This is a genomic window from Telluria sp. AZSoR62, from assembly GCF_058111565.1.
This window is the reverse complement of the sequence record NZ_JBYTST010000002.1, coordinates 1-56394: the sequence shown is the minus strand read 5'-3', so window position 1 is coordinate 56394 and position 56394 is coordinate 1. Positions and strand designations below refer to the sequence as shown.

Annotated in this window: 53 protein-coding genes (1 of these 53 only partly in view); 27 read left to right on the top strand and 26 right to left on the bottom strand. The window is 67.1% G+C overall.

Annotated features, from left to right (window positions below):
* Window positions 1-1487, top strand: partial view of a penicillin-binding protein 1A gene (locus AC3XQU_RS03690; RefSeq protein ID WP_489872791.1) — the 3' portion only. The gene continues 985 nt to the left of window position 1, outside the view; only the last 1487 of its 2472 coding nucleotides appear in the window; the start codon falls outside the window, past its left edge; its stop codon occupies window positions 1485-1487.
* Here AC3XQU_RS03690 and AC3XQU_RS03685 read toward each other — a convergent pair.
* The 5 genes from AC3XQU_RS03685 to AC3XQU_RS03665 form a co-directional block, all read right to left on the bottom strand.
* A complete protein-coding gene (locus tag AC3XQU_RS03685) occupies window positions 1480-2040 on the bottom strand; it encodes a M23 family metallopeptidase (RefSeq protein ID WP_489872790.1) in 561 nt (186 codons plus the stop codon). The two genes, AC3XQU_RS03690 and AC3XQU_RS03685, sit on opposite strands and share 8 nt — an antisense overlap.
* Window positions 2041-2100: 60 nt before the next feature.
* Window positions 2101-3948: a sensor histidine kinase gene (locus tag AC3XQU_RS03680; RefSeq protein ID WP_489872789.1), complete on the bottom strand. Its 1848-nt coding sequence runs from the start codon at window positions 3946-3948 to the stop codon at window positions 2101-2103.
* Window positions 3949-4088: 140 nt separating this feature from the next.
* Window positions 4089-4928 carry a glucose 1-dehydrogenase gene (locus tag AC3XQU_RS03675; RefSeq protein WP_489872788.1) on the bottom strand — a complete coding sequence of 280 codons (840 nt, stop codon included), beginning with the start codon at window positions 4926-4928 and terminating at the stop codon, window positions 4089-4091.
* 12 nt (window positions 4929-4940) lie between these two features.
* Window positions 4941-6092, bottom strand: a complete 1152-nt coding sequence (locus AC3XQU_RS03670) for a mechanosensitive ion channel family protein (protein ID WP_489872787.1) — start codon at window positions 6090-6092, stop codon at window positions 4941-4943.
* A gap of 208 nt (window positions 6093-6300) precedes the next feature.
* Window positions 6301-6480 carry a DUF3606 domain-containing protein gene (locus AC3XQU_RS03665; RefSeq protein ID WP_489872786.1) on the bottom strand — a complete coding sequence of 60 codons (180 nt, stop codon included), beginning with the start codon at window positions 6478-6480 and terminating at the stop codon, window positions 6301-6303.
* Between the two features lie 311 nt (window positions 6481-6791).
* On the opposite strand from AC3XQU_RS03665, the gene AC3XQU_RS03660 reads away from it, so the two are divergent.
* The 4 genes from AC3XQU_RS03660 (at window position 6792) to AC3XQU_RS03645 (ending at window position 12829) form a co-directional block, all read left to right on the top strand.
* On the top strand, window positions 6792-9755 hold the full coding sequence (locus tag AC3XQU_RS03660; RefSeq protein WP_489872785.1) for an amidohydrolase family protein: 2964 nt from the start codon (window positions 6792-6794) through the stop codon (window positions 9753-9755).
* An 80-nt stretch (window positions 9756-9835) separates the two neighbouring features.
* Complete coding sequence (locus AC3XQU_RS03655) at window positions 9836-10150, top strand: thioredoxin family protein (RefSeq protein WP_489872784.1); 315 nt, start codon at window positions 9836-9838, stop codon at window positions 10148-10150.
* A complete protein-coding gene (locus AC3XQU_RS03650; protein WP_489872783.1) occupies window positions 10147-11451 on the top strand; it encodes an MFS transporter in 1305 nt (434 codons plus the stop codon). The genes AC3XQU_RS03655 and AC3XQU_RS03650 overlap by 4 nt, the downstream gene beginning before the upstream one ends.
* 73 nt (window positions 11452-11524) lie before the next feature.
* A complete protein-coding gene (locus AC3XQU_RS03645; RefSeq protein WP_489872782.1) occupies window positions 11525-12829 on the top strand; it encodes an aspartyl/asparaginyl beta-hydroxylase domain-containing protein in 1305 nt (434 codons plus the stop codon).
* Between the two features lie 7 nt (window positions 12830-12836).
* On the opposite strand, the gene AC3XQU_RS03640 is transcribed toward AC3XQU_RS03645, so the two are convergent.
* Both AC3XQU_RS03640 and AC3XQU_RS03635 read right to left on the bottom strand, forming a co-directional pair.
* Window positions 12837-13637 (bottom strand): DUF481 domain-containing protein, encoded by an 801-nt coding sequence (locus AC3XQU_RS03640; RefSeq protein WP_489872781.1) that lies wholly within the window; start codon window positions 13635-13637, stop codon window positions 12837-12839.
* 89 nt (window positions 13638-13726) lie between these two features.
* A complete protein-coding gene (locus tag AC3XQU_RS03635; protein ID WP_489872780.1) occupies window positions 13727-15019 on the bottom strand; it encodes an NCS2 family permease in 1293 nt (430 codons plus the stop codon).
* Window positions 15020-15168: 149 nt separating this feature from the next.
* Between AC3XQU_RS03635 and AC3XQU_RS03630 the strand changes: the two genes are divergently transcribed.
* Entirely contained in the window at window positions 15169-16377 is a 1209-nt protein-coding gene (locus AC3XQU_RS03630) for a hypothetical protein (RefSeq protein WP_489872779.1), read from the top strand.
* Between the two features lie 443 nt (window positions 16378-16820).
* Window positions 16821-18014 carry a glycosyltransferase gene (locus AC3XQU_RS03625; RefSeq protein ID WP_489872778.1) on the top strand — a complete coding sequence of 398 codons (1194 nt, stop codon included), beginning with the start codon at window positions 16821-16823 and terminating at the stop codon, window positions 18012-18014.
* 262 nt (window positions 18015-18276) lie between these two features.
* Here AC3XQU_RS03625 and AC3XQU_RS03620 read toward each other — a convergent pair whose 3' ends face one another.
* Window positions 18277-18759, bottom strand: coding sequence for a KGG domain-containing protein (locus AC3XQU_RS03620; RefSeq protein ID WP_489872777.1), 483 nt, complete (start codon window positions 18757-18759; stop codon window positions 18277-18279).
* Window positions 18760-18930: 171 nt separating this feature from the next.
* Window positions 18931-20013 carry a mechanosensitive ion channel family protein gene (locus tag AC3XQU_RS03615; RefSeq protein WP_489872776.1) on the bottom strand — a complete coding sequence of 361 codons (1083 nt, stop codon included), beginning with the start codon at window positions 20011-20013 and terminating at the stop codon, window positions 18931-18933.
* 179 nt (window positions 20014-20192) lie between these two features.
* Here AC3XQU_RS03615 and AC3XQU_RS03610 point away from each other — a divergent pair, with 179 nt between their 5' ends.
* Window positions 20193-20618 (top strand): NUDIX hydrolase, encoded by a 426-nt coding sequence (locus AC3XQU_RS03610; RefSeq protein WP_489872775.1) that lies wholly within the window; start codon window positions 20193-20195, stop codon window positions 20616-20618.
* Between the two features lie 128 nt (window positions 20619-20746).
* Window positions 20747-21580, top strand: a complete 834-nt coding sequence (locus AC3XQU_RS03605) for a phytanoyl-CoA dioxygenase family protein (protein ID WP_489872774.1) — start codon at window positions 20747-20749, stop codon at window positions 21578-21580.
* Window positions 21581-21596: 16 nt separating this feature from the next.
* On the opposite strand, the gene AC3XQU_RS03600 is transcribed toward AC3XQU_RS03605, so the two are convergent.
* From AC3XQU_RS03600 to AC3XQU_RS03575, 6 genes are all read right to left on the bottom strand, one after another.
* Entirely contained in the window at window positions 21597-24419 is a 2823-nt protein-coding gene (locus AC3XQU_RS03600) for a response regulator (protein ID WP_489872773.1), read from the bottom strand.
* Window positions 24416-25579: an acyl-CoA dehydrogenase family protein gene (locus AC3XQU_RS03595; RefSeq protein ID WP_489872772.1), complete on the bottom strand. Its 1164-nt coding sequence runs from the start codon at window positions 25577-25579 to the stop codon at window positions 24416-24418. The genes AC3XQU_RS03600 and AC3XQU_RS03595 overlap by 4 nt, the downstream gene beginning before the upstream one ends.
* Before the next feature lie 78 nt (window positions 25580-25657).
* Window positions 25658-25954, bottom strand: coding sequence for a hypothetical protein (locus AC3XQU_RS03590; protein WP_489872771.1), 297 nt, complete (start codon window positions 25952-25954; stop codon window positions 25658-25660).
* A gap of 65 nt (window positions 25955-26019) precedes the next feature.
* The gene (locus AC3XQU_RS03585) at window positions 26020-26301 is read right to left on the bottom strand and encodes a DUF5985 family protein (RefSeq protein WP_489872770.1); all 282 of its coding nucleotides are present in this window, start codon (window positions 26299-26301) and stop codon (window positions 26020-26022) included.
* 4 nt (window positions 26302-26305) lie between these two features.
* Entirely contained in the window at window positions 26306-26563 is a 258-nt protein-coding gene (locus tag AC3XQU_RS03580; protein WP_489872769.1) for a DUF5985 family protein, read from the bottom strand.
* On the bottom strand, window positions 26563-26967 hold the full coding sequence (locus AC3XQU_RS03575; RefSeq protein WP_489872768.1) for a hypothetical protein: 405 nt from the start codon (window positions 26965-26967) through the stop codon (window positions 26563-26565). The genes AC3XQU_RS03580 and AC3XQU_RS03575 overlap by 1 nt, the downstream gene beginning before the upstream one ends.
* Before the next feature lie 178 nt (window positions 26968-27145).
* On the opposite strand from AC3XQU_RS03575, the gene AC3XQU_RS03570 reads away from it, so the two are divergent.
* The 5 genes from AC3XQU_RS03570 to AC3XQU_RS03550 all read left to right on the top strand — a co-directional run bounded on the left by AC3XQU_RS03570 (window position 27146) and on the right by AC3XQU_RS03550 (window position 31698).
* Window positions 27146-27922, top strand: a complete 777-nt coding sequence (locus AC3XQU_RS03570; RefSeq protein ID WP_489872767.1) for a DNA/RNA non-specific endonuclease — start codon at window positions 27146-27148, stop codon at window positions 27920-27922.
* 14 nt (window positions 27923-27936) lie between these two features.
* Entirely contained in the window at window positions 27937-28194 is a 258-nt protein-coding gene (locus AC3XQU_RS03565; protein ID WP_489872766.1) for a hypothetical protein, read from the top strand.
* 147 nt (window positions 28195-28341) lie between these two features.
* The gene (locus AC3XQU_RS03560) at window positions 28342-28767 is read left to right on the top strand and encodes a YsnF/AvaK domain-containing protein (RefSeq protein ID WP_489872765.1); all 426 of its coding nucleotides are present in this window, start codon (window positions 28342-28344) and stop codon (window positions 28765-28767) included.
* A gap of 24 nt (window positions 28768-28791) precedes the next feature.
* Window positions 28792-29937 (top strand): YsnF/AvaK domain-containing protein, encoded by a 1146-nt coding sequence (locus AC3XQU_RS03555; RefSeq protein WP_489872764.1) that lies wholly within the window; start codon window positions 28792-28794, stop codon window positions 29935-29937.
* Window positions 29938-30189: 252 nt separating this feature from the next.
* Window positions 30190-31698, top strand: coding sequence for a hypothetical protein (locus tag AC3XQU_RS03550; RefSeq protein ID WP_489872763.1), 1509 nt, complete (start codon window positions 30190-30192; stop codon window positions 31696-31698).
* An 84-nt stretch (window positions 31699-31782) separates the two neighbouring features.
* Here AC3XQU_RS03550 and AC3XQU_RS03545 read toward each other — a convergent pair whose 3' ends face one another.
* From AC3XQU_RS03545 to AC3XQU_RS03535, 3 genes are all read right to left on the bottom strand, one after another.
* A complete protein-coding gene (locus AC3XQU_RS03545) occupies window positions 31783-34656 on the bottom strand; it encodes a M16 family metallopeptidase (protein ID WP_489872762.1) in 2874 nt (957 codons plus the stop codon).
* Between the two features lie 100 nt (window positions 34657-34756).
* Window positions 34757-35668 carry a sensor domain-containing diguanylate cyclase gene (locus AC3XQU_RS03540; RefSeq protein ID WP_489873194.1) on the bottom strand — a complete coding sequence of 304 codons (912 nt, stop codon included), beginning with the start codon at window positions 35666-35668 and terminating at the stop codon, window positions 34757-34759.
* Window positions 35669-35890: 222 nt separating this feature from the next.
* Window positions 35891-36838 carry a sensor histidine kinase gene (locus AC3XQU_RS03535; RefSeq protein ID WP_489872761.1) on the bottom strand — a complete coding sequence of 316 codons (948 nt, stop codon included), beginning with the start codon at window positions 36836-36838 and terminating at the stop codon, window positions 35891-35893.
* A gap of 184 nt (window positions 36839-37022) precedes the next feature.
* Here AC3XQU_RS03535 and queE point away from each other — a divergent pair, with 184 nt between their 5' ends.
* The 9 genes from queE (at window position 37023) to AC3XQU_RS03490 (ending at window position 44828) form a co-directional block, all read left to right on the top strand.
* Entirely contained in the window at window positions 37023-37658 is a 636-nt protein-coding gene (queE, locus tag AC3XQU_RS03530; RefSeq protein ID WP_489872760.1) for a 7-carboxy-7-deazaguanine synthase, read from the top strand.
* Window positions 37659-37671: 13 nt separating this feature from the next.
* The gene (gene queD / locus AC3XQU_RS03525; RefSeq protein ID WP_489872759.1) at window positions 37672-38118 is read left to right on the top strand and encodes a 6-carboxytetrahydropterin synthase QueD; all 447 of its coding nucleotides are present in this window, start codon (window positions 37672-37674) and stop codon (window positions 38116-38118) included.
* Window positions 38119-38149: 31 nt separating this feature from the next.
* Window positions 38150-38608 (top strand): tRNA adenosine(34) deaminase TadA, encoded by a 459-nt coding sequence (gene tadA, locus AC3XQU_RS03520; RefSeq protein ID WP_489873193.1) that lies wholly within the window; start codon window positions 38150-38152, stop codon window positions 38606-38608.
* Window positions 38609-38777: 169 nt separating this feature from the next.
* The gene (locus AC3XQU_RS03515) at window positions 38778-39704 is read left to right on the top strand and encodes an alpha/beta fold hydrolase (RefSeq protein WP_489872758.1); all 927 of its coding nucleotides are present in this window, start codon (window positions 38778-38780) and stop codon (window positions 39702-39704) included.
* Complete coding sequence (gene ldcA / locus AC3XQU_RS03510; RefSeq protein ID WP_489872757.1) at window positions 39701-40636, top strand: muramoyltetrapeptide carboxypeptidase; 936 nt, start codon at window positions 39701-39703, stop codon at window positions 40634-40636. The genes AC3XQU_RS03515 and ldcA overlap by 4 nt, the downstream gene beginning before the upstream one ends.
* Window positions 40637-40799: 163 nt before the next feature.
* On the top strand, window positions 40800-42404 hold the full coding sequence (locus AC3XQU_RS03505; RefSeq protein WP_489872756.1) for an ABC-F family ATPase: 1605 nt from the start codon (window positions 40800-40802) through the stop codon (window positions 42402-42404).
* A gap of 84 nt (window positions 42405-42488) precedes the next feature.
* Window positions 42489-43622 carry a quinolinate synthase NadA gene (gene nadA / locus AC3XQU_RS03500; RefSeq protein WP_489872755.1) on the top strand — a complete coding sequence of 378 codons (1134 nt, stop codon included), beginning with the start codon at window positions 42489-42491 and terminating at the stop codon, window positions 43620-43622.
* Entirely contained in the window at window positions 43619-44494 is an 876-nt protein-coding gene (gene nadC, locus AC3XQU_RS03495) for a carboxylating nicotinate-nucleotide diphosphorylase (protein ID WP_489872754.1), read from the top strand. Before nadA ends, nadC begins: the two co-directional genes overlap by 4 nt.
* 1 nt (window position 44495) lies before the next feature.
* Window positions 44496-44828 carry a hypothetical protein gene (locus tag AC3XQU_RS03490; RefSeq protein ID WP_489872753.1) on the top strand — a complete coding sequence of 111 codons (333 nt, stop codon included), beginning with the start codon at window positions 44496-44498 and terminating at the stop codon, window positions 44826-44828.
* Between the two features lie 15 nt (window positions 44829-44843).
* Here the strand turns inward: AC3XQU_RS03490 and AC3XQU_RS03485 are convergent, their stop codons facing one another.
* The 4 genes from AC3XQU_RS03485 to nadB all read right to left on the bottom strand — a co-directional run bounded on the left by AC3XQU_RS03485 (window position 44844) and on the right by nadB (window position 49431).
* Window positions 44844-45887: an alpha/beta fold hydrolase gene (locus tag AC3XQU_RS03485; protein ID WP_489872752.1), complete on the bottom strand. Its 1044-nt coding sequence runs from the start codon at window positions 45885-45887 to the stop codon at window positions 44844-44846.
* A 12-nt stretch (window positions 45888-45899) separates the two neighbouring features.
* Window positions 45900-46778: an NAD-dependent protein deacetylase gene (locus tag AC3XQU_RS03480; protein WP_489872751.1), complete on the bottom strand. Its 879-nt coding sequence runs from the start codon at window positions 46776-46778 to the stop codon at window positions 45900-45902.
* 84 nt (window positions 46779-46862) lie between these two features.
* Window positions 46863-47762, bottom strand: coding sequence for a DMT family transporter (locus tag AC3XQU_RS03475; protein WP_489872750.1), 900 nt, complete (start codon window positions 47760-47762; stop codon window positions 46863-46865).
* Window positions 47763-47802: 40 nt separating this feature from the next.
* The gene (gene nadB, locus AC3XQU_RS03470; RefSeq protein WP_489872749.1) at window positions 47803-49431 is read right to left on the bottom strand and encodes an L-aspartate oxidase; all 1629 of its coding nucleotides are present in this window, start codon (window positions 49429-49431) and stop codon (window positions 47803-47805) included.
* 173 nt (window positions 49432-49604) lie between these two features.
* On the opposite strand from nadB, the gene AC3XQU_RS03465 reads away from it, so the two are divergent.
* Complete coding sequence (locus AC3XQU_RS03465; RefSeq protein WP_489872748.1) at window positions 49605-50105, top strand: pyridoxamine 5'-phosphate oxidase family protein; 501 nt, start codon at window positions 49605-49607, stop codon at window positions 50103-50105.
* Between the two features lie 107 nt (window positions 50106-50212).
* Complete coding sequence (gene pnuC, locus AC3XQU_RS03460) at window positions 50213-50812, top strand: nicotinamide riboside transporter PnuC (RefSeq protein WP_489872747.1); 600 nt, start codon at window positions 50213-50215, stop codon at window positions 50810-50812.
* Here the strand turns inward: pnuC and AC3XQU_RS03455 are convergent.
* On the bottom strand, window positions 50809-51150 hold the full coding sequence (locus AC3XQU_RS03455) for a hypothetical protein (protein WP_489872746.1): 342 nt from the start codon (window positions 51148-51150) through the stop codon (window positions 50809-50811). The genes pnuC and AC3XQU_RS03455 overlap by 4 nt on opposite strands.
* Before the next feature lie 106 nt (window positions 51151-51256).
* Window positions 51257-51700 (bottom strand): DUF411 domain-containing protein, encoded by a 444-nt coding sequence (locus tag AC3XQU_RS03450; RefSeq protein ID WP_489872745.1) that lies wholly within the window; start codon window positions 51698-51700, stop codon window positions 51257-51259.
* Window positions 51701-51831: 131 nt separating this feature from the next.
* Here AC3XQU_RS03450 and AC3XQU_RS03445 point away from each other — a divergent pair, with 131 nt between their 5' ends.
* Window positions 51832-52992, top strand: a complete 1161-nt coding sequence (locus AC3XQU_RS03445) for a tyrosine-type recombinase/integrase (RefSeq protein WP_489872744.1) — start codon at window positions 51832-51834, stop codon at window positions 52990-52992.
* Window positions 52993-53006: 14 nt separating this feature from the next.
* Here AC3XQU_RS03445 and AC3XQU_RS03440 read toward each other — a convergent pair whose 3' ends face one another.
* Entirely contained in the window at window positions 53007-53285 is a 279-nt protein-coding gene (locus AC3XQU_RS03440; protein ID WP_489872743.1) for a hypothetical protein, read from the bottom strand.
* A gap of 103 nt (window positions 53286-53388) precedes the next feature.
* Window positions 53389-54939, bottom strand: coding sequence for a hypothetical protein (locus tag AC3XQU_RS03435; RefSeq protein WP_489872742.1), 1551 nt, complete (start codon window positions 54937-54939; stop codon window positions 53389-53391).
* A 324-nt stretch (window positions 54940-55263) separates the two neighbouring features.
* Here AC3XQU_RS03435 and AC3XQU_RS03430 point away from each other — a divergent pair, with 324 nt between their 5' ends.
* Entirely contained in the window at window positions 55264-56142 is an 879-nt protein-coding gene (locus tag AC3XQU_RS03430) for a hypothetical protein (protein WP_489872741.1), read from the top strand.
* Window positions 56143-56394: the final 252 nt, after the last annotated feature.

Here is a 56394-nt window from a genome sequence, read left to right as displayed (position 1 = left end):
AGAACGACTACGACCTGCAGCTCGACGGGCTGGTGGTGCACACCACGCTCGACCAGGGCTTGCAGGAAGCGGCCCAGCGCGCCGTCGAGCGCCAGGCCAACACCCTGCAGGCAGTGGCCGACGTCGAATGGGCGTCTGCGAGCATGCCGCGCTCGACCTCGAGCGGCATGTACGCGTCGATGCGCGGCGACGTCAACCCCTTCTCGTACTACTGGGCCTCGCATGCGCGCGAGCTGGACGCCTTCGTGCGCGAATCAAACGACTACCGGCGCGCCGTGGAAGACGGCGAAGCGCCCGCCGCGGTGCTCAAGCGCCTCAAGGGCGACCGCAGCTTCATGACCGAGCTCAAGGCCGCCAAGTCGCGCCTGGAAGCGGGCTTCGTGGCGATGGACCCGAATACCGGCGAAGTGCGCGCCTGGATCGGCAGCCGCAGTTTCGAACGCGACCAGTTCGACCACGTTGCGCAGGCCTCGCGCCAGCCGGGTTCCACCTTCAAGCCGATCGTGTACGCGGCGGCGCTGGAGCGCGGCATTTCGCCCGAGCAGACCTACCGCGACGCGGTGCAGGACATCCGCATCGGCCCCGGCAAGGCCTGGCGCCCCACCGACATGAACGGCAGCAGCGGCGCCATGATGAGCATGCGCGACGGCCTGGTGCTGTCCAAGAACACCATCACGGCGCAGGTGATGCAGGAAGTCGGATTGCAGCCCATCGTCAGCCTGGCCCAGGGCATGGGCATCCGCCAGAGCAAGCTGGAACAGGTGCCTTCGCTGGCGCTGGGCACCAGCCCGGTCACGCTGCTGGAAATGGTCACCACCTACAGCACCATCGCCGCCCAGGGCGAATACCGCAAGCCGGTGTTCGTGCGCCGCATCACCGACCGCGAGGGCAAGGTCATTGCCGACTTCGTGCCGGATGCGCCCGAGCGCGCGCTGTCGCAGGCCTCGGCCCTGAACCTGATCGACATGCTGCGCGGCGTGGTCAACCGCGGCACCGGCGGCGGCGTGCGCTACCGCTTCGGCCTGTACGGCGACATGGCCGGCAAGACCGGCACCACCCAGAACAACACCGACGGCTGGTTCATCCTGATGCACCCGAACCTGGTGGCCGGCGCCTGGGTGGGCTTCAACGACAACCGCGTGACCATGCGCAGCAGCTACTGGGGGCAAGGCGGCCACAACGCGCTGCTGCTGGTGGGCGACTTCATGCGCGGCGCATTCGATGCCGGCAAGCTCGACCCGAATGCGCTGCTGCCGGGCGCCCGGGTGCCGATCCCGCGCCAGATGGAGGCGCCGAGCGAGGAAATCGAGGAAGGACCAGGCGACCTGCAGTTCGAAGAGGTCCAGGATCCGGCCCAGGACGAGCCGCCGGAATCCCAGATCGAGACCGAGGAACCGGAGGTCGAGGTGATCGAGCCGCCGTCGGTGCAGGAAGTGATCCCGGCGCCGCCGCCTCCGCCGCCGACCGGCGAGGACGACATCATCTAGCGTCGGCGCGCTTGTCCCTGTCCTGCCGCCTTTCCTGATCGGCGCGCAGCAGGGGATAGGGATTGAGCGCGCCTTCGGCCCCATACACCCCGTAGTGCAGGTGCGGCGGCGTGCCCGCCGCATTTCCCGTATTGCCCACATACCCCAGCACCCGGCCCTGTTCCACCCGCATGCCGGCCGCCACGTCCGAAAACCGGTCGAGGTGGGCGTAGTAATGCCGCTGGCTGCCCGGCCCCAGCATCCACACCACCTGGCCCCCCAGACGGTTGGTCCCGACCCGCAGCACGATGCCTTCGGTGGCCGCGCGCACCGGCGTGCCGCGTCTGGCGAAGATGTCGATGCCTTCGTGGCGGCGGCCATTGCCGCGCTCGGCATGCCAGGTATCGCGCAAGCCCTTGGGACGCACGCCCTCGACCGGCATCGCCAGCGCGGCAGGCGCCGGCAGCGAGGCCAGGCGCATGGCGTACAGCCCGTGGCGCAGCCAAGGACCGAGCAGGCCCCAGGCTGCGATGAGCAGGACGGCAATGAGTAAGCTGCGCAACAAGGTTCGCATGGGCTCGCATCCAGGAAGCAATACCCAGCAACTGGGGGCGAAAACCCGGATTGACAGGGGTCAGGCGGGGTCGAGCGAGGTCCGGGCCGGCGCGGCCTGTCCGTCCTGGGGCGCGCCGGCCGCGCGCAGCGGGAAGCGCAGCGTAAAGCTGCATCCCCGGCCCTGGCCTTCGCTATGCACCGCCACCTGGCCGCCGTGCAGTGCAGTGAGTTCCTTGACCAGGGCCAGGCCGAGGCCGAGGCCGCCCTGGGCGCGATCGATGCTGGTCGGTCCCTGCACCAGCACGTCGAAGATCAGCGGCAGCAGTTCGGGCGCGATGCCCACGCCGGTGTCGCTGACCTCGAGCACGGCCTGGGCGCTCTCGACCCGGCAGCGCACGGCGATACTGCCGCCGGCCGGGGTGTATTTGATGGCGTTGTGCAGCAGGTTGTCGACGACCTGCTCGAGCCGGGTGCGGTCGCCGTCGACCCAGGCCGGTTCCAGCGCCAGCTCCCAGCCATGGCTGCCGGCATCGACCAGGCGCTTGGCGTCGACACAGCTGCGCAGCACTTCGGCCAGGTCGACGGGGGCGGCCTGCAACATGATCTTGCCCGACAGGATGCGCTGCACGTCCAGCAGGTCGTCGACGATGCGGGTCAGGTGGCGCATCTGGCGGCGGCTGATCGCGCGGGCATTGTCGGCCTGGCCCGGTTTCAGGTTGGGCATCTCGAGCACGCTCATGGCGCCGGAAATCGCCGCCAACGGGTTGCGCAGCTCGTGGCCGAGCATGGCCAGGAAACCGTCCTTGGCGCGGCTTTGCGCCTCGGCCAGGCGGCGCGCGCGCTGTTCGCTCAGCAGCAGCTGCTCGCGCTCGTGCTGCAGTCCCTGGCGCGCCGCGCTCTCGCGCGACAGCGCTTCGCTGGTGAAATGCAGGCCGTCGAGCAGGGCGTCGACCTCGTCGACCTTGGTCGGGCGCGGCCGGGCAATCGCCCCGCGCGCCAGCGAATTGGCGACGCTGCCGGCCTGCTGCAGCGCGGCCGACAGCTTGTTGGCAAGCGACAGCGCGACCAGGATCGCCAGGCCCATCAAGAGGATCAGGGCCAGGGTGGCGTAGGTGGCGGCGGTGCGCGCGGCCGATTCGATTTCGGCCACCGGCACCCCGATCACGATGCTCCAGCCGCTCACCGCCGAACGCGTATAGATGCCGTAGACCTCGACGCCTTCGTGGGTGACGTGGCGCAGCACGCCGCTGCCGGCGTGCAGCGTGGCGGCGCGCATCTCGGGATGCATCGGCTTGCCGCTGGAATGGACGCCATCGCGGTTGCGCGCGATGGTCACGCCCTTGGCGTCGAAAATCCCGACCAGCCAGGTCGGCGCCAGCGCGCCGTTGGCGAAGACGCGCTCGAAATAGCGGGCGTCGAAAATCTGGCTGACCACGTAGCGGCGCCGCGCGCCGGCCGGCGAGGGCAGGTCGACCGACACCACCGCACGCTGCGCCGTCGGGCCGAAGAAATACCCCGACACGCGGGTCTTGCCGCTTTCCAGCACCCCGGGCGCGTAATTCGCGCCGGAGCCGCGCAGGACAGTACCGAAGGGCACCCGCGTATTGAAAATCGGCTGTCCCTTGTCGTCCACCAGGATGGTCCAGGATTGCGGGTTGCCCGCATTGATGCGGCTGGCCAGGCGATAGACACGCCCATAGTTTTCTTCGCCCAGGCTCTCGGAATTGGCGATGGTGCGCAGCAGGGCTTCGGCCACGGCGATCTCGCGGTCCACCAGCAGCGCGGTGGCGCGCGCCGTTTCCTGCACCCGGTGGATGCGCGACTCGCGTTCCCAGTCCAGCAGCATGGACACCCCGATCCCGAATACCAGCATGACCGGCACCAGGATGGCGGCGGCCATCAGGAACAGGTAGGTACGGGTCTTCATGCAGGCATGGCGGTGGTCGGGTCGCGAAGAGGAATGCTGCCAAAATTGTAAAATGGCAATATCCGCAAGCTTAACAGGTTGTTATCCCGGCGAAAAGTTTTCTTCTGCGCTGGCCGCCGCCATGGCCCTGCAAGACCGGGTCAAAGGATCGGCGTGCCTCCGGTCACCGCAATGCGCGCTCCCGAGATATAGCTGGCCTGGTCCGATGCCAGCAGCACGTACACCGGCGCAACCTCGGCGGGCTGGCCGGGACGCTTCATCGGCACCTGCTGGCCAAAGCTTTCGACCTGGTCGGGCGGCATGGTGGCCGGGATCAGCGGCGTCCAGATCGGTCCGGGGGCGACCGAATTGGCGCGGATACCTTTCTCGGCCAGCAACTGAGCCAGCCCGGCGGTGAAATTGGCGATCGCGCCCTTGGTGGTGGCGTAGGCCAGCAGGGTCGGTTTGGGATTGTCCGAGTTCACCGACGAGGTGTTGATGATCGACGAACCGGGCTTCATGTGCGGCACGGCGGCCTTGCAGATGTGGAACATGGCCGTGATATTCACCGCGAAGGTGTAGTCCCATTCGGCGTCGGGGATGTCCTCGAGCGAATCGTGGGACATCTGGAAGGCGGCATTGTTGACCAGCACGTCGATGCGGCCGAATTCCTGTACCGCCTTGGCGACGATGGCGCGGCAGTGTGCGGGCTCGGCCAGGTCGCCGTGGATCAGCACCGCTTTGCGGCCGGCTTCGCGCACCAGGCGCGCGGTTTCCTCGGCATCCTGGTGCTCGTTGAGGTAGGCGATCAGCACGTCGGCGCCTTCGCGCGCAAAGGCCAGCGCCACGGCGCGGCCGATACCGCTGTCGCCGCCCGTGATGATGGTCGCCTTGTCGATGAGCTTGCCGGAGCCCTGGTAGCTGGCCTCGCCATGGTCGGCCTGCGGATCGAGTTGCGACTCGAGGCCCGGCGGTTCCTGTTGCTGTTTAGGTTGGTTCATCGTGTTCTCCACTCAAGGGGTGAGCAAGCGCGGGCGCAGGGCGCCGGGCGTGGTTTCGTTGGCGGCCGGCTGCTGGTCGGACCGGATTTCGCCGTGGGTCCCGGCCTCGTGCAACAGCACGTGCTGCGGGCGCGGCGCCGTCGAGATGCCCAGCTCGTCGAACATCTCCATCAGGTCGAGGTTGATCGCGTGCTGGGTATCCATGTACAGGCCGTAGTCGGTGTCGAGCATGGTGTAGACCACCTCGTACTCGATCCAGTTCTGGTCCACGGTCTTGAGGTGGGTCCGGTCGAAGCGCGCCTTTTCGTGCTTGCCGACGATGGCGCGCACCCGCTCCGGCACCTGGGCCGCCAGCTCGCGCGGGGTGCCGGGACTGGCGCGCAGCGTGAACTGGATACGCCGCGTCGTCATGCGGCGGAAGTTGAACACCGTCTGGCGCAGCAGCTCGGCGTTCGAGATGATGATCTGCTCGCCGCCGAGCGCGCGCAGGCGGGTCGACTTCAGGCCGACGTGCTCGACCGTGCCGGAGAACTTGTCGACCGTGATCGAGTCGCCCACTTCAAAAGGCTTGTCGACCGCGATCGACATCGAGGCGAACAGGTCGCCCAGGATGTTCTGCACGGCCAGCGCGATGGCGACCCCGCCAATGCCCAGGCTGGCGACGAAGGTGGTGACATTGATGCCCAGGTTCGACAGCATGGCCAGCACGAACACCACCCAGACCGTGGTCTGCAGCAGCCAGATGACGACGGTATGGGCCACCGTCACCTGCTGGTCGATCCCGCTGCGGTTGTGCTTGAGGAAATAGCGGCGCGAGCCGACCTTGACCGCGCGGTGCAGGAACATCGCGAGCTGGATGCCGAGCGTGAAAAACCACAGGTGGCTGATGCGGCTGTTCCAGGGCTCGGGCAGGTCCAGCACGGACAGGCCGATCAGCACCGCGGTGGCGAAGATGGCGAAGGTGCCGGTGCGCGCCAGGGTCTTGATCAGGACCTGGGCGACCGGGCGGTGCTGCCGTTCTTCGCTGAGCTTGCCCAAGCGCTTGCGGAAGAGCATCAACGCGGCGTGCATCAGCACGTAGCTGCCGACGGCGGCGCCCAGGGCGAACAGGCCGTTGACAAGGGAAATGTCCAGGGATTGGAAAAAGACAGTGATTCTATTCAAACCGGGGCTCCTTTCGGATGGACCGGCGCCGGCCGCGTGCGCCGGACTCGAGAGGCGGCTCAAGGGGTGGGCAGGCGGCAGGCGGCGCGCGGAGGCAGCCGCACCGGGTCGGTGCTGCGCGAGCCTGGGACCGTGGCCCCGGGCGGGCATTGCGGGATGCGTCCTGCGCCTGGCACAGGCCGCATCGGGGGTTGGCGCGTGACGAGACTTAACGGCGCTTCAGGTGTTCGCGGACCTTGTCGGCGACCGGGCCGACCTGCTTCACGGCCTCTTCGAGCTGTTCCTTGCTCACGCCCAGCGCTTCGGTCCAGTAGCGCACTTCCCATTCTTCGTGCACGTTGATGCGGCTGCGGTCTTGCGCACCGGCTTTTTGCAGATTATCGGCCATCGTTGCCTCCTGTTGACGAGTTTGATCCGACTATGACACCGGTACAAACCATGGTCAGTTAGGCATTTCACCTATCGCTTGTATTTTTCGCACGCATTCCATGACGCAGTTCTGTGGTGCCATGCGTCGCGGAAAAAGTTCCTTCCTGGATTGCGGGTGTCTTGATCGCGCTCAGGACTTGTCGCGTTTGCTTCCCATCCGTTTCCATGCGAACTCGTCGGTAAGTTTGGCGTAAGGCGCCCGGCCGAGCATCGATGAGGTCGTCTGCGCACCATATTGGTGCAATTTGGTAACCAATCCTGGAGGCAAACATGAAAACCCACAGCGTCTTGTCCCATTCGCGACCCCTGGTGCGGTCCGTGCTGGCAACGGCCGTCGCCGCAAGCCTGGCGGCCGGCTGCCAGTGGCCGGGCAGTTCGCGTGTCGACCAGTTCAACGACTTGCGCGGCCCCACGCGCGACCTGGCGGTCGAACTGCGCGAAGGCACCAACATGGCCGCCGCGCCCTCGCCCGACGGCCGGCGCATCGTGTTTTCCGCCCAGGGCGCCTTGTGGATCATGCCCGCGACGGGCGGGCGCGCCGTGCGCATCACCGATTACCGGCTGGAGCCGACCGCGCCGGTCTGGTCGCCCGACGGCCGCCGCATCGCCTTCCAGAACTACGCCCCGGAAGGCAATTTCCATATCTGGACAATCAGCCCGGACGGGCGCGACGCCCGCGAGCACACCACCGGGCATTTCGACGACCGCGAACCGGCCTGGCTGCCCGATGGCAGCGGCCTGGTGTTCTCGTCGGACCGCAGCGACGACGGCCAGTACAAGATCTGGCGCGTCAGCCTTGCCGGCGGCGCGCCCAGCCAGGTCACGACCGGCCCCGGTGCCGAGAGCAACCCGGTGGTTTCGCCCGACGGCACGCGCCTGGCCTATGTCGACGGCCCCAACGTCGTCACCGCGCCGATCGCGGGCGGCCCGGCCACGATCGTCGCGCCCGGCTCCGCGCCGAACTGGACGCCGGACGGCGCCGCCCTGGTCTACCAGAACGCGGCGCGCCAGCTGGTGGCGGGCAGCACGGTGCTGACCCAGGACGAGGACATCTTTCCCTTCCCGGTGCGCTTCCTCCCTGGCGGGCGCTTCCTGTACACGGCCGACGGAAAGATCCGCACCCGCGCGCTGGACGGCAGCGCGCCGGCCGACATCGCCTTTCGCGCCGAGCTGCTGCTGCGCCGTCCCGTATTCGCCAGGCCGAAGGACCGCCAGTTCGACAACCGCCGCCTGCGCAGGGTAGACGGCATCAGCGCGCCGGTGCTCTCGGCTGACGGGCGCAGCATCGCCTTCGGCGCGCTCAACGACATCTGGACCATGCGCATCGGCGAGGCGCCGCGCCGCCTGACCGATGATCCGGACCGCGACCTGAACCCGCAGTGGACGGCGGACGGCGGCGCGGTCTACTTCTCGTCCGAGCGCGGCAACGCCGGCCAGCTGGCGGTCGCCACCGGCACCTTCGATGTGATCCTGCCGTCGGTCAGCACCCAGGTCAGCACGCCCCAGTGGACGCCGGATGGCCAGCGCATCCTGCTGGTCGATAACGAGCGGATCAACAACCGTTTCCGCGAGGGCTATAACAAGCTGCGTGTGATCGACCTGGCCACGCGCACGGCGCGCTTCTACGACGTGGCGCCCGAGCCGCGCCAGATCGCCGAGCGCGACGAGGGCGCGGCCGTGCTCTCGCCCGACGGGCGGCGGGTAGCCTTCATCATGGATTCGCGCCTGCACGTGATTCCCGTGGGCCCGGATGGCGCGCCGACCGGGCCGGCGCGCCAGGTCGGCGACGACATGGCCGACCTGCCGTCCTGGGGCGGCGACTCCCGGACCATCCTGTACAAGTCGGCCGAGCGGGTGCGCAGCGTGCGGATCGACGGCAGCGGCCGGCGCGACCTGCCCATCAAGCTGCAGTGGCGCCAGGCAGTCCCCGAAGGCCGCACGGTGATCCACGCCGGCGCGCTGTGGGATGGCGTCGGCACCAGCCTGCGCCGCGACGTCGACATCGTGGTGGAGGGTAACCGCATCGTGTCGGTCACGCCGCATGCCGACCACGGGGCGCATGCTGGTGCACGCATTGTCGATGCGGGTGGCCAGACCGTGATGCCGGGCCTGATCGAAACCCACCTGCATCCCTTGACCCTGTACCAGGGCGGCCAGTTCGGGCAGATCGCGCAGCTGATGCTGTCCTACGGGATTACGACCGCCCAGTCGGTGGCCGGACCCCTGCACCAGAGCGTCGAGCTGCGCGAGGCGCTGGACGCCGGCAACCTCGTCGGGCCGCGCCTGTTCGTCTCGCCCCCGCTGTGGGAAGGCAACCGCCTGTTCTACAGTTTCGCGCGCACGCTGCGCACGCCCCGCATTGCCGATATCGAGATCGACAAGGCCAAGCGGCTCGACGCCGACTTCCTCAAGAGCTATGTGCGGGCGCCGATCCCGGTCATGGAGCGCATCGCGCAAGGCGCGCTGGACCTGGGCGTGCCGAGCGGGACCCACATGGTGCAGCCGGGCGCCGCCACCGGCCTGGCCGGCACCACCCACTTGTCGGCCACCCAGCGCATGGGCTATGGCTGGTCGAAGTCCTTCGCGCGCGCGATTACCTACCAGGACGCCGCCGACGTCTACGGCAAGGGCGACTTCCGCCTGATCGACACGCTGTTCTCGAGCAGCGCGCTGGCCGGGCTCGACCCCGGCATCGTGACCGACCCGCGCTTCGTCCTGGTGCCGCCGAATTTCGTCACCGGCCTGCAGAACGCCCAGCCGCCCACGGCCGCGCAGATCGCCACCATCATGAATGACGCGACCCAGCAGGCCAAGGTGCGCGCGGCCGGGGCCCTGGTCGCCAACGGGACCGATTCGCCGCTGGTGGTGCCGGGCATCTCGCTGCACCTGAACATGCGCGGCGCGGCCATGGTGCAGGGCAACCTGGCCGCCCTGTATTCGGTCACGCGCGACGCCGCCCGGATCGCGCTGGTGGACAAGGACCTGGGCACGGTGGAGGCGGGCAAGCTGGCCGACCTGATCGTGGTGAACGGCGACCCGCTGCAGGACCTGCGCGCCGCCGCCGACGTGCGCCTGGTCGTCAAGAACGGCCGGGTGTATACCCAGGACGAGATCCTGGCGCCGGCGCGCACCCCGCAGCAGCTGGCCGCGCGCGCGGAGGCGCTGGCGGCGCAGGCACGCCTGTGCCGCGAGGCGCCCGCCAGGTGCGAGGAGCCGGGAGGGCACGCGCACTGAGGGCAGGGCGGTGCCGGGGCTGGCCGCGGCAGCGGGTTTTGGGTTACGCTTGCCATATCGGCATTATCAAGGAGACCCCCATGACCTACGACACCGCCCAGCCCGAGCGCAGCGCCATCGATGCGCTGCCCGGCACCACCGTGCTCGATTTCGGCACCAACTGGTGCGGCTATTGCCGCGCCGCCGAACCGCTGATCGACGAAGCGCTCAAGCCAAGCGGCGTCCGTCACGTGAAAGTCGAGGACGGCCCGGGGCGCGCGCTGGGGCGTTCCTTCCGCGTCAAGCTGTGGCCGACCGTGGTCGTGATGAAGGACGGCCAGGAAGTCGCGCGCGTGGTGCGCCCGGTCTCGGCCGACGAAGTGCGCGTGGCCCTGGCCCAGGCCGGTGCCGCATGACGGCGGCAGCGAGCCCCATCCCGGCCAACAAGCCGCGCACCGTCCTGTTTGCGAGCCTGATCGGCACCACCATCGAGTTCTACGACTTCTATATCTATGCCACCGCCGCGGTGCTGGTGTTCCCGCGGCTGTTCTTCCCCGCGGCCGACCCGGCCGCCGCCACCTTGCAATCGCTGGCGACCTTCGCCATCGCTTTCTTCGCGCGCCCGGTCGGCTCGGCCGTATTCGGCCATTTCGGCGACCGCGTCGGGCGCAAGGCCACTTTGGTGGCGGCGCTGCTCACCATGGGCATTTCCACGGTCCTGATCGGCCTGTTGCCGACCTATGCTTCGATCGGCACCGCCGCACCCCTGCTGCTGGCGCTGTGCCGCTTCGGCCAGGGCCTGGGCCTGGGCGGCGAGTGGGGCGGGGCGGTGCTGCTGGCAACCGAAAACGCGCCGCCATCGAAGCGCGCCTGGTACGGCATGTTCCCGCAGCTGGGCGCGCCGATCGGCTTCTTCCTGTCGGGCGGCACCTTCCTGCTGTTGGGCCAGGTGATGAGCGACGCCGACTTCTTCAGCTATGGCTGGCGCATTCCCTTCCTGGCCAGCGCCTTGCTCGTGATCGTCGGCCTGTACGTGCGCCTGAAGATCACCGAGACGCCCGACTTCCAGAAAGTGATCGACCGCGGCGAGCGGGTCAAGGTGCCGGTGCTGGCGGTGCTGCGCGACCATCGGCGCGCCCTGGTGCTGGGGACCATCATCGCGGTGTCGACCTTCGTCGTGTTCTACCTGATGACGGTCTTTGCCCTGAGCTGGGGCACGACCAGGCTCGGCTTCTCGCGCCAGCAATTCCTGACCATGCAGCTGGTGGCGGTGGTGTTCTTCGGCTTGACGATCCCGCCGTCGGCGCTGCTGGCCGACCGCCATGGCCGGCGCGCCGCCATGATCCTGGTCAGCGCGGCCATCGCCCTGTTCGGCCTGCTGTTCGGGCCGCTGTTCGGCGCCGGGACCCTGCTCTCGGTGAGCGCCTTCATGGTCCTCGGGATGTGCCTCGTGGGCTTCACCTACGGGCCGCTGGGCACCCTGCTGGCCGAGCTGTTCCCGCCGGAGGTGCGCTATACGGGCGCCTCGCTCACCTTCAACCTGGCCGGCATCCTGGGCGCCTCGCTGGCGCCCTATGTGGCGACCTGGCTGGCGACCAATTACGGGCTGGCCTGGGTCGGCTACTACCTGTCGGCCGCCGCGCTCCTGAGCCTGCTCGCGCTGCTGGCGATCGGGAAGAACAGCCGCGGTACCGGCGTGCGGGAGAAGATGGCCTGAAGTAAATACTGCTTGCCAATATGCATATGTCTGCACCAGAATGGCTGGCTTGTACTTACATCCCGGGGCAGACGTGCAGCAGGCAACTAACCGGCAGCCAGATGCTGCCCAGATCGCAGCAATCGAACGCGAGGCATTGCAGGCCGGTGCGCGCGGCGAGCACGGGCGCGCCAATCGCTTGTGGGAAAGCATCCTCGCGAAGGCGCCCGACCACCCGCGCGCGCTGCGTTCGCTGTCGCACGCGGCCTTCGAAGCCGGCAACCAGGCCAAGGCCCGTGCGCTGCTCGAACGCCTCGTCAGTGTCGATGGACGCAACATCCAGCAGTGGCTGAACCTGGCCGTGGTCTGCCTGGCGATGCAGGACGACGCCGGCGAAGAAGCCGCGATCCGGGGCGCCTTGACGGTCGACCCCTACGACCTGGTTGCGCTACTGATGCGCAGCCGCCTCTACATCCGCCAGGGCAAGCGCCAGGCCGCGGCCTCGGCCTGCGCCGCGGTGGCTGCCGTGGCGCCGCCCCTGCACACGCTGGCGCCCGACCTGCAGCCGGCCGTGCGCGAAGCGCTGGCCTGGCACGAGGCCTATAGCCGCGAATTCGGCAGCTACCTGGACGACTACCTGGCGCCCCACCTCAAGGACCTGGGAGGGGAAGACTTGCGGCGCTTTCGCGATTCGCTCGACGTCATGGTGGGGCGCAAGCGCCGCTACGACTCGCAGCCGGCGCTGTTCCACTTCCAGGGCCTGGCGCCGGTCAGCTTCTTCGATCGCGCCCGGTTTGGCTGGCTCGATGCCTTCGAGGCCGCGACCGGGGACATCCGCGATGAATACCTGGGCGTGATGGGCTCGGACGAGGGCTTCTCGCCCTATATCAATTACGGCGACGACCAGCCGCTGGCCCAGTGGGCGGAACTGAACCGCTCGAGCAGCTGGAATGCCTTCCGCCTGATCGACGATGGCGCGCCCGTCGCAGGCAATGCCGAACGCTGCCCGCGCACCATGGCGCTGCTGGCCGGCGCGCCGCAGCCGGACCAGCCGGGCCGCACGCCGAGCGCGATGTTTTCCGTGTTGAAGCCGAAGACACGCATCCCGCCGCACACTGGCGTGAGCAACGTGCGGCTGGTAACCCATGTGCCGCTGATCGTGCCGCCCGGCTGCGGCTTCCGGGTCGGGAACGACACCCGCGAATGGGAAGAGGGCAAGGCCTGGGTGTTCGACGACACCATCGAACACGAAGCCTGGAACAACGGCGAGCAGGTCCGCGTGGTGCTGATCTTCGACATCTGGCACCCGGCGCTGTCGGCGGCCGAGCGCGCGATGGTCACGGCCATGAGCGCCGGCATCAATGCGTTCACGCAGACGGCCGGCGGGTTCCAGCTATAGCAGCGTCCTAGAACGAATAGACCATCGTCAGCGAGGTCTGGGTATCCAGGTTCTTTTTGCCCGGCGGGACGCTGCTGTCGTTGCGGGCCGAGAAGCCCGCCTTCATCTGCATGGTCGAGTTGATCTTGGTGCTGAGCGAGGTCTCGGCCACCGAATGGGTGTTCGAGGTGCCTTTTTCCACGCTCACGCTCTGGGCGAAATAAGCCGACGGGCTCACGCGCCAGCGGAACTGGGCCGCGCCGCGCACCGTCAGGCCGCTCTCGTCCTCGCCGGTGGCGCGCTCGCCCGCGAAATAGCCCGGTCCGATCTCGACGTCGAGCGACTTGTCGCCGGTATTGAACCAGTTCGCGCCATGGCCCACCGACACCGACGAATAGCGGGTGTAGGCGCCGAAGCGGTCATTGACGTGCGAGCCGAGGATGAAGGCGCGCTTGCCTTCGCCGAGCAGCTTGAGCGAGGCCTTGGCGGAAGCGGCGAAGCGCTCGGCCGACTTGCTCTTCTCGATATTGCCCTCGTCGTCCTCGTATTCGTCTTCCTTGAAGAAGCCGCTCACCACGAATTCGTGGCTCCATGCGGCGGTCTCGTGGCGGGCGTCGATCTTGCCCGTGATCGAGGTGCCGCTGGTATTGCCGGAGGTCGTGATCGCGCCCAGCTCGGCGGAAGTGAACCAGCCGCCTTCGGGAATCTCGGGCAGCGCCACGCTCAAGGGGGCGTGGACATCGCCGACCATCGGCAGGTCGGGCTCGGCCCGGGCCGCGCCATGGAGGGCGCACAGCACCAGGATCGCAAGGGGTTTGAATGATTTCATGAGCATCGTTGCCACGGGGGGCGCTTGCAGGATGCCGGACATTGTATCCCAAAGGCAGCGCGAACCCATGCTTTCCGACACAATTGGCGCTAGGTGCCGATATAGACGATCTTGAAAGTGAACAGCGCGGCAATCACCCACACCACCGGCGCCACGTCGCGCGCCCGGCCCGTGAGCAGCTTGAGCACCGCATAGGTAATGAAGCCGAACGCGATGCCTTCTGCGATGGAGAAGGTGAACGGCATCACCAGGGCCGTGACCGCGGCCGGGATGCTTTCGGTGGAGTCGCTCCAGTCGACATCGCCCAGGTCGCCCAGCATCAGGCAGGCCACGAACAGCAGGGCCGGCGCTGTCGCATAGGCCGGCACCACGCCGGCCAGCGGCGCGATGAACAAACAGGCCAGGAACAGCACCGCCACCGTGACGGCGGTCAGGCCGGTGCGCCCGCCGGCCTGCACGCCCGAGGCGCTCTCCAGGTAGGCGGTGGTGCTGGAGGTGCCCAGCAGGCTGCCGGCCACGATGGCGCCGCTGTCGGCCAGCAGGGCCTTGTTCAGGCGGTCCATCTTGCCCTCGACCAGCAGGCCGGCGCGGCGCGCCACGCCCATCAGGGTGCCGGTGGCGTCGAACAGCTCGACCAGGAAGAACACCAGCACCACGTTCAGGATGCCGGCGGACAGGGCGCCGGGGATGTCGAGCTTGAGCAGGGTCGGGTCGATCGGGGGCGGCGCCGAGAAAATGCCCTTGTAGGTATTCCCGCCGAAGAAGAAGGACAGCACCGTCACCAGCACGATGCCGATCAGGATAGCGCCCTTCACCCGCAGGCGGTCCAGCGCCACGATGGCGAAGAAGCCGATCACGGCCATGATGGCCGGCGGCTGGTGCAGGTCGCCCGCCTTGACCAGGGTCGCCGGGCTGGCCACCACGATGCCGGCGTTCTTCAGCGCGATCAGGGCCAGGAACATGCCCAGGCCGACCGTGATGGCCACCCGCATCGAACGCGGGATGCCGTTGACGATCATGCCGCGCAGGCCCAGCACCGAGACCAGGATGAACAGGCAGCCGGAAATGAAGACCGCGCCCAGCGCCGCCTGCCAGGCGATGCCCATGCCCAGCACCACGGCGTACCCGAAATAGGCGTTCAGTCCCATGCCCGGGGCCATCGCGATCGGGTAGTTGGCGTACAGCCCCATCACGAGCGTGCCGAGCGCCGCCACCAGGCAGGTGGCCACGAACACGGCTTCCCTGGGCATGCCGGCGTCGCCGAGGATGGAAGGATTGACGAAGATGATGTAGACCATCGTCAGGAAGGTCGTCAGCCCGGCCAGGAGTTCGGTGCGCACGTCCGTGCCGCTCTGGCTGAGCTTGAAGAATTTGTCGAGCATTCGTGGCTCCCTGCTTGTTTTGCCTGAAGCATAACACTGCACTGGACAGGCGCGCGTGCGCTTGGGGCGCCCCGGCCGGCATGCGTCGGCGTGCTGCCCGCGATGCCGATGCGCTAACATGGCGGTTCATTCATTACCGAACCGCCGCCATGCCAAAGAATAAGCGCCCGCTGCCCCGAACTTCGAACAACCCGCGCGAGGAGGACGCCGGCTCCCAGGCCAACGAACTGGCCGAACTGGCGCTCGCCATCGCCGAGCAGGAAGAGCTCCCTGGCCCGGGGGGCGACGGCGAACGCGAGGCCGAACTGGTGGCCGCGGTGCGCAAGCTGCTGCGCAAGAAGCGCGACGAGGTGCTGTACGAGGCGATCGAGCAGGCCCGCTACACCGATCCGGAAGCCTGCCGCCTGCTGCGCGGGCGCATCGAGGAAGAAGCCGCGACCCTGCGCCTGCGCCGCGACGACGGCAGCGACATCGAGATCGACGCCTTCCTGGTGCCGCTGTTCGTGCGCAGCCAGGGTGGCCTGGTGGCCCAGGAAACCTTCCAGGACGCCGACGCTTTCGAGGAACTGTCGAACAGCTTCCACCTGGCGGGACTGGAGGGCAAGGACGCCAAGCTGGTGCTGATCCAGCATGCCTACGACCTGGCCGAGATCGACCATGTCGCGTTCTCGACCCTGCACGAGATGCTGCGCGAGGCGGCCGCGTCGCTGCTGGAGAAGAAGCTGCAGCCGGCGCCGACCATCGAGGCCAGCATCCGTGGCTGGACCGGCGAGCGCTTCGCGCCCGACGAGTCGGCGATGGAACTGCGCTTTTTGCTGGGCTTCTCGCTCAAGCGCGCGAACGATCCGTTCTACGCCGTCCCGAAAGACGAAACGGCGGCCGACGCCTGGTACGGCGCGCGCGCGGAGCGCTACCGCGCCTGGACCGTGCAGGTGGCGCCGGCCGTGCGCCGCTGCCTCGCGGCCGATCCGGACAGCGTGCACGTCGATTTCCTCTACCAGGACCTGTTCTACGGCGCCAAGGAGCAGGGCGTGGCCGAGCTGACGACGCTGGGCACCCTGTCCGAAGTGGCGCGCACGCTGGCGGCCAAGGAGCTCGAGGCCGACCAGGTGCATGCGGCAGTGGCGCCGATCGACGCCGGCGAGCATATCGTGCTGCGGGTGAACCTGTACGCCCTCGATGGCGGCACACCCTGGGGCAGCGTGGAGCTGCCGGTCGACCTGGCCGCGGACCTCGGCGCGGAGATGGACAACCTGTGCGACGCGCTGCTCTCGCTCGGCCTGGAAGGGGTCTCGGTGGCCACCGGATTCAGCCCGGACGGCCACGCCGAAGGCGCCGAGCCTTATCGCGACGAATGATGGCCGCCCGGGCGTAACGCAGGGCGGGTCGGTTTCCTACGATTCGTGGACAGGGTTCGCCAGGGCATCCGCCGCCGTGGTCTACGCTCGCCGCTTTCGCTACAAGGCATCCGTGGAATCGCTCCAGCAGGGCGTGCCCGAGCCTGTGGGCGGTAAAAATCTCGGCGATTATTCGTAGTTAAACTTCCCTCTTTTATGTAGGCGGCGACCTACAAGGTTGCCTGTTCACACTCGCTCTTCCCTATGAGGGAAGCTGCGGGGACAAGCTGCGAACGTTTCGAGCAGGAAATGTTGCGGCGCACCACTAAAAAAGTTGGGAAAATTGCATGTTACGATCTCGGGGTACGGTCGGCTTCTAGCTCGGCCGGAGACTGGCATCGAGAGAGAAACCTGCCAGGCATTCCCAAACAACTATAGCGCCACGCAGGCGAAAGGAAATCAACATGCCGACCTTGATCGTGTTCTGCCACCTCCGCTGGGACTTCGTCTTCCAGCGCCCGCAGCACCTCATGACCCGTCTCGCCGAGCACTACGATATTGTCTTCATCGAAGAGCCGCTCCATACCGACGGCCAGGCGTTCCTGAAGAAGACCGCCGTCGCACCGAATATCACCGTCTGCCAGCCCCATACCCCGATTCACGCACCGGGCTTCCACGACGACCAGATCCCGACCCTGCAGACCCTGCTGGCCGACCTGGTGCCGGCCGGCGAACAGCCGATCGTCTGGTTCTACACCCCGATGGCGCTGCCGTTGCTGCAGGGCCTGAACCCATCCAAGATCGTCTACGACTGCATGGACGAGCTGGCGATGTTCAAGAATTCGCCGAAGCAGCTGCTGCAGCGCGAGAGCGCGCTGCTGAACATGGCCGATGTCGTCTTCACGGGCGGCCCGAGCCTGTACCAGTCCAAGCGCGACCGCCACGCCAACGCCCACTGCTTCTCGAGCAGCGTCGACGCCAAGCACTTCCGCCAGGCCCAGGACCGCGACATCTCGCACCCGGACCAGGCCCATATCCCGGGTCCGCGCCTGGGCTTCTACGGCGTGATCGACGAGCGTTTCGACGTCGACCTGGTCTCGAACATGGCCGATGCCCATCCGGAATGGCAGATCGTGCTGGTGGGCCCGGTCGTCAAGATCGACCCGGCCACGCTGCCCAAGCAGCCCAACGTGCACTACATGGGCCAGCGCACCTATGACCAGCTGCCGCAGTTCCTGGCCGGCTGGGACGTCTGCCTGCTGCCGTTCGCCATGAACGATTCGACCAAGTTCATCAGCCCGACCAAGGTGCTCGAATACATGGCAGCCGAACTGCCGTCGGTCTCGACCCCGATCACCGACGTCGTGGTCCCCTACGGCGACGTGGTGGCCATCGCCGATACCCCAGAGCAGTACATCGCCGCCTGCGAACGCCAGCTGGCAATGAGCGAATCCGAGCGCCAGGCCATGGCCAAGCGCATGCGCGAAGTGGTGGCCGGCACCTCCTGGGACCGCACCGCCACCAAGATGCACGAGCTGATCACCAGCGCCGTCCCGAACACCACGGCCCGGCGCCTGGGCGCCGGCAAGGCCGAGGTGGCGGCGCCGGACATGGCCGCGGCCAAGGCCAGCCCGCTGCCGATCGCGAAAACCGCCTGATGCGCTCGACAGGCTTGACAGCGTAAGCGGCCAGCGGGTGTCGAACCCGCTGGCTGGCGACTGCACGGCGGCGTTACCCTTTGGGGTAGCGCCGCCGTGTCTTTTTACGCACGCGTTTCGCGGCGCAGGGCGGATTCCGCGCCCGCAACGCAGCAATGCGCGTGTCGATGAGGGCAGGCGCGAAAAAAAGCGGCAGGTCCGGTGGACACTGCCGCTCACCTGGCGAGCCCCCCGCGCGTGACGCGGGGGACCGATGCCTGGCTTAGCGCTTGCTGCTGCGCCCACCGCCGCCGTTGCCGCCCTGGTTCCCACCGCCGTTGCCGCCATTGTTCCCGCCGCTCTGGGCGTCACCGCGGTTGCCGCTTTGCTGGTTGCCGTCGTTCTTGTGGCTCATGCGGCCGGCCTCGCGCGCCTCCTGCGAGTTGAACTCGTGGGCATTGCCCGAGGCATGGGCTGCGCGCCCGCCTTCGGAGGCGATTTCGCGCTGGCGCTGCGGGTCCATCGATGCGAAGCCGCGCTTGCTTTCGCCGCCGCTCTGGCTGTTGCCGCGCTGGCTGTTGCCGCCCTGGTTGCCGCCGCCCTGGGCGCCGCCGCGGTTGCCGCTTTGCGAATTACCGCTCTGGGCATTGCCGCTTTGCGAATTGCCGCCGGATGCGCGGCCGCCAGCCGATGCCACTTCGCGCTGCTTCTGTTCGTCCATCGATGCGAAACCGCGCTTGCTCTTGCCTTGGTCGTTCGATGCCATGATCGTCTCCTTTATCTGATGACAAAGTTGGTTGGATCCCGTCCGGCTCCCGTCGCGTCTTGCGATGGTGTGTTCCGGAAGAGGTGAATCCATCTTAGGGTAGCGGCCTCGGCAGGTGAATAGGACTGGCCAGCCCGGCCGCGTAGGACCGGTCTTGCGCATTGCACCGTTTCAGTGCTTCGCCAGACTGGCGGCAGCCGGCATCGGCGGCCAGCCGCCGGCCGGGTCGCCCGCATCGGCCACGCGCACCACCGACAGCGGGTGCGCGAACTGGATCCGCTCGCGCTGGAAGGCGCGGTAGACCCGCAGTAGGATCTCCTGCTGGGCGTCCATGTGCAGGATGTAGTCCGGGCTGCGGAAGTGGTAGACGACCTCGAAGTCGAGCGACCAGTCGCCGTAGCGGAAGAAATGGGCGCGCTCGAAGTCGACGTCGCTGCGCGCGGCGATGATGGCGCGCACGATGCCGGGAATGGCCGTGACGCTTTCCTCGCAGGTGCCGTAGGCCACCCGCAGGACGAAGGCGACGCGGCGCGACTGCATGCGTTTGTGGTTGTGGATGCGGCTCTTGAGCAGCTCGCCGTTCGAGAACACGATCTGCTCGCCGCCCAGTCCGCGCAGCCGGGTCGTCTTCAGGCCGATGTATTCGACCTCGCCCAGGGCGTCGCCCACGATGATGAAGTCGCCGACTTCAAAAGGCTTGTCGAGCATGATCGAGAGCGAGGCGAACAGGTCCCCCAGGATGTTCTGGGTCGCCAGCGCGACCGCGATGCCGCCGACGCCCAGGCTGGCGACTAGGGCGGTGATGTTGAATCCGAAGTTATCCAGCATCATCAGGAAGGCCACGGTCCACACCACCAGGCGCAGCATGAAGAACACGATGGTGCTGGATGCCTTGCGCGCCCCGTCGCCCGGCGTAGCCAGCAACTGGCTGCGCCAGCCGCGCAGGCCGGTGTCGGCCCAGATCCCGAGCTGCAGGATCAACGAAGCGATCGCGATGCGCGAGACCACCAGGCGCCAGCTCTCGGGCATGACGACGAAGATGCTGCCCAAGTAGATGCCGATCGCCAGCACCAGCAGCAGGTAGGTGGTGCGCAGCATGCGCACCACCAGGTCGTCCACCCGCGTCACGGTGCGGCGCGACGCATCTTCCAGGCGGCGCAGTGCCAGCAGCCGCACGGCGACCATGGCGGCCGTGGTCCCGATGCACACGCCTAGCGCCAGCATCCAGTTTTCCAGCTCATTATTGTTCAGCAAAAACTCCATCCCAGGCTCCCGTTACCGCAAGACGACAGTGCCTAGTGTGCGGCGCAAGGAAGCTGGGGCGCGCACAGTTGACAGTCGGGCACATGCATCGATACATTGGTTCATCGGCACGCAAATGGGCTTTGCGGCCTCGACCGGCGGCATTCCTGCCGCCTACAACGCAAGCGCGCATGGCCAAGCACACCCTTTCCTGTGGCACCCTGGTAGTGAACCCGCAGCGCGAGCTGCTGCTGTGCCATGTCACGCACACGCCCAAATGGGATATCCCCAAGGGCATGCTGGACCCGGGCGAAACCGAGCTGGAAGCGGCAATGCGCGAGCTGCGCGAGGAATCCGGGCTGGTATTCGAAGCGGCGCGCTTTCGCGACCTCGGCCCCTTCGCCTACCGCCGCGACAAGCGCCTGCACCTGTTCATGGTGGAGTGCGGACCAGGGCTGGAGAGCCTGGCCCACCTGCGTTGCAGCACCACCTTCCCGCACCATGTCACGGGGGTGGAAACGCCCGAGATGGACGGCTACCGCTGGGCAGGGCGCGAGCAATTGCGCGGCCTGTGCTGGCCGCGCATGGGCGAGGTGCTGATGGGGATCGCCTGGTAGGCGGCGCGCCTGGCTGCGGCCTTGCGACGCCAAGCGCCGAATGCCGCTAGTATGGGCGCCCTGTGTGCTCGCCTCGATGGAAATTGCGCGGCGCGCCTGCCGCAACCCAGGTATTTGGAGGATAAATAATGGATAGTCAACTGCCCGCCACCGGCCATGAAGTGGCCGACATCATGCGCGGCATCTACGGCGACGGCATCATCGCCTGCCGCGGCGCCTTCGAGCGCGGCCTGATCGCAGAACTGGGCGCCGATATCGACCTGCTGTTCCGCGAGGCCCAGGCACGGCCCGGCGGCGCGCTCAACCGCGGCCCGAACCGCTTCTATGTCGAAGTTCATCCGGAACGCCTGCGCGGCTTCGTGGCGATCGCCAGCCACCCCTGGGTGGTGGCGGTGTGCAGCGCCGTGCTGGGGCCGGACTACCGGCTGGTCGAAGTCGGCTTCGACGTGCCCGGCCCGGGCGCCATGCACCAGCCCTGGCACCGCGACTTCGCCTCGCCGCCCGAAACGGCGCGCGGCCGGCGTCTGAGCTCGCTCGCCTTCAATATCACTACCGTCGACGTCACCGAAGACATGGGCCCCTTCGAGATCGCGCCGGGCACCCAGTGGGACCTGTTCGGGGGCGACCCGATGTTCCCCGATCCTGCGCTGTGGCCACGCTACGAGGCGCTGGCCGAGCGCAAGATGCCGAAGATGGGCGACATCTCGGCGCGCTCGGCCCTGACCATCCACCGCGGCACGGCCAACCAGTCGAACCGGTCGCGCCCGGTGCTGGTGGTCGGCGCCGATGCGCCCGATGCGACCAATGCCATCCGCCACGACCTGCAGATGTCGCGCGCCTTCCACGACAGCCTGCCGCCGCAGGTGCGCGAGCACCTGAGTTGCCGGGTGGTGGAACGGCTCGAGCCGATCCAGCAGGCCCATACGATCGAGGGCTTGAAGATGGGCGTGACAATGTCCTGAGGCGCAGGCCAGGATGTCACGCCGGCGTTGACATTCCGGCGCGCGCCAGCGCCTGGCCCAGCTGCTCGAGCGTGAATGGCTTGGGCAGGAGGCCGGCATCCGGAACCGCGTGAATATCGACATCGCGGCCCGAACAGAAGATCACCGGCAGCCGGGGATAGCGTTTGCGGGCCAGGGCCGCCAGTGTCGTGCCGTTCATGCCCGGCAGCGTGAGATCGGTCAGCAGCAGGTCTGCCGGCCCGAGTTCGGCCAGGGCGCTTTCGGCGTCGGCGCAGCCGTGCCAGCGGTAGCCGAGCATGTCCAGCAGCGCGCCAAGCATCACCCGGCTGTCCTCGTTGTCCTCGACCAGCAGCACGCGCCTGGGGGCGGGCACGGGCGCCCCAGGCTCGGGATGGCGCGCCTGCGACCGCGCGTCGAGCAGCCGGTGCACCCGCCTGGCCAGGTCCTCGCGGCCGTAGGGTTTGCTCAGCAACTCGACGTCGGGGGCCAGCCGCGCGCCATGCATCATGGCTTCGCGCGTATAGCCCGAGGTGAACAGGACCGCGATCCGCGGATCGATGGTGCGGGCCTGGCGCGCCAGCTCCATGCTCGACAGCTCGCCGGGCATCACTACATCGGTGAACAGCAGGGCAGGCCGCGCCCCCGCCTCGAGCAGCGCCAGCGCGCTTTGGGCGTCGCCGGCCGCCAGCACCGAGTAGCCCAGGCCGCCCAGGATATCGACCACTCCCGCTTGCACGGCCGGGTCGTCCTCGACCACGAGGATGGTCTCGCTGCCGCCGCGCAGCGCGTCCAGGGCCGGTTGCACCGTCTCGACGGCAGCCTGCAGGCTGCGCGGAAGGAAAATCTTGACCGTGGTGCCGACGCCCGCTTCGCTGTAGAGCCCGATATGCCCGCCGCTTTGCCTGACGAAGCCGTAGGCCATCGACAGCCCCAGACCCGTGCCCTGGCCCTCGGGCTTGGTGGTGTAGAACGGTTCGAAGGCGCGCTCGCGCACCTCGGGCGGCATGCCGCTGCCATTGTCGGACACGGCCAGCAGCACGTAGTCGCCCGGCGCCACGTCCATGCTGATGCCTGGTTCGTGGCCTCCCAGCACCGCGTTGGCCAGCTCGATGGTCAGCCGACCGCTACCGGCCATGGCGTCGCGCGCATTGATGGCGAGATTGAGCAGCACGTTTTCCAGCTGGTCGCGGTCGACCAGCGTGCGCCAGAGCCCGGGCGCGATCCCGACGCGGATGTCGATGGCCGGGCCGAGGGCACGGCGCAGCAATTCGTCCAGGTCGGACACGCTGCGCGCAAGGTCGGTGGGCACCGGCTGCAGCGGCTGCCGGCGCGCAAAGGCCAGCAGGGCCGCCGCCAGCTTGCCGCCGCGCCGCACGGCCGCTTTGGTCGCCTCGATGCGTTGCAGCGCGCGCGGCGCGTCCTCTTTTGGCGCCGGCAAGGACGATGCCAGCAGGTCGAGGTTGCTGGCGATGATCTGCAGGATGTTGTTGAAGTCGTGTGCGACGCCTCCGGTCAGCTTCCCGACCGCCTCGAGCTTCTGCGACTGGTGCAGGGCCAGGTTGGCGCTGCGCAGGGCGTCGGTGCGTGCGTGCACTTCCTGCTCCAGTTCGGCCTGGTGGCGCAGCAGGCCATCTTGCATCAGCTTGTGTTCGGTGACGTCGTGCCCCTGGCACAGGATGCCCGTGACGGCGCCGCCGGCACCGGTAATTGGCTGGTACACGAAGTCCAGGTAGCGCACATCGCTCGCGCCGCCTTCGCGGCGCAGTGTCACGGGGATCGCACGCCCGACGTACGCCCGGCCGCTTGCATAGACTTCGTCGCGCAGGCGCAGGAAGGGTTGCTCGGCGAACTCGGGAAAGCTCGCCGCCATGGCCTGGCCGGAGTAGGCGCGTTCGCCGAACAGGCGCACGTAGGCCTGGTTCGCCATCTCGAAGACATGCCGCGGGCCACGCGTGATGGCCATGAAGCCTGGCGCCAGGTCGAACAGGCGGGCAAGCTCGCGCCTGCTTTCTTCCGCGGCCAGCCCGGCCAGCCGTTCGGCCTGGAGCGCCGCCTCGCGCGTACTGACGTCGCGCACGACCAGCATGTAGCCGAGCAGTTCGCCGTCCGGCGCCCGGACGCTGGAAACCGCCAGGTCGAGGTAACGCAGCTCGCCGCCGACTTCGCAGGCGGCCAGCAGCGTGCCCTGGCTGCGGCCATCGCGCAGCTCGTCCAGCAGCGAGGCGAGCTCCGGCTGCCAGCAGGGAAGCTGCGGGCCGCTCGAGGCAAGCGCATCGCGCTCGCCGATGCCGAGCAGCGCGCTGGCGCGCGCGTTCCAGTGGATCACCGCCAGCTGCGGGTCGAGCCCGATCATCGCATCGCTGGCCTGCGCCAGGAAACTGTCGAGATAATGCTCGGCCAGCAGCATCCGCCGGTAAGCCGGCATCTCGCGCGGCTTTGGCTGGGCCAGCTGGCGGTTGGCGCGCTCGAGGGTGGTCCGCAGGCGCGATCGCAGTCCGGCTTCTTGGATGGCGCGGCCAATACGCGCGTTCAGGTCCGGCTGGTCGAGCGACAGCAGGATCCAGCGGCGCCCGATCAGCGGGGCCCGCTGCAGGCTGGCGCGCAATGCCGCGACGCTGGCGGGCGCGCGCAGGAATACCCAGTAGGCGTCGAGTCCGCCCGCACGCAGGCTGCGCACCGCCTGCAAGGGATCGGCCACGGACGCGTCGAGCACCACCACCTGGGCTTGCGGCAAGGCGGCGCCGGCGAGCCCTTCTTCGTCGAGCGTCCGGCTCCCATCCGGGGGCGGGTGGACCGCGCCGCCGGCGCCGGCAACGAAGAGTACGGCAGGCAGGCTCACAGTAGCGGCAGCCCCAGCAGGCTGCGGCCGGTCCAGAGCTTGAGCAGGTCGGTGGTGGGGGACATGACATGGCTGGCGCGGGCGTCGCGCAGCATCTGCGCAACCCGGCTGTTCTCGCGGTAGGCGGCGCCGCCACAGATCGTCATGGCATCGTTGGCCAGCTGCACCGCGGTGTCGCCGGCGTCGGCCTTGCAGGCGAGGATAAAGGGCAGGGCGTCGGCATGTCCCATGTCGCCGCGCTGCGCTGCGCCCTGGATGAGCGCGCGGGTCTTCTCGACCGCGATCCACATGCCGGCATAGCGCGCCTGCAGGGTCTCGACGTCGGCCAGCGATTCGCCGGAGTGGGCATAGCGGCGGTTGCGCAGGTGCTCGCCTGCGGCATCCAGGGCGGCCTGGGCAATGCCGAGATAGGTGCCTGCCATGGCCATGAGGAAGAAGGGCGCGACCACTTCGAAGACATACCATACCTGGTCGCCATGTTCGCCCAGCAGCTGGCTGGACGGAAAGCGTGCGCCGCGCAGCTCCAGGCCGCGCGACGAGTTCCCGCGCATGCCGAAGCCCTCCCAGGGCGCCTGCCAGGCCATCCCGGCCGTGCCTTCCTCGGCCACCAGGCAGCTGAAATCGCCGATATCGCCCGCCCCGCCGGGGACGCTCGCGGAGAGTACATACGAGTCCGCGTGCGCGCCATTGGTGACGAATTGCTTGACTCCATTGACCACCAGGAAGCCATTCTCGTGACGCAGTGTTGTGGCCGGCAGGTAGAAGTGGGCGCCACTGCCGCTTTCCGACAATGCAAGCGTGGTCAGGTGGCGGCCCTGCGCGATCGGACGCAGGTAGCGCTCCTCGTGGAAGGGCGTCGCCTTGGCCGCGATCACGGCTGTGCCGACGCAGTGCATCCCGAAGCACAGTGCCGATGAGGGACAGGCGCGGCCGATTGCTTCGGTGGCCATGCTCAGCGCCGCCAGCCCTTGCCCGTGTCCACCCAGGGACACCGGCACCTGCAGGCCGGTCAGTCCGGCACTGGCAAACGCGGCCATCGAATGGGCAGGCCACAGGCAATCGCGGTCGACTTCAGCGGCACGCGGGGCGACCACCTCGTCGACGACGCGCTCGACATCGGCCTTCAGGGCCTGCAGTTTGCTTGAAAGAAGTTGCTCCATATTGCATATCCCCGGGTTAACGGAGCAATTATAGGTGAGCAACAGGCGAAGCTCTCACACGGCCGCGCCAGGGCGGCGTCAAGGCTTGTCCGGGACCTGCTGGGACGGCACAGGGGTCTTGAGCGCGTCCGGGAGGGAATCGGCGATGCCGTTCTCGGGCAGCTGGCCGATACGGCGCGCTTCGTCGGAGTGCTGGTCGAGGCTGACTTCTTCGGCGACGTCGAAGCGGCCGTCTTCGGCCCCTTCCTCGCCCGGCAGCAAATTATCGGAGCGCTGCTCCTGCCCGCCGCCGGCGACCGGATTGCCGGGATCGGCTCGCTGCTGGTTGTTCTGCCCGGGTTCCTGTTTGTCTTGCGGCTGGTTTGGCATGGCCATGTCGATCTCCTGTTGGCGGTTTTCCATGACCCATTATCGCGCCGCCTCCCTGCCGCGGGCGCACGCTAGCCCTCGCCATCCTTGCGCCGGTCCCTGTGCGGCAGGTTCTTTTCCAGGATCGCCCACAGGATCAGGCCGTAGGCAAGCAGGCGCACCAGGTAATGCAGCGGCGAATCCTCGCCGGTTTCATTGAGCACAGCCGAATAAATACGGTGCAGCGCCTCGATGAAGAAGGACAGCGCGAAATACATGAAGAAGCGGTCGCCCGAGCTGCGCCAGAAGCGCAGGAAGAACAGGGCGATGGTCAGCGAGGCCATCGAGATCGCACCGTACATCATCTGGCTCATCGGCTTACTCCTTCTCGTAGATCAGGCCGTACAACAGCAGCAGGCAGGCCAGCAGGGCGCTGCCCAGCCGGACCGGCATGAAGTCGACAGTCGGGAAGATGATCTTGTCGAATATCAGGAACAAATTGTTGAAGGTCATGACCGCGAAGCACAAGCCGCTCCAGAACAGGAGGCGGTAGCGCGTGCGCCGGTAGCTGGCAAACAGCAGCCAGGTGCAGGCCAGCGAGGTCAGCATGCATAAGGTGTAGATGAGTGCGCCCATTAGGGTTCCTTGCGCAAGCGGAAAGCGTCGGCGAACTGCTGCGCCTTGCGCTCGAGGGTGGAGTGGATCAGGTGGGTGATGTCGACCAGGTGCCGTGCATACAGGTCGGCCAGCAGGTCGATGCGTTCGCGCAGCACCTCGGTCGACGGGGCATAACAGTAACTGTGCGCGCGAGCCTGCGGATCCAGCGATGCGCAGGGCTTGGCCATCATCGCGCGGCACAGGTCCTCGAGCAGGCCCTGGCCGGTGCGCTCGCTGATATACAGCCGCCCGGCGAGCATCTCGCCGGTCCATTGCTGGCCTGGATTGGCGCGCAGCAGCAGCAGCGCCTCCAGGAAGGGCACGGACGGCACGCTTGTCAACACAAAGCGGCGCAGGTCCTCGGGGATGGGTGAACGGTCCATTCGGGCAGGGTAAAATTTCCCAAAAGGAAGCTTTAAAAGAAAACGGGAATTCTAGACCATTCTTTGCGGAAAGGCATTCAATTGTGTGCAAGCGTGCGCAGATAGCGCAAACAACTGTTTGAGCTCTATCAAGGCCGGCAGGCTACAATGCAGCTTGTTTTCATGTCGCCTGCATACCATGTTTCGTTCTCTCCTGGCCCGCCTGGGCCTGGCTGCAGCCCTGCTGCTCTCCGGCGCCGTCCATGGCGCCGGCTGCCCCTCCCATTACCTCGACGGCCGCCCACCCGAAATTCGCAACCCCAAACTGGCGGTCGATACGCGCGAGCTGTGCTACCAGGTGTTCGGCGTGATGCATTCGGGGGTAACCCGCACCGCGCTGTGGTCGGCCGAATTCCTGCGCGCGGATAACCTGGAAGCGGCGTCTGGACTGGACCGGGACAACGCCTTCCATGCCGAGCCGCGCCTGCCGCGCAGCCAGCGCGCCGAGCTGTCCGATTACGCGCGCAGCGGCCTCGACCGCGGCCACCTGGCGCCGAACGGCGACATGCCCGACCGCCGCGCCCAGCGCGAAAGTTTTTCGCTGGCGAACATGGTGCCGCAAGACCGCGACCACAACCGCCACATCTGGGCCCCGATCGAAGGGGCGGTGCGCAAGATGGCCAGGAAAGAGGGCGCGCTCTACGTCATTACCGGCCCGGCTTTCCTGGGCACGAATCTGCGCCAGGTCGGCAACGTGCTGGTGCCGAGCCACCTGTACAAGGTGGTGTACAGCCCGCGCCAGAGAGCGGCCGCAGCCTGGTTCGTCGAGAACCGGGGCGACGCACCGGTCCATGCCATTCCCGTGGCCGAGCTCGAGCGCATTGTCGGGATCGAACTGCTGCCTTCGCTGACGCGGCAGCAGAAGGAACGCATGCTGGCGTTGCCCAAGATCCGCCAGCGCAAGAACCGCCATTGAACCTGGGAGCTGAGATGACCCGTAAAAAAAGCTTTACGCCCTACGCCAACGAAGCCGACGTGCTGGAGGTCGGCAACCTGATGCTGGAGAACCGCGTCGACCGCATCACGCTGTCGGGCGACATCGACCTGACCGCCGACAAACAGGGCCTGCAAAGCGCGAAGCTGCTGCACGCAACGCTGGGTGCGATTGTCGCCGCGCTCGAGTCGCGCGAGCTGCCCGACCAGCTGCCGCCACCCGAGGTCAAGACCGTCTCCAACCCCTTCAACTGAGGCTGTCGGCGCGAAAGGCAAGGCCGCAATTCTTCCAGGGCTGCGGCCTTTTTTTCGCTCATCATTCCAGCAGTCAAGGGTGTGCAGGGTGCTCGCCGATTGGGGTAATCTCGTCGCTCTCATGCAGCGATTCCGAGGAGCCGATTGATGTCCAGTACCACCCCCGAGCACGAAGACCAGGATGACCTGCGCATTCCTGTGATCGAAGAGCAGCTCGCCTTTGGAACCCGTGTCGTCGAAACCGGCCGCGGCGTCCGCATCCACAAGACGGTATCGGAACAGCCTGTCACCATCGACGAGCGCCTGTCGCGCGACGAGGTGCAGGTGAAACACGTCCCGATCGACCGGATCGTTGCGGCCGGCGAAGCGCCGGCCAACCGCTACGAAGGCGATACCCTCATCGTTCCTGTGCTCGAGGAAGTGCTGGTCGTCGAACGGCGGCTTCGCATCAAGGAAGAACTGCATATCACCCGGACCCGGCACGAAGAACGCTACCAGGAGACCGTCCCGCTGAAAGTGGAACGCGTCGACGTGGAGCGATTCGACGATGCCGGCAATCCGCCGGCGCCATGACTATCCCTTAACGGAGGAAATACCATGCAACATACTCTTGTAGCTGTATTCGACAACCGCACCGACGCACAAAACGCCATGAACGAACTGCTGTCCTCCGGCTTCTCGCGCGAGGACGTGCGCCTGTCCGGCTCCGACAGCGGCACCAGCACCAGCACCGGCACCACGACCAGCACCGATACCGGCTTCGGCAGCGGCATCAAGAACTTCTTCAGCGACCTGTTCGGCGACAGCAACGACCACGTCACCCGTTATGAAGGCGCGGTCAGCAGCGGCAAGAACGTCATCACCCTGACCGCCGATTCGCTCGATGAAGTCGAGCGCGCCGCCGATATCGTCGAAGGCTTCGGCCCGATCGACATCGACGAGCATTCGAGCGGCGCGGGCGCGAGCGCCGGCGTTCCCGGCGCGATGCTGTCGGGCAGCCAGAGCGGCATGTCCTCGTCGTCGATGTCGGCGCAGTCGGCCTCGACCCAGCAGCAGGGTTCGCTGACCGGCTCCTCGCAGCAGCGCGACACCTCCACCCAGTCGATTCCTGTCGTCGAAGAGCAGCTGAAAGTGGGCAAGCGCGAAGTCCAGCGCGGCGGCGTGCGCATCTTCTCGCGCGTCGTGGAAACCCCGGTCAATGAAACCATCGGCCTGCGCGAAGAGCACGTCGACGTCCAACGCCGTACGGTGAACCAGCCGATCAATCCGGCTGACGCCACTGCCTTCAAGGAGCAGACCATCGAAATGCGCGAGAGCGCCGAGGAAGCCGTGGTCGAGAAATCGGCGCGCATCGTCGAGGAAGTCACGATCGGCAAGCAGGTCAACGAGCGCCAGGAAAACATCACCGACACCGTGCGCCGCACCGAAGTGGACGTCGAGCGCCTGGGCGCCACCGGCGGCATGGACAACGACACCTACTACCGCAACCACTTCCAGAGCACCTATGGCAGCACCGGCGGTTCGTACGACGAGTACGCGCCGGCCTATGGCTACGGCTCGCAGATGCGCAGCGATACCCGCTACAAGGATCGTGCCTGGGCCGATGTCGAGGGCGATCTGCGCTCCGACTGGGAGACCCGCAACGCCGGCAAGACCGGGTCGACCTGGGAGCGCATGAAGGCCGCCGTCCGTCATGGCTGGGACCGCATGACCGACGACAACAACAGCAATCGCTCGTACTAAGACCGACAATCCGGTGGCCTTCGTGGGCCACCCGGAACGACCGAAACGGCGCCTTCATGGCGCCGTTTTTTACTGGCGCCGGACGGTTGCCGCGTCTGCAAGACGCACCCTGCCGGCCCGGCGATCCGTGCACGGCAGTCGCGCGCGCACCCCTGCCGGTTTGGAGTAATCTCGACCCATTCGCCCAGCCGTGGCGGGCGCATGGCAAGCGACTCGCCTGCGTCATGACATTGACCTTTTGGAGGTACGACCATGCAACATACTCTCGTAGCCGTGTTCGATAACCGGACCGACGCCCAGAATGCAATGAACGAACTGCTGTCCTCGAATTTCTCGCGCCAGGACGTGCGCCTGTCGAACGCAGACCCGACCGGCATGACCGACAGCGTGACCGGGGCATCTCCCAGCTACACCAATGACGGCACCGGCGAGGGCATCGGCGCCAGCATCAAGCACTTCTTCACCGACCTGTTCGGGGCCGATAACAGCGAACGCGCCAGCCGCTACGAAGGGGCGGTCACGCGCGGCCACCACGTGCTCACCGTCCGCGCCGACTCGCTGCCGGAGGTCGAGCGCGCAGCCGACATCGTCGAGCGCTACGGCCCGACCGACATCGACGAGCAGTCCTCGGGTCCTGGTGCCACCGGTATGGCGGGCATGCCGGAGTCGATGCGCATGAGCGGCGCCGGCGGGATGCAGCAATCGGCCTCGATGTCGGCGCAGTCCGGCACCCCGCCCGCCGGCCAGCCGGCGGCGCCTGTCCTGAACCAGCAACTCGACGACGCGGGCGACCGCAAGCTGTTCGCCCAGCAATCGCTGAACCAGGCCGAGCCGATGGGCCAGACCTACCAGGAACCAATGGGCAAGAGCGGCCTGAGCGCCACCGGCGGCACCTCCTTCCAGGGTTCGACCCTGCAGGAGAACTCGGTACAGGGTTCCTCGCTCGACGGCACCCAGAGCACCGCGGCGTCGTTCGACAGCTCGGGCCAGCAGGGCGGCACGATTCGCGGCTCGGCGCTGGAGGGCTCGGCCTACCAGGGCGGCGGCGCGGCATCCCAGCAGCGCGACGCGCGCGCCGGCATGGGCTCGATGGAAATCCAGCGCGGCAAGTCGCGCATCTATTCGCCAGGGACCGGAGCCGCCAGTTCCAGCCCGAGCCTGGACAGCGGCAGCACCTCCGACGATGACGATACCCGCTTCCGCAGTCACTACGATACCCACCTGAGCAGCTCGGACAACGACTACGACGACTACAAGCCGGCCTATTCGTATGGCGCCGAAATGCGCAAGAGCCAGATGTACCGCAACCAGCCCTGGGACGATATCGAGGGCGACATGCGGCGCGGCTGGGATTCGCGCATCGCGAACGGCACCGGCGCCGGCAGTGCGACCGGCACCGACAGCGTGGGCGGAGCCTGGGACAAGATGAAGGCAGCCGTGCGCCATGGCTGGGAAAGCATGACCGGCGGCCACAAGACCACGGCCGATCGCCTGGACCTCGACGACGACACCGCTTACCGCCGCCACTGGAACGCCACCTACAGCAGCGCTACCGAGGGCTCGTCCTACGACGAGTACAAACCGGCGTATTCGTATGGCTCGGAGATGGCGCGCGACGAGAAATACCGCGGCCGCCAGTGGAGCGAGGTGGAAAACGACCTGCATACCGACTGGGACACCCGCTACAGCCGCGGCGGGCCATCGACCTGGGAAAAGATGAAGTCGGCGGTGCGACATGGCTGGGACCGCATGACGTCCTGAGCTGTTGATTTGTCCGGCCGCCGGTAGCGGAAAAAAAATCGGCGCCTCCAGGGGCGCCGATTTCACAAGCGTGTAAAAGTCAGCTTACTGCGCAAAGGCCTGCACCGCCGGCGTGATCCTGACCGCCTCCGGCCTGATCCCCAGCTTCATCGACCCGATCTTCTGGTCTTCGTCGAGCAGCGACTGCGGCTTGGTGGCGTCGTATTTCACCGGCGAGAAAGCGTCGCTCACCAGCTTTTCCTTCAGGTCGGCCGCATCCTTGGTAATCACCACCACCGAGAGCTTCCTGCTCGAGAGGTGCTTCCTGATGGCGGCATTTACGTCGGCTACCGTGAGTTTGGCCAGGCCGTCGCGCATCATGCGCGTGAATTCCGGCGTCCGGTACCACTGGGCGTCGAGCGCATAGCCCAGCTGCTGGTCCTGCGTGGCCGTCATCACGAACACGTTCTTCATCAGGTAGCCGCGGGTGGTCTCGAAGTCCTGCTCGCTCAAGCCATTGGCCACCAGCTTGTCCAGCTCGAACAGCGCGGCGCGCAGGGCGAAGTGGCCGTTTTGCGGGGCCACCGGACGGATCCAGACTTCGAACAGCTGCGCCTTGCGGCCCAGGTTCGGGTTCGGGAAGAACTGGAACATCCCGCGCGGGAAGGCTTCGATATAGGCATAGTCGCCGTAGTTCAGGCCGCGCTCCTCGCGGATGCGCTGGTACAGGCGCGCGCTCGAGGCGCGGTGCTCGCCCAGCCAGGTCTTGGCCATCCACAGGGCAGGGAAGTCCGGATGCGAGCGCGTCACTTCCAGGGGCAGGCCGAAGGAGATCGCGGTGGCGCGGGTGTTCTTCTCGATGATCTCGACTTCCAGTCCGTCAGGCATGCGCCCACGAATGGCGGGTGTCGCAGGCAGTCCGCCGCCGGCGGGCAGGCGCGCCAGCGCGGTCTTGAGCGAGGCCGTCATCTTCTCCGACACGTCGCCCGAGATGCCGATCCGCACCGCGCCCTGGGTGTAGGCCTGGCGGTAGAAGTTCTTCACGTCCTCCAGGGTGATCGACTCGATGCCCCTGGCCGTGCCCAGCACCGGGTGGCCGTAGGGCGTGCCGGCGAAGACGTTCGCTTGCAGGCGCTCCTTGCCGAATTCCTCTTCGTTGTTGTCCTTCAGGTCGAGCACCAGCGCGTTCTTCTGCGCGTCCTTCAGGCGGCGGAAGTCTTCCTCGCGAAAGCCCGGGTCGGTCAGCAAGGGCAGGGCGATACCCAGGTACTGGTCCCAGTTGTCCTTGTGGGTGGTGCCGGTGAAGGTGGTCATTTCCTTGTCGGTCTGCTCGGTGAGGCTGGCTGCCAGCGGGAACAGGGCCTTGGTGACTTCGTCGATCTTGCGCTCGCGCGAGCCGGCGGACGCCACCATCGCAGCGGTCAGCGCCGCCAGGCCTTCCTTGCCTTTCGGGTCATGCGCGGAGCCGGCCGCGAACAGCAGCTTGAAGCGGATCTGCGGCAGGCTTGATTTCTGCACCAGCACGTCGAATCGTGCGTCGCCGGCCTTGGGCGCGAAATCGGCCAGCTTCGGCAGCGTGCCGACAGCCGCCGGCAGGGCGTCATGCGACAGGGTGGTGACCACCATCGAGTCGTCCACCAGGTATTTGCGGGCGGCAGCCTGCAGGTCCGCTGGCGTCAAGCTGTCGACCACGCGGTAATAGCGGTTCAGGGTTCCGTAGGAACGGTCGAAGTGCACGTAGGAGGCCAGGGTCGAGGCGATCGCCTCGGTATTGTCGAGCGAGCGGATCAGGCCGTACTTGTTGGCGGACTTGGCGTCGGCCAGGGCGCTGGCGGTCACCGGCTCGTCGCGCAGCTTCGCCACCGTCGCCAGGATGGCGTCGCGCACGTAGACCGCGTCGGCGGCCTTCTTGACGCGCGCGCCGATCGTGGCCAGGTTGGCGTCGACCCGGTTCGGGGTGTAGTCGAACAGCTGGTCGACCTTCTGCTCGTCCTGCACCAGGCGCTTGTACAAGGTCGACGTGCGGCCGAAGCTCAGCGAGAGCAGCATCGACAACGCCGCCTGGTCCTTCTTCGTTTCGGAGAAGGCCGGCGCGCGGAAGGCGACCGTCACCAGGGGCAGGGTCGGGGTTGGCCATGGCACGTGGCGGTACTGGGCGCCGCGCGCGGGCGGTTCGACCGGCACGTTCGACTTGAAGCTGCCGCGCTTCCAAGCGCCGAAATAGCGCTCGACCATTGCGATCGCCTTGGCCGGCTCGACGTCGCCGGCGATGATGACGGCGGTGCGCTCGGGCCGGTACCAGCGATCGAAGAAGACCTTCGAATACTCGTACTGGTTGGGCATGTCCTCGATGTCCTTGAGGAAGCCCATCGTCGTGTGGCGGTAAGTGTGGGTGGTGAAGGCCGCTTCGCGCTGGACTTCGAACAGCTTTTGCATCGGGTTAGCGCTGTTCTTGTTATACTCGCCAAGTACGGCGCGCGATTCGGTCTTGAAGGCCTCCACTGGATAGGCTAGGTTTTGGAAGCGGTCGGCTTCGACCTTCAGCACGGTCTCCAGGTCTTCCTTGGCGAAGGTGGTGTAGTAGTTGGTCAGGTCGTCGCTGGTGTATGCATTCTGGCGCGCGCCGGCCTTGGTGATGATCTGCTGGTACTTCTCGGGCGGATAAGTCGGCGTGCCGCGGAACATCATGTGCTCGAAGAAGTGGGCGAAGCCCGACTTGCCCGGCTCGACTTCGTTGCGCGAACCGGTTTGGACCGGGATGTGCACCGACACCAGATTCGGGAAGCCGGTCGGCACCACGATCACCTTCAGGCCATTGGGCAGGGTTTTCTCGACGGCCTTGAAGGGCAGCACGTCCGCGCCGGCGGCGGCCGTTGCCGCCTTGGCGGGCGCTGCGGCATGGGCCGGCGCCGCGAAGGCCAGCAGCGCAGCGGGGATGATGGTCGCCAGCAGGCTGCGCGACAGAATGGATTTCGACACGGTCTCTCCTTATTAGAATATTGCTAACCGCAAAGGATAGAATATTCGACAGGCAAAGACCAGTGAATTCAGGCATGCATATATGCCGCGCCACCGGGGTTTACGCCGCTTCGCTCAGGGGAAGGCTGATGCGGTTGCGGCCCAGGTGTTTGGCGCGGTAGAGGGCGGCGTCTGCGATCGCGACCAGCTGGCTGGCGGTGCTGTCCGGGCCGGCAATGGCGGTGGCGGCCCCGATCGACACCGTCACGTGCCGGGTCGGCGCGGTGGATGGCAGCTGCAGCTGCTCGACCCGGCAGCGGATGCGTTCGGCGACGATGGCCGCGCCTTTGAGCGACTGGTTCGGCAGGATCACCGCGAATTCTTCGCCGCCATAGCGCGCGACCAGGTCGTTGGCGCGCATCTCGCTCGAGACCGCTTTTGCGATGCGCTTGAGGCATTCGTCGCCCCCGAGATGGCCGTTGGCGTCGTTATAGGCCTTGAAGTTGTCGACATCGACCATCAGCAGCGACAGCGGCTGGCCCTGGCGCAGGGCGCGCGCCCATTCCGCATGCAGGGTATCGTCGAAACAGCGCCGGTTGGCCAGGCCCGTCAGGCCGTCGCGGGTGGCGAGCTGCTCGAGCGCCACCTGGGCCATCTTTTCCTCGGTCAGGTCGCGCAGGGTTTCCACTACCGCCGACAGTTCGCCTTCGGAATCGTAGATCGGGCTGGCGTCGGCCGCCAGGTAGCGGCGCCGGCCGGCGCGCGGCATGTCGAACCAGCTCTCCAGGCACAGGCTGGCCGCGGCGCCTTCCGGCGCGGTGCGCGGGATGATCTGCCGCACCTCGTCGGTGCTGTTCTGCAGCACCAGGTCGGCCAGGGTAGGGCGGCGGTGCTCGTAGAAGCTGCGCCAGTGGTCGCTGGTGCCGAGGATTTCTCGGGCGGGAACACCGGTCAGCCGTTCGCAGGCGCGGTTCCAGATCATGACGCGCGCATGGCGGTCGAGGACGAAGACCGGGATCGAGATGGTTTCCATCAGTTGACCGACGAAGGCATCGTCCTTGACGAGCGCATTCGCGGCAGGCAGGTTGATGCCGGCGCTTGTTATTGTCGAACTGATCATAAGGTCCTCTGCGGTTCCGGTCCGGCAGCCGAAATGACTGCCAACAGGAAACGATTTTGCTACCGCAAGCGGATCAACTTATTGATTTTGAGCAAGGCTGGACACAGCTGCCCGACATGACACGGGGGCCTCGATTCACGCCATCAGGGGCTCTCGCCGCACCGGCAGGGTGACCGACAGGACTGTGCCGCCGCGCCGGCCGGCGGCCAGGCGCATGCTGCCGCCGAGCGCCTCGGTGCGTTCGCGCATCCCGTCCAGGCTGCTGCCGCGCTGCGGCTGGATGGCCGGGCAAACGCCGTCGTCTTCCACCTTCAGGGTGATGTCGCGGGCCGCATCGACCAGGGTGACGCAGACCATGGTTGCCTGGGCATGGTGGGCCACGTTCGCCAGCGCTTCCTGCAGGGCGCGGAACAGTACGGCGTCGGTTTCGCGGTCGGTGCCGATTGGCGCCAGCGGGTCGCTGCCGGCGTCGAAGCGGTAGTCCAGGCCATGCAGGCGGGCGAATTCGGCCAGGTGGCGTTCGGCGGCCTGGCGCAGCGTGGTGCCTGGGGCAATCGGGCGCAGGCCGGCGACGATGGCGCGCACGGCACGGATCGAGGAATCGAGGTTGGCGATGGCGGCGGTGAGCTTGTCATGGACGGCAGGCGAGGTGCCGCGCACGGCCGCCTGCTGCAGGGCCAGTTCGACGCGCAGGGCCAGCAGCCGGTGCCCGAGCTCGTCGTGCAGGTCGCGCGCGATGCGGGTACGCTCGGCGTCGCGCACGCCTTCCTGGCCATGCACCAGCCGGCACAGCACTTCATGGCTGCCGGCCAGCGCATTCTCGACGTCGGCATGGGCGCTGCGCTCGGCCGCCAGTTGCTGCTCGAGCGAGCGGCTGCGTTCGTCGGCCGCCCGCGAGCGCCGCTGCAGCAGCACCGCCAGCGCCAGCGAAGCCAGCGCCACCATGGCGGTGGCCAGCAGTTCTGGCGGGGCGCCGCGCAAGGGCAGCGGCACCGCAAGCGCTGCAGCGGCAGCGGCGGGCGCAGCGCCGGCAACGAGCGCAAATGCCGACAGGCGCACTAGGAATGAGATGGACTTTGTCATGGCTTCCTTCTTACTCACGTTCGGAACATTCCTCAGGAAGGTACATCGGAGTCCGACGGAGAATATTGTCGATCCTCAATGCATGAACGCCACACCGGGCCGCGCCGAGGCCCTTTGCCAGACCGCGGCAGTAGCATGGCCGGGGCGCGGCGCGCTATAATGGAAGGTTGACGAGAGGCCTACCGTGACTTACAGCATCAAAGAGATCTTCTACACCCTGCAGGGAGAAGGCGCCCACGCGGGGCGTCCGGCCGTGTTCTGCCGCTTCTCCGGCTGCAATCTGTGGAGCGGGCGCGAGCAGGACCGCGCCACCAGCATCTGCCGCTTCTGCGATACCGATTTCGTCGGCACCGACGGCGAGCGCGGCGGCAAGTTCCGCGATGCCGCCGCCCTGGCCGCCGAGATCGATTCGCTGTGGCCGGCCCTGCACCCGGCCAGCAAGTACGTGGTATTCACCGGCGGCGAGCCGCTGCTGCAGCTGGACCGCGCCCTGATCGAGGCCATGCATGCGGTGGGCTTCACCATCGCCATCGAAACCAACGGCACGCTGCCGGTGCCCGAGGGCGTGGACTGGATCTGCGTCAGCCCGAAGATGGGCTCGCAGCTGGTGGTCGCGCGCGGCAACGAGATCAAGGTCGTGATCCCGCAGGCGGAGCAAAACCTGGCCGCCTACGAGGCGCTCGACTTCGACAACTTCTACGTGCAGCCGATGGACGGCCCGCTGGCGGCGGAAAATACCCGCCTGGCGATCGAGACCTGCCGCCGCAACCCCAAGTGGAAGCTCAGCCTCCAGACCCACAAACTCCTCCAGATTCCTTAAGTTAGCCAGCCCCATGTTGACCATTACCCGCAAGCTGGAATTCGATGCAGGCCATCGCATTCCCGACCACAAGAGCCAGTGCCGCAACCTGCACGGCCACCGCTATACCCTCGAGATTACCCTTACCGGCGAAGTCATCGACGCTGAAGGAAATTCCGACAACGGCATGATCATGGATTTTTCCGACGTCAAGACGCTGGCGAAAGAGCACCTGGTCGACGTCTGGGACCACGCTTTCCTCGTGTACGAAAAAGACGACAAGGTGCGCGAGTTCCTCGCTTCGCTGCCCGGCCACAAGACGGTGGTGATCGACTGCATCCCGACGGTCGAGAACCTGGCGCGCGTCGCCTTCGGCATCCTCAAGACCGTGTTCACCGACCGCTACGGCACCGGTTTGCGCCTGCACAAGCTGGTGCTGCACGAAACCCCGAACTGCTGGGCAGAAGTCCTTGGCGCCTGAACAGGCCCTCGATGACCCGGCCCTGCGCTTCATGGGGATGGCGCTCGAGCAGGCCCGGCTGGCCTGGGACCAGGGCGAGGTGCCGGTGGGGGCGGTGGTGGTCAAGGACGGCAAAGTCGTCGCGGTCGGCTACAACCAGCCGATCGGACGCCACGACCCGACCGCCCACGCCGAAATCGTCGCCCTGCGCGCAGCGGCGGAGAAGCTCGGCAACTACCGGCTGCCCGGCTGCGAGCTGTATGTCACGCTCGAGCCCTGCATCATGTGCTCGGGGGCGATGATGCACGCGCGCCTGGCGCGGGTGGTGTATGCCGCCCTCGATCCCAAGACCGGCGCCTGCGGTTCGGTGGTGAATCTGTTCGAGCAGGAAAAACTCAATCACCACACCGAGGTGGCGGGCGGCCTCATGGCCGAAGAGGCCGGCAGCCTGCTCAGAGCCTTTTTCGCCGAGCGCCGCGCGGCTTCCCGGAAATTGCCGGCCACGCCCTAGGCAGGGGCGGCGCGCGATCGCTGCGGCAGCGCAGGCCCGCATGCCGGGTGCGAGCGCCCGCAGGATTGCGAAAGTGGTATGCTCGATTCAAGCCGTCCCGCACGGCGAGCCCATTCCACCGCACTACCGAGAGAACCGATGCCGCCCCGCGCGGCGCCGATATATCGCCATGCCAACGCTGAACGCCAACGGAATCCGCATCGCCTTCGATACTTCGGGCGATCCCAAGGCCGTGCCGCTGCTGCTCGTGCATGGCCTGGGCATGCAGCTGGCGAGCTGGCCCGACGAAATCGTCGACGGACTGGTCGAGCTCGGCTTCTATGTGATCCGCTTCGATAACCGCGACAGCGGCCTGTCCACCAAGTTCGAGCAGGCGGGCGTGCCCAATCTCTCCATCGCCGCGCTCAAGGCCAAACTCGGCTGGCCGCTGCGCGCCGCCTACCGCCTCGACGACATGGCCGAGGACGCCATCGGCGTGCTGTCCGCGCTGGGCGTGGCGCGCGCCCACGTGGTGGGGGTATCGATGGGCGGCATGATCGCCCAGATCCTCGCCGCCCGTTATCCGCAGCGCATCCTGAGCCTGACCTCGATCATGTCGAGCAGCTGCCGGCGCGGCCTGCCGGGTCCGGAGAAAAAGCTGCGCAAGCTGCTTGGCCGCCGCCCGGGCAATCCGGCCGACATCGACAGCATCATCGACCAGGGCATGGAAGTCATGCGCGCCATCGGCAGCCCGTCCTACCCGACGCCCGAGCGCCTGCTGCGCCGGAGGGTGGCCCGTTCGGTGCGGCGAAGCTATTGCCCGAGTGGCGTCGCGCGCCAGATGATGGCGATCGCCGCCTCGGGCGACCGCTGCGCCCAACTGGCCACCATCACCGCGCCGTCTCTCGTGATCCATGGCGCGGCCGACCCCCTGGTACCGCTGGCCTGCGGCGAGGATACCGCCAGCCGCATCCCCGGCGCCCGCCTCGAGATCATCGAAGGCATGGGCCACGACCTGCCGCCGCAACTGGCGGAGCGGCTGCTTGCCTTGATCGATGCCCACGCCAGGGGTAAGATGCTACCGGACTCAACACCCCGGCTATTTGTCAAACAGTGATCACCCAACAAATCGGTATTGCCATCGTCGCCCCCGGCGGCCAGGCCCTCGACTCCTGCGCGGTCGACCGCGCGGTCAGCCGCCTCGAAACGCACGGCTGCCTGGTCCACAACTACTACGACCACGCGGCGATCCACGAGCGCTTCGGCGGCACCGATGCGGGCCGCCTGGCCCAGCTGCAGGCAGCCGTGGCCGACCCGGATATCCAGTTGATCATGGCCTTGCGCGGCGGCTACGGCACCACGCGCCTGCTGCCAAAGATCGATTTCGAGGCAATTGCCGCCAGCGGCAAGCTGGTGGTCGGTTTCTCGGACATCACCGCCATCCACATGGGCCTGATGGCCCGCACCGGCGCGCTCAGCTATGCCGGGCCGATGCTGGTGGGCGACTTCGGCGCACGCGACACGGTGCCGTTCACGCTCGACAATTTCTGGCACTGCCTGGCCGGGCCGACCCATACCATTACCGAATGCGTCACGGGCAATCCTTGCCTGGAAACGTCCGGGACGGTCTGGGGCGGCAACCTGGCGATGGTGGTGTCGCTGCTGGGCACCCCGTATTTCCCGCAGATCGACGGCGGCATCCTCTATCTCGAAGACATCGGCGAGCACCCTTACCGGGTCGAGCGCATGCTGCTGCAGCTCGAGCATGCCGGAGTCCTGGCGCGCCAGCGGGCCGTGGTGCTGGGCGAGTTCTCGGGCTACCAGCTCGGCAAGAACGACAACGGCTACGATTTCGGCACCATGCTGGCCCACCTGCGCGCGACCCTGCCGCTGCCCGTCATCCACGGGCTGAGCTTCGGCCACGGCCCGCGCCGGGTGACGATTCCGTTCGGGGCGCAGGGACGGCTGGTGTCGAACAGCGACGGGTTCAGCCTGGGCCTGTCGGATTACCCGACCCTGCGCCTGGCCGCTGCCGCCGGCTGCGCCTGAAGCCCCTGGCCTCGGCCTTGCTCTTACGGATTCTTGTTCAGCAGAAAATCCATCCTTCCCGGTCGCCCGGGGCAGGGCGGCGGCCCCCGTCGTCCCCATGACAGACCGTGAAATGGTAGAATGCCCGGTTAATCGAACACTCTGCTTCTAAAGGTTTACTCCCGTGCTATCTACAGCCAACATCACGATGCAATTCGGCGCCAAGCCGCTTTTCGAGAACATTTCCGTCAAGTTCGGCGACGGCAACCGCTACGGCCTGATCGGCGCGAACGGCTGCGGCAAGTCGACCTTCATGAAGATCCTCGGCGGCGACCTGGAACCATCGGCCGGCAACGTCAGCCTCGACCCGGGCGAGCGCCTCGGCAAGCTGCGCCAGGACCAGTTCGCGTATGAAGACGTGCGCGTGCTCGACGTCGTCATGATGGGCCACACCGAGCTGTGGAACGCCATCTCGGAACGCGACGCCATCTACGCGAACCCGGAAGCGACCGACGACGACTACATGCGCGCCGCCGATCTCGAGGGCAAGGTCGCCGAATACGACGGCTACTCGGCCGAAGCGCGCGCCGGCGAACTGCTGCTGGGCCTGGACATCGCGGGCGACCTGCACCAGGGTCCGATGAGCGCCGTGGCGCCAGGCTGGAAGCTGCGCGTGCTGCTGGCCCAGGCCCTGTTCTCGAATCCGGACATCCTGCTGCTGGACGAGCCGACCAACAACCTGGACATCAACACGATCCGCTGGCTGGAAGACATGCTCAACCAGCGCAATTCGACGATGATCATCATCTCGCACGATCGCCACTTCCTGAACCAGGTCTGCACCCACATCGCCGACATGGACTACGGCACCCTGAAGGTGTATCCGGGTTCCTACGACGACTACATGCTGGCCTCGACCCAGGCCCGCAACCAGCAGCTGGCCAACAATGCCAAGGCCAAGGAAAAGGTCGCGGAACTGCAGGAATTCGTGCGCCGCTTTTCGGCCAACAAGTCCAAGGCGCGCCAGGCGACCTCGCGCGCCAAGCAGATCGACAAGATCAAGATCGAGGACTTCAAGCCTTCGTCGCGCGCCTATCCGTTCGTGCGCTTCGAAGCCGAGAAGAAGCTGCACCGCCTGGCGGTGGAGACCGAGGGCTTGAGCAAGGCGTACGACCGCACGCTGTTCAAGAACTTCTCGATCATGATCGAGGCCGGCGAGCGCGTCGCGATCATCGGCGCCAACGGCGCCGGCAAGACCACGCTGCTGCGCTGCATCGGCGGCAAGGACATCACCGGCCTGGACGCGGACCACGGCCGCACCAAGTGGGCCGAGAACGCCAACGTCGGCTACATGCCGCAGGATCCGACCGAGGAATTCCCGACCGACGCGGTGCTGACCGACTGGATGGGCCGCTGGACGAAAGAAGGCGACGACGACCTGGCCGTGCGCTCGATCCTGGGGCGCCTGCTGTTCGGCGGCGACGAGGTCAAGAAGTCGGTCAAGGTGCTGTCCGGCGGCGAAAAGGGCCGCATGATGTACGGCAAGCTCATGCTGGGCCGCCACAACGTCATGCTGCTGGACGAGCCGACCAACCACATGGACATGGAATCGATCGAGTCGCTCAATATCGCACTGGATAAATACGAAGGCACCCTGATCTTCGTGTCGCACGACCGCGAATTCGTGTCCTCGCTGGCCACGCGCGTGCTCGAAGTGAAGGAAAACGAAATCGTCGACTTCCGCGGCAGCTACGAGGATTACCTGAGCAGCCAGGGTATCGAGGCTTAACACTACCCAGGTCGTAGGGTGGGCAGGATTCGCGCCCCCCTTACGCAACCCGATCCCGGACCGCACTGTGAGACCATCATCCGCATGATTACCGTACCGATCAAGACCTACGAATACGACCACCCGCAAGGCGGCCTGTCCTGCACCTCGCAAGCGTGGGCGCGCACGCCGGTCACCCCGACCGCGGCGGAGAAGACCGAACTGAAGGAACGCATCCGCCGCCTGCTCAAGGAGCGCGATGCGGTGCTGGTCGCCCACTACTACGTGGACGCCGACCTGCAGGACCTGGCCGAGGAAACCGGCGGCTGCGTCTCCGACTCGCTCGAGATGGCGCGCTTCGGGCGCGACCACCCGGCCAAGACCCTGGTGGTGGCCGGTGTGCGCTTCATGGGCGAATCGGCCAAGATCCTGAGCCCGGAAAAAACCATCCTGATGCCGGACCTGGACGCGACCTGTTCGCTGGACCTCGGCTGCCCGGCCGACGAATTCGCCGCATTCTGCGACCAGCATCCGGACCGTACGGTGGTGGTGTACGCCAATACCAGCGCCGCCGTGAAGGCGCGCGCCGACTGGATGGTGACCTCGTCGATCGGGCTCGACATCGTCAAGCACCTGCACGAGCAGGGCAAGAAGATCCTGTGGGCGCCGGACCGTCACCTGGGCGCCTATATCCAGAAGCAGACCGGGGCCGACATGCTGCTGTGGCAGGGTTCCTGCCTGGTGCACGACGAATTCAAGGGCGTCGAACTGGACCTGTTGAAGGCCGAGCACCCGGACGCCAAGGTGCTGGTGCACCCGGAGTCGCCGGCCGCCGTGGTGGCCCAGGCCGACGTGGTCGGCTCGACCACCCAGCTGATCAACGCCGCGGTGAACCTGCCGGCGACGACCTTCATCGTCGCCACCGACAACGGCATCCTCCACAAGATGCGCCTGGCGGCCCCCGGCAAGCATTTCATCGAGGCGCCCACTGCCGGCAACAGCGCCACCTGCAAGAGCTGCGCGCATTGCCCATGGATGGCCATGAACGGCCTGAAGAACCTGGCCGAGGTGCTCGAATCCGGCGCCAACGAAGTGCATGTCGATCCGGCGATCGGCGTGCAGGCCAAGCGCGCGATCGACCGCATGCTCGATTTCGCGGCCGCGAAAAGAGCCCAGGCCCTGCCGAGCGGTGCGCTCGAGCAGAACGCGACCTTGTTCCAGGGAGTAGGACCTGCATGAGCACTCTGCGTAACCCGCACGCCAAGTTCGACGAGAAGCTGCAATCGGCTTTCGAAGCCAATATCCTTGCCGCGCTGCTGGAAGACATCGGCAGCGGCGACCTGACCGGCCTCCTGGTGCCGATTGAACCCCGCGTGCAGGCCCGCGTCATCGTGCGCGAACGCGCCGTGCTGTGCGGCGCGCCCTGGTTCGAGGCCGTGATGCTGGCGGTCGACCAGGGCATCGAGATCGACTGGAAGGTCGCCGAAGGCGAGATGATGGCGGCGGACTCCGTGGTCTGCACCATCGAAGCCAATCCGCGCTCGCTGCTCACGGCCGAACGCGCGGCGCTGAATTTCATGCAGCTGCTCTCGGGCGTGGCGACCGCCACCCGCAAGTACGTCGAGGCCATCGAAGGCACGAAGGCGGCCATCCTCGACACCCGCAAGACCCTGCCGGGCCTGCGCCAGGCGCAGAAGTATGCGGTGCGCGTCGGCGGCGGCAAGAACCAGCGCATGGCGCTCTACGACGGCATCCTGATCAAGGAAAACCATATCGCGGCGGCGGGCGGCGTGACCAGGGCACTGGCCGCGGCCGACGCGCTGGGTTCGACGGCGCCGGTGCAGATCGAGGTCGAGACCATCGCCCAGCTTCAAGAAGCGCTGGAGGCCGGCGTCAAGTCGGTGCTGCTCGATAACTTCGACCTGGCGATGATGCGCGAAGCTGTGGCCGTGAATGCCGGCCGCGCGCTGCTGGAAGCTTCGGGCGGCATCAACATGGACACGGTGCGCGCGATCGCCGAGACGGGCGTGGACCGCATCTCGATCGGCAGCCTGACCAAGGACGTGCGTGCGACGGATTATTCATTGCGTATCGTCGGCGGGGTGGCCTGAGATGAACGAACAAATGGATTGGAGCCGCCTGCGCCTGGCAACCGGCGCCCGGATAATGTGGCTGATGTTCGGCCTCGTGCTGGGCGTGCCGACCCTGTTGAGTGGCCTGGCCAAGGACAACACGGCCGACCTGTGCTTCGGGATCGGCATGATCCTGGTGGGCGTGCGCGGCTTCCTGCGCCCGGTCATGTTCGGCAAGGCGCTGCGCATGGAGCAGGATCCGAAGACGGCGCAAGTGTCGATCGGCTCGCCGACGCTGCACGGCGGGCTGTCGATGGTGATCTTCGTCGCGCTGATGGCGGGGATCGTCATCAAGTACGTGCTCAAGTCCTGACCGCGCGAGCGGCGCTTACACCCCGCTCTCGCTGGCCCGCGCCAGCGCCTCCGCCTCCGGCGTGCGCACGTGCGCCGGCTCTCCCACCTGCGCCGCGATCGCATCGATCGCCGCCATCACCTTCTCCGGGTGCGCGTAATGGGTCATGTGCCCCACGCCCGGTTCCAGTTCCAGCCGGCTCAGTGCGAGCCCCTCGTCAAGGCGCTCCGAGTTGTGCCCGGCGACCACGATCTTGTCCTTGGTGCCGGCGAGGATGACCGCCGCCACCTTCAGCTCGGCATAGCGTTTGGCCAGCCCGGCTGCGGACGGAATCATCATCGCCGTCTCGGCAGCCGACGCGCGCAGCTGCTTCGGCCGCAGCGCCATCCACACCGGGAAGGCGTCGAAGCGCACGTCGATCGGCTTGGGCGAGAACATGCGCTTCGACAAAGGGCGCCACAAGGCCCTGGCCAGCAGCGGCGACACGGTATAGCGCAGCAGGTCGCCCACGATCGGGACGGCGGGCTGCGACAGGAAGGCCCAGTCCAGGCGCAGGCTCGGATAGTAGTAACCCGACAGGAGTACCAGGCCGCGTACGACGCCGGGCTGCTGCAGCCCCATCGCCAGTGCGACCATCGTGCCCCAGGAGTGGCCGGCGACGATGGCCGACTCGACGCCGATCTGTTCCAGCGCCTTGAGCAGCAAGGCCGCCTGCTTGTCGGGCGTCCAGACGGTGGTGCGCGGGCGTTCGCTGTAGCCGAAGCCGGGACGATCGAACGCGATGACACGATAGTGTTCGGCCGCCAGATCGAGCAGTCCGCTGGTCTCGAAATCCCTGGAATACACGCCGTTGCCATGCAGGAGCACCAGGGTCGGCCCGGTGCCGCGGTCGAGGTAATGCAGGCGCACGCCATCGACCTCGACGAATTTTCCTGCGGGCGGATTGTCGCGCTCGGCCTTGGCGGTCCTGGCGCGGACGTAGAAGTAGGACGCGAGCAGGCCGATGCCGGCCAGGACCGCGCCGGCGCGCCGGTTCGAGTATGGCGTGCTTGAAGTAATGCTGCGGTAGCGCTTGGTCACAAGATCCCCCTGTTATTCGTTGATTGGTTGTGACTCCCCCGGTTCCTCTGCGTGGAGCAGGCCGGCAACCTGCGGCAACAGCCGCTCGGCCGACTCTTCTAGTTTGAGTGCGATCAGGTGATCCGCCCGGGTGCGCCCCAGGTTGACGGCGGCGATCGGCTTGCCGGTTTCGGACGCCATGCGGCAAAACCGGAAGCCCGAATACACCATCAGCGAGGAGCCGACCACCAGCAGCGCGTCGGCCGCGTCCATGCTGGCCAGCGCCCGGGCGGTCCGCTGCGGCGGGATACCATCGCCAAAGAATACGACATCCGGCGAAAGTACGCCGCCACAATGGACACACCAGGGCAGGTGGAAGTCTTCCAGCGCATCGGGCTCGATGGCCGCGTCGCCGTCCGGCAGGGGCGTGGCCAGCACGTTGGCCAGCTCGGGATTGGCCTCGTTCAGCATGGTCTGGATGAAGGCGCGCGAGAAATCGGCCCGGCAGTGCAGGCAGACCACGCCATGGACGCTGCCGTGCAGCTCGAGCACCGATGGACTGCCGGCGCGCTGGTGCAGGCCGTCGACGTTTTGCGTGAGCAGGGCGCCAAAGCGCCCGTGCTGCTGCAGCCGGGCCAGTGCCAGGTGCCCGGCGTTGGGACGGGCCTGCGCCATGATGGGCCAGCCGACCATGCTGCGCGCCCAGTAGCGCCGCTGAACGTCGACAGAGCGCCGGAATTCCGGCCCCTGGATCGGCAGCCGCCCGCGCCGCACGCCATCGCGGTCGCGGTAGCCGGGAATGCCGGAGGCCGTCGACAGGCCGGCGCCGGTGAGGACCAGGGTGCGCGGATGGCGCTCCAGGAAGGCCGCGAGATGCGCGGCCGCGTCCTGCGGGGGGTGACCTTCTGCCATGGGACATGCTCCTTGCTCAGGCTGCGATCCTAGCATCCCTGGGCGGGGCGCCGGAACACGTTACCGAAGCTGAATGCGAATGGATCAGCGCGCCGACACGCAGATCCCGCCGACGATCAGGCCGAAGGCCAGCACGTGGTAAGCGTGCGGCGCCTCGCCCAGGAAGGCGGACGACAGCAGCGCCGTGAACAGCGGCGTGAGGTTGATGAAGAAGGCGCCGATGCTGGGGCCCGCGCGCTGCACGCCGGCGCCCCAGCAGCGCATGGCCAGGATCGCCGGACCGGTCGCGACATACAGCAGGGCGGCGGCCAGCGGCCAGCTCCAGGCGATCGATACGCCGGCGAGCGCCCATTCGGCGCCGGACAGCCCGGCCGACCACAGCACGCCGAAGCCGACCTGGGCCAGCAGGAATGCCGCCCAGTCGGCGCGCAGGCCGGGTGCGTCCTTCTGCTGCATCAGCATCCAGCTGTAGAAGGACCAGGCGATGGTCGCCAGGATCATGTACAGGTCGCCGGTCACCAGCCGTAACTTGACCAGTTGGTCGAATTCGCCGCGGCACAGCACCACCAGCACGCCGGCGATCGACAGCAGCGCGCCCACGACCTGCTTGCGCTTGACCGGCATCCCGTAGAAGAAGCGGCCTACCAGCAGCATCCAGACCGGGATGCTTGATGCGACCAGGGTGACGTTGATCGGCGTGGAGCTTTGCAGCGCCAGGTATTGCAGCGAGTTGTACAGGCCCACGCCGAGCAGGCCGAGCAGCGCATAACGGCGCCAGTTGGCCAACACGCCGCTGCCGGCCCGGAAGGCGGCCCGGCCCAGCGGCAGCAGCACCATGAGTGCGATGCTCCAGCGGATCAGGTTGAGCGTCATCGGCGGCACGGCGTCGCGCACCAGGCGCCCGACGATGGCGTTGCCCGCCCACAGCACCGGTGGAACCGTGAGAAGCGCGATGGTGGAGGGAGTCAGGGCAGGGCGGTTCATGATCGCCGCCGGTCCGCAACAGGGACCGGCGTGAAGGCGTTTATCGGCGTTCCGGCGTGAGCACGCTCGGCAGTGCCTTGGGTAGCGTGTCGGGGAAGTCGCGCGAATAATGCAGGCCGCGGCTTTCGTGGCGCGACAGGGCGCTGTTGACGATCAGGCAGGCCACCTCGACGAGGTTGCGCAGCTCCAGCAAGTCGTGGGTAATGCGGAAGTTGCGATAGTACTCGTCGATTTCTTCCTTGAGCAGCTTGATGCGGTGCTGGGCGCGTTCGAGGCGCTTGGTGGTGCGCACGATGCCGACGTAATTCCACATGAAGCGGCGCAGCTCGTCCCAGTTGTGGGCAATGACGACTTCTTCGTCGGCATTGGTGACGCGGCTCTCGTCCCAGGGCGGCAGCACCGGGTTCTCGATCTTCGGCGCGGCCGCGATCTGGTGCGCGCAGGCGCGCCCGATCACCACGCACTCGAGCAGCGAATTGCTGGCCAGGCGGTTGGCCCCGTGCAGGCCGGTGCAGGCGGTCTCGCCGACCGCATACAGGCCCGGGATGTCGGTGCGGCCGGCCAGGTCGGTGACGATCCCGCCGCAGGTGAAGTGCACCGCCGGCACCACGGGAATCGGCTGGCGGGTGATGTCGATGCCCAGCTCCAGGCAGCGCGCGTAAATGGTCGGGAAGTGCTCGATCAGGAATTCCGGGCTCTGGTGGCTGATGTCCAGGTGGACGTAGTCCAGGCCGCGCTTTTTCATCTCGAAGTCGATCGCGCGCGCCACCACGTCGCGCGGGGCCAGTTCGCCACGCTCGTCGTGGGCCGGCATGAAGCGCGTGCCGGCCGCGCTTCCCGCTTCCGGCGGCAGTTTCAGCAGACCGCCTTCGCCGCGGATCGCTTCCGTGATCAGGAAGGACTTGGCGTACGGGTGGTACAGGCAGGTCGGGTGGAACTGGATGAATTCCATGTTCGACACGCGGCAGCCGGCGCGCCAGGCCATGGCGATGCCGTCGCCGGTGGCGGTATCGGGATTGGTGGTGTACAGGTAGACCTTGCCGGCGCCGCCGGTGGCCAGCACGGTGTGCTCGGCTTCGAAAGTGAGCACCTCGCCGCTGGCCTCGTCCTGCACGTACAGGCCGTAGCAGCGCGGCTGGCCGACCAGGTGCGGCGCGCCGCCATGCACGCCCTTGCCGGTCAGCTTGTCCGAGGTGATGACGTCGATCGCGCAGTGGTGCTCGAACAGCGCGATGTTCGGATGCGCGCGCACCTTTTGCTCGAGCGTGACCTGCACCGCGTGGCCGGTGGCGTCGGCCGCGTGGATGATGCGGCGCTGGCTGTGCCCACCTTCGCGGGTCAGGTGGAAACCCATTTCGGCCGAGGCGTCGCGGGTGAAGGGCACGCCCTGTTCGATCAGCCACTCGATCGCGGCGCGGCCGTTCTCGACGATGTAGCGGGTCGCGGCTTCCTCGCACAGCCCGGCGCCGGCGATCAGCGTGTCGGCGATGTGCTGGTCGTGGCTGTCGCCGGAGTCGAGCACCGCGGCGATGCCGCCCTGGGCCCAGTTGCTGGCTCCGTCCAACAGGGCGCGCTTGGAGATGATCGCAACGCTGCGCGTCTGCGCCAGGTGCAGGGCCACCGACAGGCCGGCCAGGCCGCTGCCGACAATAGCGACGTCAAATTTCATGGGGGAGTGAGTTCTTGTACGGAGGCGTCACTATAGACGATTTGGCTAGTTTGCGCCGGGCATCGACCAGGGGCTGGCGCAGGGACAGAGCCGGGTCAGTGTACGTCGGCGCACCGATGGCGCCCAGGCGAGGCGCTAGCATCGGGGTTTTCATCCCATTGCAGAGGAATGCCATGCCAGATCACACCACCCCGGCGCATGCCGCCGCCCTGTCCGACAAGATCGGCTCGATGCGCTTTGCCATGTTCACCACGCGCGACCAGAACGGCCACCTCATCGCCCAGCCGATGACCAACCAGCAGGTCGACTCCGAAGGCGCTCTGTGGTTCTACACGAGCTCCACGACCGAATTGTGGGACAACATCGCCCACGAGCCCGAAGTGAACGTCAGCTTTGCCGATACCGACAACAGCAATTACGTGTCGGTCAGCGGCAGGGCCGAGCGTGTGGTCGATCGCGTGAAGATCAAGGCCCTGTGGAACCCGATGGTCCAGGCCTGGTTCCCGGCCGGCCCGGAAGACCAGCACGTGGTGCTGGTACGCGTGATGCCGCATGCGGCCGAGTACTGGGATTCAAACGACAGCAAGATGGTGCGCATGTTCGCCATGGCCAAGGCGGCCATTACCGGCTCGACCCCGGACGTGGACCAGGAGCACGGCACCATCCGCATGTAAGCAGCCGAACCTGGCGGGCTTGCCCGCGCCCGCCATGCTCGCGTAGAGTAACTGCTTCATCCACCGGAGCAGACCATGGCGCGAGCAGGGCAAGGCAGGGCAGGCGCATGACGCCACTTGAAATCGCGGCGAACGCGTTTACCGCCGTGGCGATCGTGCTCGCCGGGCGCAACAGCGTCCATACCTGGTGGACCGGGATCGTCGGCTGCACGCTGTTCGGCCTGCTGTTTGCGCAAAACCGCCTGTATGCGGACGTCGTGCTGCAGGTGTTTTTCGTGGCGACCAGCCTGCTCGGCTGGTGGCGCTGGATCCGCGGCGCGGGCGGCAGGGCGCTGCCGGTCACGCATGCCGGCCTCAAGACCCTGCTGTGGATGATCCCGGCCGGCGTGGCCGCCACCGCCTGCTATGGCGCGCTCCTGCATTTCTACACCAATGCCTACGCGCCGTTTGTCGACTCGGCGGTGCTGGTGTTCAGCGTGATCGCCCAGCTCCTGATGATGCAGCGCCGGATCGAGAACTGGCCGGTCTGGCTCCTCGTGAACACGATCGCCGTGCCGCTCTACGCCAGCCGCGGCCTTTACCTGACCGCGGTGCTGTATGCCTTCTTCTGGGTCAATGCCATCGTTTCGTGGATCTGGTGGCGCAAGCTCGCCGCGCTCGACGCGCACAGGGCGCTGGCGGCGCGCCCGCTGGCGCCGGCAGCCTAGCGCGGCGGCAGGTCGGCCTCGCTCTGGTTGCCGCCGGTTTCCGGCGTGCCCAGGCCGGTGCCGGTCTTGCCGGCCTGGCTCGAATGGGTGTCCTGCGCTCCGCGCGCAGTGTGGGTCATCGCGCTGTCCGGCGCCTGCGTCTGCGGCTGCGATTGCATGGCCTCGCCGTCGGGTGCATTGGCGGTCTTGCCGACCTGGTTGCGGCTCAAGCCGTCGCCGCCGTTGCCGCCGGTTTCCTGCTGGGTTTCGTGGCTGGGGGGCGCGCCTTGCTGGCCGCTGGTGGCGCCGCCGACGCCGAGGGTGGTGGACGGGTCGTCCTGTGGGGTGTGTTCGCTCATCTCGGCCTCCATCGATCGTGAAGCCCGATTATGCGCCTGCCGGCAGCAGGCGTGCATCGGCAGGCGGAGCACGGCGCTGTAGGACGCTCGCGCGGACGCGCGGGTCTTATTCGTAACGCTTGTAGACGGCGGTCTTGCCGCCGTCTTTCACCAGCAGCACCTCGTAGGGATCCTTGCGCGGGCCTTCCATGCCGGGCGAGCCCATCGGCATGGCCGGAACGGCAAGACCGCGCGCCCTGGGCTTTTCCGCCAGCAGGCGCTTGATGTCGGCCGCCGGGACGTGGCCTTCGATCGCGTAGCCCTTCACGCGGCCGCTATGGCAGGAACCATGCTGCGCCGGGATGCCGAACTTCTCGCGGTAATCCGATGGGTTGTCCACGTCCCTGGCCTTGACGGTGAAGCCATTGGCCTCGAGATGCTTGACCCATTCCTTGCAGCAGCCGCAGGTGGCGGTCTTGTACACCTCGATCACCGGTTGCGCGGCGCTGGCGGCGAGCGGAAGGACGAGCGTGGCGGCAAACGCAGCCCGGCTGACGAAACGAAGTAGCATGATGGCTCCGGATGACTGGGACGAGCCGGCATTATGCCGCAGCGACGGCTGGCGTGCGTACTTGCGCCCACCCTTGGTAGGCAGGCGCAGCGGTGCTATACTGTATAAAAACACAGTATATTATCGCAACCATGCCCACGTTTCTCCCGCTCGACCTCGATCCACCCCCTGGCGACGCGCCCGGGCGGGCCGCCGCCAGCGCGCGCGGCGGGGTCTTCCGCGGGGTAGCGGACGAACCGGTGACGGACGCCACGTCCGACGTCGAGCTGGCGCGCGAATATATCGGCCATAGCGAATTGAGCCCGAAATCCATCGCCAATACGCAGAAAGAACTGTACCGCTTCCTGACCTGGTGCCGCGAAGAGGCGCGCAAGACCTTCCGCCAGCTCAGCGTGGCCGATCTCAACGGCTACAAGGACTTCATCCGCAATCCGCCCCCGGAATGGATCAGCACCACCAAGTGGCCGCGCAACGACCCACGCTACCGGCCGTTCTCGGGTCCGCTGTCCGACGCCAGCCGGCGCCAGGCCATGATCGCCGTGAAGGGCCTGCTCGGCTATGCGGAACAGACCGGCTACCTGCGGCGCAACCCGGCGCGCATGGTGCGCAATGTGCGCGCATCGACCGCCAGTCGCGTCACCCGCTACCTGACGACCCAGGCGATCGCATATGCGCTCGATGCCGTCACCAGCCGGGTGGCCGAGACGCCGGCGGCGATCCGCCAGCGCGAGCGCGACCGTTTCCTGCTGGTGGCGTTTGCCCAGACCGGGGCGCGCCTGAACGAGATCGTCGGCGCCAGCATGGGTGCGATCTACAGCGAAGGCGACCAGCGCTGGTGGCTGGACGTGATGGGCAAGGGCGCCAAGCCGCGCCGCCTGCCGGTGCCGCCGGCGATGCTGGCCGCCTACCGCGACTATCGCCGCGCCTTCGGCATGCTGCCGCAGGCCGGCCGCGCCGACCGCACGCCGCTGGTGCTATCGAGCCGCCGCGACGAACCGGTGCGCATTACCGACGAAGCGGCCTCCGAAGCGCTCAAGGCGGTGTTCATGGCCGGGGCCGAGCGCGCCGAGGGGCTCGGCGACGCCGACAGCGCGGCCTCGCTGCGCCAGGCGTCGACGCACTGGCTGCGCCACAGCATGCTCACCAACCACGCCAACAGCGGCGTGCAGCTCAAGACCCTGCAGGATACCGCCGGCCACGCCAATATCGCGACCACGGCGGCCTACCTGCACAAGACCGACCACGAGCGCCACGACGAAATCGTGGGCAAGGGCCCGGGCTTGGCCGAATAGGGCGCGGGCCGGGCCTAGATCGGGAGTTCGGATTCGCCGCCGGCCGAACTGCCGAAATCCTGCAGGTCGTCGAGCGACAGGCGGCGCTCGTTGAGCGCCTGCACGATGGACTTGAGCTGGTCCGCATCCGGATGCAGGTAGACGATCCGCTGTTCCAGCTCGTTATCCCAGTACTTGGTATAGGGGACGTCGGTTTCCGACATGACTTTGGCATCGAAGCTGCCGTCCATCATTTCACCGACCAGGATGACCTTGGCGGTGTCGGGGGTGGTGTTCTTGACGGTCGTGCCCATGCTCATCCTTTCGAGTGATCAGTTCGCATGAGCACATTCTTACCCACATGCCCAGGCCGCGCAAACGGCTGGCATTCAGCCGTGCGCGCTTATGCAGCAATACTTACGGGCTGGCCTGCGGCGCGCTCGCCCGGATGCACGCCGGCTTGCCGGTCACGTAGCGCCAGCCGTTCGGGTAGCGCGGCCCGCTTTCGGGAAGGACCACCCGCCGCCCCGGGCCGCACAAGGCGGCGTGGGCCGCATCGCTGGCAGGGTCGAACACGGACTTGACCGGACGGCCGGGCAGCCCGTAGGTTGCGACCGTGTGCCAGTGGATGGCACCGTCCAGGTGCAGCACCCGCTCCAGGAAGATCTCGGGCTCGGGCGCATACAGGCCGGGGAACAGGCGCAGCATCGCCCGCGCGGCCGGGCTCAGTTCGATGTACACATAGCTGCGCGCGTGCGCCATGGCGCCGGCCTGCACCAGCAGCATGGCCGCCAGCAGCGGCACCGGCCAGCGCGGGACGCGCTGCATCCAGCTAAGTGCCAGGTAGAGCAGCGGCATGCCGCCCCAGAAGGCATAGCGCATCATGCCGTTCGCGCCCGAATTCCAGTTGATGGTCGACAGCGAGGGCACGGCCAGCGCGACGCTGAACAGGATCGCGGCCAGCGCATGCGGCAGCCAGCGGCGGCCGTCCTTTGCGAACAGCTGCACGGCCACCAGTGCCAGCACCACCGGAAACCCGATGATGACGCCCTGGTTCAGGTCAGCATAGAAGGACAGCAGCCGCGCGCCGGTGATCAGGCCGGGATCGGTCGACATCGCCGCGATCTGGCTGGGCATGCCGAACACCGCCTGGTTGTACAGGAAGGGCGCGAGCGCCATGGCCGCCTGCAGGATGGAGGCCAGCACCGTATGGCGGTCGACCACCTTGCGGATCGCATCGGGCGCCGTCATGCGCTCGTGGCCAAGCAGGTAGCAGATACGGATGATGGGCGCGAACACCGAGAAGGCCACCAGCGGCGGATTTTGCATCGCGCCCAGCCCGGCCAGCACCGCGCCCAGATAGGGGCGCCCGAGCAGCACGAACAGCAGGCCGGCCAACAGGCAGCAGCCGGTAAGGAATTCGGTGCTGGCCCAGTTCGCGTACAGCATGCCGCCGGACAGGAGGAAGAAAACGATGGCGTAGATTGTGCGGCGGCTCGAGCCGGTGAACCGGAACAGCGCTAGCGCCAGGATCGCCAGCGCAGCCAGGTTTACCACCTGGTAGGCCTTGAATGGGTGGCCGCCGGCCGCTTCGATGATCTTGAAGGGCAGGGCCGCGAGCGCGGAGTAGGCGAAGAAGTGGATCGCGTAATAGCCGCCATCCAGGCCGCGCACGATGCCGGGAAAGGGCATCGACTCGCCGCGCGCCATGCCGGCGCGTACCTGCTGGTGCAGGGCGATGAAGCCGGGTTCGGGCGAGAGCCGGTCCGCCATGTCGAGGTCGGCCGGGCGGATGTCCGGGCTGGCATGGTTGGCCAGCGCGATGGTCATCAGGGCGTATTCCTGGAAGTCGCCGTCCTTGGCCGGGCGGCACTGGAGGAGGGTGGCGAGCGACAGCAGGGCCAGGAAAAGCGCCAGGCGCATGCCGGGCCGGGCGGGGAGAAAACGTTGCATGAAGATGAGGAACATCGGAAGTCCGGCGGGCCAGGCGCAGTGCGCGCGACCAGGGCCCGGTAACGCCTGATCCTTGTAAGGGTAAGGAGACAGGCAGGATTCTAGCTTGTACTTCCGTCAACAGGAATGGCAGGCCGCATTTTATCCGCCGCGCATGCAGCCTGAGGATGCCGCTTGCCGCGACAGTGCCTGGTAACGATTATCTCACTCGACATTAGCATCTATAATGTCGAGTAAAAGATCTGGGCACGCCCATACTTCAACGCGCAGGGCACGCTTGGGTATGATGTCGGCTCGCGACCTGTCCAGGTCGCTTGGAGTCATGGAAGATCACAATAGATGCGGATCGAAGTCGTATCGGCAGGCGCCTCCGCCGGCCATAACGAGGATTGGGCGGGACATTTTCATTCGGATGGGGTTACCGACCTCGTCGTCATCGATGGCGGCACCTCGGTTGCCGACCGGGACTATGTCGCGCCGGGCACGGGTGACGTGGTCTGGTTCGTCGGTCGATTCGCGGCCGCATTGGAACGCTGCATCGATGCGGGCCTGGGGCAGCACGCAGCCGTGCACGCCGCCATCGAGTCGACCTGCGGCGCGTACCGTGAACTGGCCGCAGGCCAGGACGCGCCGGCATACGCCTGGCCGATCGCGGCGCTGACCTGGACCCGGATCACGCGCACGGTCGCCGGCCATCGCGCGCAGCTGTACTGCCTGGGCGACTGCAAGACGCTGCTGCGCCATGCCGACGGCGGCGTTGTCGACCTCGACCCGTTCGTCAATCCGCAGGAAGGCGTCCTGCGCGCCGAGATCGCCCGGCTGCGCGCCGAGGGCATCGTGGACGGCCCGCAGCGCCACGCGCGGCTGCTGCCGCTCCTGCGCGCGCGCCGCGAATTCCAGAACACGGCCGAAGGGCCTGCAGTCCTGTGCCTGCGTCCGAACGGCGACTTCCAGGCGCGCACGCTTGAAGCGGACCTGCCGGCCGGCGCAACCGTGCTCGGCATGACGGATGGCTTCTACCGGCTGGTCGATACCTATGCGCTGCACACGCCCGAGTCCCTGGCTGCGCTGTGCGTGGCACGTGGATTGGAACCGGCCCTGGACGCGCTGCGCAGCTTCGAAGCGGATGCGCAGGCACAGGCGGCCGCGGAGGGTTCGGTGAAACGGGCGGACGACGCGTCGGCAATTCTCTGGCAGGCAGGTGCGGCGTCGCCATGAGAACGGTGCAGGGCCGGTCGGCACGGCGTCGCGAAACGTCTCACGAGGCGCATAGATGGGCCGGCCTCATGGAAAGGACAGGTCGGGCTGTTTCCTTGACTGGATGCCCCGTGGGGTTGGCCCTGCAAGCCGGGGCGGGCCAGCGGTGTCCGTGCGGATAGCGCATTTAACATAATATAGATTATGCGAAGTTCGGTACGCGCCGTCGTCGTTACTTACGCACAATATTTACACGGTTTAAAGGGATGCTTG

Excerpts from the sequence above, each read along its gene's own strand:
- AC3XQU_RS03685 (WP_489872790.1), bottom strand. The coding sequence starts at position 2,040 with ATGCGAACCTTGTTGCGCAGCTTACTCATTGCCGTCCTGCTCATCGCA.
- AC3XQU_RS03680 (WP_489872789.1), bottom strand. The coding sequence starts at position 3,948 with ATGAAGACCCGTACCTACCTGTTCCTGATGGCCGCCGCCATCCTGGTG.
- AC3XQU_RS03675 (WP_489872788.1), bottom strand. The coding sequence starts at position 4,928 with ATGAACCAACCTAAACAGCAACAGGAACCGCCGGGCCTCGAGTCGCAA.
- AC3XQU_RS03665 (WP_489872786.1), bottom strand. The coding sequence starts at position 6,480 with ATGGCCGATAATCTGCAAAAAGCCGGTGCGCAAGACCGCAGCCGCATC.
- AC3XQU_RS03660 (WP_489872785.1), top strand. The coding sequence starts at position 6,792 with ATGAAAACCCACAGCGTCTTGTCCCATTCGCGACCCCTGGTGCGGTCC.
- AC3XQU_RS03655 (WP_489872784.1), top strand. The coding sequence starts at position 9,836 with ATGACCTACGACACCGCCCAGCCCGAGCGCAGCGCCATCGATGCGCTG.
- AC3XQU_RS03650 (WP_489872783.1), top strand. The coding sequence starts at position 10,147 with ATGACGGCGGCAGCGAGCCCCATCCCGGCCAACAAGCCGCGCACCGTC.
- AC3XQU_RS03640 (WP_489872781.1), bottom strand. The coding sequence starts at position 13,637 with ATGAAATCATTCAAACCCCTTGCGATCCTGGTGCTGTGCGCCCTCCAT.
- AC3XQU_RS03635 (WP_489872780.1), bottom strand. The coding sequence starts at position 15,019 with ATGCTCGACAAATTCTTCAAGCTCAGCCAGAGCGGCACGGACGTGCGC.
- AC3XQU_RS03630 (WP_489872779.1), top strand. The coding sequence starts at position 15,169 with ATGCCAAAGAATAAGCGCCCGCTGCCCCGAACTTCGAACAACCCGCGC.
- AC3XQU_RS03625 (WP_489872778.1), top strand. The coding sequence starts at position 16,821 with ATGCCGACCTTGATCGTGTTCTGCCACCTCCGCTGGGACTTCGTCTTC.
- AC3XQU_RS03620 (WP_489872777.1), bottom strand. The coding sequence starts at position 18,759 with ATGGCATCGAACGACCAAGGCAAGAGCAAGCGCGGTTTCGCATCGATG.
- AC3XQU_RS03610 (WP_489872775.1), top strand. The coding sequence starts at position 20,193 with ATGGCCAAGCACACCCTTTCCTGTGGCACCCTGGTAGTGAACCCGCAG.
- AC3XQU_RS03605 (WP_489872774.1), top strand. The coding sequence starts at position 20,747 with ATGGATAGTCAACTGCCCGCCACCGGCCATGAAGTGGCCGACATCATG.
- AC3XQU_RS03595 (WP_489872772.1), bottom strand. The coding sequence starts at position 25,579 with ATGGAGCAACTTCTTTCAAGCAAACTGCAGGCCCTGAAGGCCGATGTC.
- AC3XQU_RS03590 (WP_489872771.1), bottom strand. The coding sequence starts at position 25,954 with ATGGCCATGCCAAACCAGCCGCAAGACAAACAGGAACCCGGGCAGAAC.
- AC3XQU_RS03585 (WP_489872770.1), bottom strand. The coding sequence starts at position 26,301 with ATGAGCCAGATGATGTACGGTGCGATCTCGATGGCCTCGCTGACCATC.
- AC3XQU_RS03580 (WP_489872769.1), bottom strand. The coding sequence starts at position 26,563 with ATGGGCGCACTCATCTACACCTTATGCATGCTGACCTCGCTGGCCTGC.
- AC3XQU_RS03575 (WP_489872768.1), bottom strand. The coding sequence starts at position 26,967 with ATGGACCGTTCACCCATCCCCGAGGACCTGCGCCGCTTTGTGTTGACA.
- AC3XQU_RS03570 (WP_489872767.1), top strand. The coding sequence starts at position 27,146 with ATGTTTCGTTCTCTCCTGGCCCGCCTGGGCCTGGCTGCAGCCCTGCTG.
- AC3XQU_RS03565 (WP_489872766.1), top strand. The coding sequence starts at position 27,937 with ATGACCCGTAAAAAAAGCTTTACGCCCTACGCCAACGAAGCCGACGTG.
- AC3XQU_RS03560 (WP_489872765.1), top strand. The coding sequence starts at position 28,342 with ATGTCCAGTACCACCCCCGAGCACGAAGACCAGGATGACCTGCGCATT.
- AC3XQU_RS03555 (WP_489872764.1), top strand. The coding sequence starts at position 28,792 with ATGCAACATACTCTTGTAGCTGTATTCGACAACCGCACCGACGCACAA.
- AC3XQU_RS03550 (WP_489872763.1), top strand. The coding sequence starts at position 30,190 with ATGCAACATACTCTCGTAGCCGTGTTCGATAACCGGACCGACGCCCAG.
- AC3XQU_RS03540 (WP_489873194.1), bottom strand. The coding sequence starts at position 35,668 with ATGGAAACCATCTCGATCCCGGTCTTCGTCCTCGACCGCCATGCGCGC.
- AC3XQU_RS03535 (WP_489872761.1), bottom strand. The coding sequence starts at position 36,838 with ATGACAAAGTCCATCTCATTCCTAGTGCGCCTGTCGGCATTTGCGCTC.
- queD (WP_489872759.1), top strand. The coding sequence starts at position 37,672 with ATGTTGACCATTACCCGCAAGCTGGAATTCGATGCAGGCCATCGCATT.
- tadA (WP_489873193.1), top strand. The coding sequence starts at position 38,150 with ATGGGGATGGCGCTCGAGCAGGCCCGGCTGGCCTGGGACCAGGGCGAG.
- AC3XQU_RS03515 (WP_489872758.1), top strand. The coding sequence starts at position 38,778 with ATGCCAACGCTGAACGCCAACGGAATCCGCATCGCCTTCGATACTTCG.
- nadA (WP_489872755.1), top strand. The coding sequence starts at position 42,489 with ATGATTACCGTACCGATCAAGACCTACGAATACGACCACCCGCAAGGC.
- nadC (WP_489872754.1), top strand. The coding sequence starts at position 43,619 with ATGAGCACTCTGCGTAACCCGCACGCCAAGTTCGACGAGAAGCTGCAA.
- AC3XQU_RS03490 (WP_489872753.1), top strand. The coding sequence starts at position 44,496 with ATGAACGAACAAATGGATTGGAGCCGCCTGCGCCTGGCAACCGGCGCC.
- AC3XQU_RS03480 (WP_489872751.1), bottom strand. The coding sequence starts at position 46,778 with ATGGCAGAAGGTCACCCCCCGCAGGACGCGGCCGCGCATCTCGCGGCC.
- AC3XQU_RS03475 (WP_489872750.1), bottom strand. The coding sequence starts at position 47,762 with ATGAACCGCCCTGCCCTGACTCCCTCCACCATCGCGCTTCTCACGGTT.
- nadB (WP_489872749.1), bottom strand. The coding sequence starts at position 49,431 with ATGAAATTTGACGTCGCTATTGTCGGCAGCGGCCTGGCCGGCCTGTCG.
- AC3XQU_RS03465 (WP_489872748.1), top strand. The coding sequence starts at position 49,605 with ATGCCAGATCACACCACCCCGGCGCATGCCGCCGCCCTGTCCGACAAG.
- pnuC (WP_489872747.1), top strand. The coding sequence starts at position 50,213 with ATGACGCCACTTGAAATCGCGGCGAACGCGTTTACCGCCGTGGCGATC.
- AC3XQU_RS03455 (WP_489872746.1), bottom strand. The coding sequence starts at position 51,150 with ATGAGCGAACACACCCCACAGGACGACCCGTCCACCACCCTCGGCGTC.
- AC3XQU_RS03450 (WP_489872745.1), bottom strand. The coding sequence starts at position 51,700 with ATGCTACTTCGTTTCGTCAGCCGGGCTGCGTTTGCCGCCACGCTCGTC.
- AC3XQU_RS03445 (WP_489872744.1), top strand. The coding sequence starts at position 51,832 with ATGCCCACGTTTCTCCCGCTCGACCTCGATCCACCCCCTGGCGACGCG.
- AC3XQU_RS03440 (WP_489872743.1), bottom strand. The coding sequence starts at position 53,285 with ATGGGCACGACCGTCAAGAACACCACCCCCGACACCGCCAAGGTCATC.
- AC3XQU_RS03435 (WP_489872742.1), bottom strand. The coding sequence starts at position 54,939 with ATGTTCCTCATCTTCATGCAACGTTTTCTCCCCGCCCGGCCCGGCATG.
- AC3XQU_RS03430 (WP_489872741.1), top strand. The coding sequence starts at position 55,264 with ATGCGGATCGAAGTCGTATCGGCAGGCGCCTCCGCCGGCCATAACGAG.